The organism is Winslowiella iniecta (assembly GCF_001267535.1).
In the GTDB taxonomy this organism is placed as follows: domain Bacteria; phylum Pseudomonadota; class Gammaproteobacteria; order Enterobacterales; family Enterobacteriaceae; genus Erwinia; species Erwinia iniecta.
On the sequence record NZ_JRXE01000032.1, the window covers coordinates 1 to 57,671 of the forward strand.

Below are 57,671 nucleotides of genomic sequence, written 5' to 3' on the forward strand. Positions count from 1 at the left end.
ACTGAAGTCTCTCGCGATGCGCAGGATATGGCTAACCGCGTTGACGCGCTGCTGGCGGGTCTGGCCGATGGCAGGGACAAGGCAGAGTTGCCGGCAGATGTTATCGCTTATATGCGCGCCAATAACATTGAAGTCAACGGCCAGAGTATTGATGATTTCCTGAACAGCAAAATACCTGGTGCCGGTGACGTTCTGGCAGCGCTGTCACAACTGCTGGCGGATCCGAGCCAAAAAGAATTTAAGGAAGAAGACATTGCAGGCCTTCTTAAATTCATGGACGACAATGGTATCAAGGTTGATGGCAAAAGCGTTTACGCACTTCTGACAGATAGCGAAATCTCCAATGGAGAATTACAGTCATTCGATAAAGTTATCACCTCAGATAATATGGCAAAAATTCAGAGCGCCCTGCAAGACGCCATCAAACTGGATAAAGCTGATCTGACGGCTGTCAAATCTGCACTGGAATCCCATTCAGGCCGTGCGTCTGACTTCGTCCAGCAGAACCAGCTGAAGTTGCAGCAACTGATGCAGAACTTCAACACCGCGGTCACCATGGCCAACAGCGTGCAGAGTATGAACGCAGAATCGGCCAAATCTATCGCTCAGTCTATCCGCTAATAACTGATTTACTTCTGACGGCAGTACGTTAGCGTACTGCCGTTTTTCTATTTATCGATAAGTCATTATTTAATGAAAAATACTGAAAAAAATATCCGCAGCTTGCCGATAAATAACACTATTAATAACGGTTATCTTTATTTATAAGCCATTTTTTGTGTTTTTTATAAATTGAGTGGTGGGTATTAAAATTTATATCGGTGGGTTTATTAATAAAAATATACATACGGTAATAAATCTCTTTGCTGGCGATAGCGATGAATAAGGTGAGTTGTCTCTGGTAAATAATAAATCGCTACATTTTCTCTGTGTAAAAAGAAAGGTATCAGGTGTTGACCTGATATTTGTCGCTAATAAATCTCTGAGTATTGATGCTTAAAAACAGAATGTTTTGCAGAGATCCGCAAATCTATTTTTGCCAGATATCTATCATAGCCACAACAAAAACAAAACTACGCCGGATTAGACCATCTGGCAAACCATTTTAAAACACCATAAGGAAAGAGAGTTCATGATCGCTATCAATAACGTTGTCAGCCTTGCCCGAAGCGAATCACCCGTTTTCGGCCAGTCAGTCAGCGATATCGACTACCTCAGAGCGGGTAGCAATACCTCACTGATGGGTACCGCGATGGTTTCGATGGAAAACATCATGCTGCTGTTTACCGAACTGGCGAATGCCAAGTTCGAGCAGATGAGCAAGAAGACCGAAGTGTCACGTGATGCGCAGGATATGGCTAACCGCGTTGATGCGCTGCTGGCGAGCCTGGCTGACGCCAAAGGCACGGCCGAGCTGCCGCCAGATGTCATCGCGTATATGCGTGAAAATAATATCGAAGTCAACGGCATGAGCATTGACAAGTTTATTGCTGAAAATGGCACCACCCTGAACAAAGCTGACCTGACGGCGGTTAAATCCGCGCTGGAATCCCATTCAGGTCGCGCGTCTGACTTTGTACAGCAGAACCAGCTGAAGCTGCAACAACTGATGCAGAACTTCAACACCGCGGTAACCATGGCTAACAGTATCCAGAGCATGAACGCAGAATCGACTAAATCGATCGCCCAGTCTATCCGCTAATGATTTTAGGGGCTGAGGCGTAATGCTTTTGCCCCGTTTTACCTCACCAGGGGGAATAAAAATGCAAGACCTGAACCAGCTGAAAACCATGATCGATACCCTGCAAATGCGTCGGGTGGGATTTAAAAAACAAATTGATGAATTTAAAAAGCTGCAGGAAGAGATTGCCCAACTGCACTCACGTGCCGCCACCGATCCCGATGCTCAGCGCAAGCTGAAAAACCTTGATGGGGTATTGAAGGGCGATCGCGTACCGAAGCAAATGGCTGACAAAGCCGCCATGATGAAAAAAACCTTTGAGCAACTGGGTAAGCAACTGAAACAGCTGGTACCCGATCAAGTGGCTCAACCAGGCCAGACCACTGCTGCTGCTGTGGTGCCCGTTGTCGAAGCACCGGTTAAGCCAGTGATGGCGAAAAAACATCGGCGTGCGTTTATTTGATTTTTCACCCTCTAACATGGCGCGAAGAGCCGAATTTCAACGCGCCTTAACATGGAGTTTTTATGTCAGAGACCATTATCGCCCCACCGGCAGAAGAGAACGATGATGTGCTGCAACGCTTCTTTTCGCGCGGTGGCTCATTACGGATGTTAACCGATATTGCCGATCAGGATTTGTCGCAACTGTACGGCTATGCCGGTCAGTTGTTTGCTGCTGGCGAGTTCGTCGCATCGCGCAACTTTTATCAACTTTTAAGCACGTTTGATCACTGGAATTACGACTATCTGCTGGGATTAGGGCTATCCCATCAGCGCCTTTCTGCCCATGAAGAAGCCATTTCCTGCTTTGCACGAGCCGGAATGATCAATATCGACGACCCGCGGGCGGCGTTTTTTGCCGGTCTCAGCTATCGCCTGTTAGGCAATGAAGCTTACGCCCGCAAAGCGTTTAATGCCGCCATCATGTGGTGCGGCGAACAATCACATTATCAGGAAATTAAGGGAAATGCGGAAAGGATGTTAACCGCTACCACGGAGGAAATATCATGAGTATTGGTGTAGATCGTGCCCTTAGCGGGCGTGTACTGAGCAGTGAATTGCCGGATGAATTAGCGACAGGCAAAGCACCACGCAGCGAAAAAACCGCACAGCCGGTCCTCAGACTGTTTATTAATGATAACGACGGGCAAAAATCACCGCTTTCACAGCTGGCGGTACCGACCCCAGCGCAGACGACGGGCACTCGTCAGGAAGCGCAGGCCGCATTAAGCAATATTCAGCGCTCGCTTCCAACGCCACCGGGAAATGAGCCGGGCTTCAAACTCACTGTGCCGACCGTAGAGCGGGTGTCGATGGAGGCGATGTTCCTCGCGTCGACCATGCTGGCAAACCAGATTCTCGGTGACGTTGCGGAGTTGAAAGGCAAAGCGCTGTCGATTATGACCGACAAGCAAGACTTGCTGCGCAAGCAGGAAGTCGATCAGATTCGCGAGCAGATGAACGCCGCGGTCGAGCAGCAGGACAAAGCGAAAAAAGCGGGCATCCTCAGCGTGGTATTTGACTGGGTGGTTGCGGCAGTCGAAGTGGTGACCGGCGTTGCCAAGATTGTGGGTGGCGTGATGAGCGGCAACGCCATGCAGGCTGCGGGCGGCGCGATGGATCTGATGGCCGGTATGGCCGGTCTGGTGAAAGCGATGGCGAATACCCTCGCGCTCGTCGACCCGGAAAATGCTGAGAAATATAAAAAGGTTGCCGACGCAGCCGGAAAAATCCAGCTGGCGTTTGAAATTGCCGGTGCGGCGATTGATATCACCAGTGCGGTGCGCAATGCCGTTCTGACCAAAGTGGTACCTAAAGTCGTCGGTAAAGTATTGCAGGAAGGTGCTGACCAGGCGATTTCCGCCGCAATTAGACAAGGTAGTAAAACTGCGCTGTCCGCCGCAGCGTCCCAGGTCGGTAAGAAAGTTGCAGCAGAAATCGGCGAACAAATTGTCACCCGTGCGGCGAAAGAGCTGGCGGAAGAAGCCAGTAAAAACGCCATCAAGAGAGCGGCGCATAACTTTGGCGTCAACAAGATGGCCAAGCACTTCGGCACTGAAGCGATTGAGAAAATGGTCGGCAATGCCGTGGAAAAAGTCGGTAAGGACGCCATTAAGCGCGGTGTTGAACTGACGGCGAAAGAAGTCACCGAAAAAGTGATGGCTGAGATTCGCTGGCAGGTAATGGCGGCGCTGGCGAAAGGCGTAACCTGCGGCGCGACCACGGCGATGACCGTGACGCGTACGGCAGTGACCAGTGCGCAAAACATTACCGTTGGCACCATTGAGAAGCAAAAAGCGGAACTGCAGAAGAAAATTGACCAGCTGGTCCTTGATCAGCAATGGACCCAGAACTTCTTCGAGTTCTTTGAAGCGAGCAAAAAGGATGGCATTAAAAAGATCAAAGATCTGCAAGACAGTCAGGCCGACATCATGCAGGGCGCTGTCACGACGATTGGCAAAACCGCCTCTTGCCAGGCGCAAGTAGCCGCTTCAATGGTGTAATCAGGAGTTGTTATGACGACAGTAAGTTCTTTGAATGTCCTTAACTGGGTGCAGAACATCGAGCAGCAAAGCGGGAAAGTAACAGAGACCCCGCTCGCGCAAACCGATGTAGATAAGGTTCTGGCTGAAGAACTTACTGCTGAAGGGGTTGAGACGATTGCCATGCAACTTGTCGATCAGCCACGTTTTGCGCAGCTTGAACAGGCTTTAAGTCGTGCTGCTGATGATGCCTCCGGGAAACTCAATAATATTGCTTTTTCAGGTATTTTGCAGGAAGCCCGCGAAGTGGTGGTGGCAGCCAGCAATCAGGGGCAGAACATCACCATGGCTGAGCTGGTTGCGCTGATTATGGAGATCGCTTTGCGCGATCGCGACCGGCAGCGCGACATGGATGAAGTGGTCAAGCATACGCTCGCCGCGACGGCTATTGCCATTCAGGCTCTTGGCACGGAAGCCATTCAACACTCGTATACCGGCAGCATCCTTATGTCGGTGGGAACATTGGTCGATGGTCTGAGAAAAATGGCTGAGCCCGGTCAGTACAAGGATGGGACCAATCAGTTAGCGACAATCAGTAGCATTTTGGTGCTGCATGGCGCGAACGCCAACGTTGCCGGCACGCTGCTGGACAGCATCAAAGAGGTTGCCCGTGACGTGTTGTCCAGGATGACAGAGCAAGTCGATGGCGAGAGAAATATGAGTGATGCCAGCCATCAAGAGCTGACGCAGCAGACAGAGGGGCTGGTCAGAAAACTCGCCGAGCTGGCATTAATATTTGGCGCTTTTGATCAAATTATGAGAGGCGCATTTACCAAACGTTAAACCATTAATTAATTTTTGTTTAAACACCAATCAAGGGAGAGAGATAAGATGAGTAACATCAACCAAATTAATAACACCAGCATTACCCAGGCACAGCCAGAAAGCACCAGCGGGCGTTCTGCCGCAGGCAATGGCGCCATTGCAACGATTGATAACTTGATCGCCATGCTGCAAAAAATGAACAGTGAAATCCGCGATATGCAGCGCGATCATTTCACCGCTCAGCAATCGTCAGCTCATCAGAAAGATCTGGTTGCTCTGGGAAATAAAGAGCGTGCCATCGAGCTGAACTATGAATCGGCAGTCAAAACCGGTAAGTCGAAAATCATGTCGGGTGGACTGGGTGTGGCAGGCGCATTTCTCGGCGGTATCGCGCCGACGGGTGTCGGCTCATTTGTGTCCAGCGGTGCGGAAGGCATTGGCAAAATCGGTGAAGGTAATGCCGCGATGGGAAGTGCCGGACTGACTCGTGAAGCACAGGAAGTGCAATTGCTGGCTGACTATCAGTCAAATGCCGCCAGCGAATACTGGAAAGGTCTGTCTGCGACCGTAGAAAAAGCGGCTGAAGCGTCTCGCCGCATGATAGATCTGACACGTGAACTGATGAGCCTGCAAGAACGCATTATGGGTGCAGTACGCATGTAGTTGTTAAAAAAGGGGTTAAGCCTGGGGGCTTAACCCCTGATGGAGAAAACGATGCAGCAAGTGACAGTGAAAGCCGATGCGGTAACCGACTATTTACGCAGCCAGGGTAAAACGCCGGAAGTGGCCTATTTTGGTAACAGCCAGTTTGTGATTGGCTGGCGGGTGACGCTGGCAGAATTTGAGCTGGTGTACCGTCTGGAAGGGGACCAACTGGTGGTCTGTGATTTTAAAGCGCATCACGATACCAGCAGTGATAATCGTGCGGCCGCAGGTTTTATTAAATTGATTCACCAGCTGGAGCGCCACGTACCGCAGATGAAACATGTGCGCGGGATGCTGCTGGACAGTATTCAGTCTGATGTGCTGAGCTTGCGCCAGCGTCTGGCTGAAGTGCTGGTCTATCAGGGCGCTTACTGGCAGGAAATTGATGGCGATCAGTGGCTGGTTTATGACGCAGGCGTCAAAGGTAAAGCCGCAGTGGCGTAATAGCCCGCCACTTAATTATCCTTATTGCCGCGCCCCCAGCAGATGTGAAAATCTGCTGGGGGCGCGGCTTTTTGTTGTGGGTTTAGTGGGGAATGGCACTGATTTGTATTAGATCTGAGTTCGTTTTGGCTCAGGGAGTAATTGGGTCTGACGGTCAGGTTGATCGGTATCACGCCCGTAAACGACAAACGCCGCATTTTCACGTCCCGCCTGGTCTGCAATTTTTTGCGTACTTCGCCTGATGCCTGGCTCATCATCCCTGTCAGTGACAAATATTTGACGCGTCGGCGCCCTCGTCTTAAATCGCATTTTGTATAAACTCAATAAATGCTCTTACCTTTGAATTGAGTGCCGAACGTTCGTTAACACAGGCATAAATATTCATCGGTAACGACTCTACGTAGTTCTCGTCACTGTGGCCTGAGCAAAACAAAGGTGTTAGTTGACCATTATCTATCAGCGGCTGAGCAATAAAACTTGCCAGACGGGCAATCCCCCCCCCGTTTACTGCTATTTTTGCAATAATATCAATATCATCGCTAATGAATTTGGGATTGAGCTTCGCGTTAACAGGTTGTCCATCGACGATAAAATTCCACGGTAGAAAACGTCCATCTGTGGGATAGCGGAAAACAAGGCAGGCGTGCCGGCTAAGTTCTTCAGGAATCTGCGGGATGCCCGCGCGGTCCAGATAAGCGGGGGCCGCGCAGAATATAAAGGGTAACGATGCGATTTTTCGGGCAATCAGTTGATCGTTTAGTTGTGCCTCGATGCGGATACTGACGTCGACACCTTCCAACCGATGGTCGACGTTGCGATCGGTACTAATCAGTTCAATATCAATATCGGGAAAAGACGCTTTGAACGCAGGCATAAGTGGCGCTATAACGTACCGACCAAACGCGGCAGTCGTAGCGATGCAAAGTGGACCCTGCGGCCTGGTTTCAAGCGCAGCAGCCTGTGAGGCGAGGTCGATATCATGTGGAATATGACGGACTTTCTCGAAATAACGTTTGCCATTTTCAGTTAATGTCATGCTACGGGTGGTGCGCGATAGCAGACGTACGCCCAAATGTGCCTCAAGCCGAGAAAGGCTCTGGCTAACCGCCGCTGGACTCATCCCTTTAGCTCGCGCCGCCGCTGCGATACTGCCGTTCTCCACCACGCGGATGAAATTGCTAATCAGACCCAACATGTCCATATCATCCCCGATACTTTATTCGTTGCTTTTACTTAACAATGATTAAAGCACAACCTCTCTACCACCGTCTTAATTAGCTTGTTAGGTTAGCTGCTGTTTCGCTAACCTTTGTTAAACAGGACAACTCGATGACCAATACTATCGCTAAAAAAATCCCACGAATCCGCTTTCCTGAGCATGCTTCACCCTACATATTTGCTCTTTATATGGCGACCATCATGGCGTTTCTGATGAGTCTGGTCATCACCCTTTCCGAATTTGGCATGGGGCCGGATTACATGACAAATGTGATGAATGCGTATCAGGTTGCCATGCCATCGGCTTTTGTTTGCATACTCGTTGTACGTCCGATGGTTATCCGGCTGGTAGGATTGACGGTTCACGGTCACTGAGTGATTCAATACGCGCCTTTCGTCCTCACTTATTAAGGCTTGCGAGTCGGCTTATCGCTCAAATTTGCCGTAAAGGAATGCCAGCGACTGATGGGTACCGAGAGCGGGTGTTAGTTCAGGTAGTCAATTTCCGCAGGCGTGTGGTTAGGCACAGCGTCTTTTAACCAGTCATAAAGCAGACCGATATTATTTCTGTGCGGCGTTCCTTTTGTCCAGACAAGCCAATAACTGTCACCGGTTGCTACAGCCTCGTTAAATGGCAGAGCCAACAGGCCGCTTTTAATTGCTTCCTTGCTTAGCAGTAAATCACCGACAGAAATACCATGGCCGCTTATCGCCGCCTGATTCCCTTGCTCCAGCGTGTCGAAAACCTTACCCCGGGCGATATTGAGATCACCAAATTTTCCCGTTCGTTTAAGCCATCTTCGCCAGTCACGGCGATCAGGTGAGGGATGAATAAGCTCACAGCTGAAAATGTCTTTTTGCGCCTCTTCTACCAGCGCCGGTGTACAGACCGGAACAAGCCATTCATTAAACAGCAGGCGACTTTCGGTCCCCGGTCCGAACTGACCATTTCCCAGCAAAATGGCACAGTCATAAGGTTCTCGGCTGAAATCAACCGTATCGGTATCCATCCAGACGCTGGAAATCTCAATTTGAGGCGTTGAGTATTGCTCACGAAATGCATTTAGCACATCGAGTAGCCAGCGCATGGTCAGGGTCGACGGCGCTTTCAAACGAAGCTCGCGGCTATTACCGCGAAAGGCATAACAGGCTCTTTCCAGGAACTGGAAGCCTTCAGTTAGCTGTTCTGCCAGTACGCGACCTGCATCCGTCACATCGACACGGGGTCCGTTACGCCGAAAGAGATCGCATTGAAACCATGCTTCCAGCGTTCGGATATGCCGGCTGACAGCGCCGGGGGTTACATTCAGTAAGGCAGCAGCTTTACTGAAAGAGCCAAGACGGGCAGCAGCTTCAAAAGCACGCAGCGCATAAAGTGGTGGCAGTGTCATGGCAATTATTCATTGTGAGTTTAACTCACATTAAATAGCAGTTTTTTCCATTTTTCAACGCTCCGTTGTGGCTGAATAATACAGCTCATCAAAAGGGTGCTGATAAGGAAATGAGATGATAAATGGACGACTTAATGACGGGGAAGATCTTGCCATATTACTGAGGGACTGCGGAGGCCGGGGAACCCGGCGCGGCTGACTTTGGTCGCTGCCCACGTCACATCCATACAGAGAAAAACAAGCCATGAACTTGACTTTACTGGGGGCATATTTCCTGGCGGTTCTGCTGCTGCTGTTGACTCCTGGGCCGGTGATTGCGCTGGTTACAGGAACTGCAGCCCGGTACGGCAGCCGAAAAGCTTTTGCGACGGTAGCAGGCACTAACGTCGCATCTCTGGTTCTCATCGCGTTTGCCGCCCTGATGCTGGCGGGCATTTTGTCACTTTCGCCGCTTGTTCTTTATCTGGTGGGGATAGCCGGTTCGCTATTTATAGGCTGGAGTGCCTTTACCAGTCTTCAGGGAGCGCGCGGATCAGAAGAAGTTGAAGTTAACGATAAAAGGGGAGTGAGCAACCGTAGCGGCTTCATAAGAGGTTTCATCACCGGTATTTCAAATCCGAAAGACATTCTTTTTTTCGTCTCTTTTTTCCCACAGTTTATTACGGTGACCCGAGATTTTACGGTCAGTATCATGACGCTCTCGTTCGTCTGGATGGTTTTCGATTTTACCGTGCTGTCGCTTTATATCCTGATGGTAAAACGCTGGGTTCCGGAGCGGCATGGCAGACGCATAGAAATCGTGTCGGCAGTATTTCTGCTTGCGATATCGCTTTGCAGTATCTTATATAACGTAAGTGAAATTGTTCTGCGGTATATCTGACATAACAAATGAAAAAGGGATGGCTTTATATAGGCATTCAACTGGACGGACGTGTGAAAATTGCCTGGGCTAACGGTTCCAGAATGATTCTGGCTGCTAACTCACTGGCGGGAAGCAAACAGCTTTGGCCAGCTGATAACCATAATTAAAGGAGAAAATGCAGTGTCTCATTAACTTGTCGAACTCTCTACTACCTACGCTACAAGGAAGGCACTGCCTGCCAGACGGCGTCGGGCGTTTCTGGAAGACATAAGAAAGCTATGGGCAAGTTATCCGGCACGGGAGTCGAAATTCTCACGTTTATCGAGACCCAACCTGACATCGACCATCACACTGATCATCGTCTCATGGGGGGGGTGGCGCTTTCGTAATGTCCGGACTCGTGATCCATTGCTTGCTGGTATAAAGCCAGTGGAGGGTACGCGTATTTTGATCATGTGAACGCCACAGAGCCGGATGGTGACTTTGCCCAACATATTGATATACTGTAAAAAATACAATTATGATATTATAAGGAACACAATGAAAAAGATTCTTGTTGGTTGCATGGTATTACTTTCTGCTTCCTGTGCAGATTTTCAGAAGACAGTTGGGGATCAGATGAAAGCAGTAAATGCTGCGCTGAATACTAAAAGCACCAGCACCCCGCAAACCATGGCTTCTGCAAAACAGAATGGTACAATCACCAACCAGCAGTGTAAGGATAGTGTGGGCAAGACCAAAGCCTATTTCGAGCAGCTCATTGGTTTCAAACTTGATGCATCCAATTCCTCTGGCTACACCTCCTTCTCAGAGACCTACAATCTTAGAATATCAGATCGTAAAGATCGCCTGGGCGGCAACTTCGCAATCTGTATTCTGTCAATCGATCCACAAACCAGTAAAGTGACCATGTTCTCAATGCCTACTTAATGAGGCAGGAGTCATGATTTGCGGGGCCATACTCTGGCTCCGTCCTGGCAATATCGTCAGCATCCAGTGCAACCTGAGTTCACCGGACGCTGACGATATTGCTAAGGAGAAAACAAAATATGTCCGTTTTTTGATAATCGGTATCCCCATAATATACGTGGCTATAACTATGTTTTATCTGGCTCGCGTTAAAAAGAGAAAACTTCCTTATTTCCGGTTTTGTACTTCTGGCAGCAGGTTTCGTTAATCTGCTAATTGGCCTGACGGAAGGCAGAAGCCGGCAATTCTGTAAGCAACTTTTAAAGTTCTGAAGCTTAATATCTCAGGCAGGAAGAATATTGGGCTAATCGACAATATGCGGCCTTTATCGCGTTAATTCTGAACCGTCGTAATCAGGTGTCATGTCGGCTCCTCGCTCCTGGCAGACTGTCAAACTAAGCAACGACTAACCAAACACATTGCGGTTTTCACCGGGCATTTGTACCTCTTAACTCCAATCGATCCGTCGCCGCAGGATAGCCGCTAAAACAATCCTTTCGAGGGGTATTCCCCAGCCACATGGCTATCCATGCTGCCGGGGATCTGCGTAATTTAATTTACCCTGAGATCACTTTGGCTTGCCCAACGGGTAATTCCCCCCAGTTGAGTCCGGCATATTTCCCCATAAAGAAGACCTCCTTCTCTTTTGCCGCATTCAACAGCTGGAATAAGGCTAACCCCAGGATATTTTTATTGATAATGCCATGTTTAAGTGCATAGCCACCATAAGTTTTAATCACATCCGGTGTCGTCATGAATAAGGGCTTTTGATCGCCTTTAACTTTAATTTTTACCAATGTTAACTGGTTTTTTTTGTTACTTCTAAAACTGGAAGATACACTGCGGCTGCCACTCATAGAAAGTGCTCTGCCTTCGGTTCCGGCAGTCGCGGTATGGACGAAAATGGCCTGTAGATATTTATTAAACTCATGATCGGCACCGCCAGGAATATTTTTACTGATTTCAGGGATTTCAAAGTTAGCAAATTTCGGGTTTTCTTTAAGCTTTTCAATGGGGGAGTTATTGCGTAACACGCCAAGTTTAGTGATTTCATCACGTGTACTATGGTGCGCACGGAAAAGCGTTGAACCTACTGTATATTTTTTAAATTTATCAATATCATTGTAGTTAAGGATTTTGACTTCATCCATCATCCATACAATTCTTTGCTGAGGTGACCGGATATACTCTTTAAGTACCTGTACCTGATTATTCAGTTCTTTCTCGTCGGGTGAGCCGGTTATTTTTTGGCTGCTACAGGCTTTGCTGTTACCCCCGCCGCGTTTAATCAGACAGTGAGTTAAGTCCAGTTGTGCATTGCTGTCGATTTCCAGCTCAAGCGGTCTTAATTTCCTCACTCTATTTGCCTCAATGGCGTTATCAATCCCCCGAAGAGAGTCCCCTATCGTTACTCTGAACTGGGTTCTCATCTCCTGAGTCTTAACACCGTCGAGAGGGTCAATTTCAAGATGTGTCTCTCCCTGATGTGTAACAATTTTCCTTGGGTTAATCTCCGCACGATCAAAATTAATGATGTTAAACTGATTAGTCTTTGGGTCGAAGAGAATATTTCCGGCATTAATATCCTGGTGCAGGATACCCTTTGCTTTTAATTTTTTTATCGATTGCTCAACAATTTCTTCGATGCCTTTTGCATTGATGGCCTCTTTTAGCGCAGTGAGATTTTCAGCATCGCCGGTCTTTAACAGGGACTCAATTGATTCACCGGGAATTTTTCTCATTTTCACTTCAACTGTGCGTTCAAGTGCATTGATGCCTTGACGAGTCATTACAGTTGCAGCACCATCACCATAGAGAAGATTAAGCGCCCGGGCATTAGTTTTTGCTTCTTTCAATACGCCATTATCAGAGGCAGCTTTAAAGGAGAACTGATCGTTACCGATATCCGCGAGCGGAGCATCCTTTAACTCTTTTTTATACACTTTTACCAGCGTATTCTCATCAATCTTGTACACGTCAGCCGACTTTCCGCTAACAATGATATTTTCTGGCTTTTTAAAACTACCCTCAAGGAATATATCATCGATGCTCTTTACATTATCTGAGGGTGATTTTCCGGCGAGTTTTGCAACGTTATCCAGTTTATGCAGCTTATACAATGCCGCTGCTTTTACTGCCGCCAAAGGAATTAATTCGCCCACAGTGGAGAAAGCAAACTCGACCAACGCTTCCGTTAATAACTCTTTACGTTCTTCATTTGTTTTCGCCATTGGGTAGCTTATTGCCAGGCTGGCTGCTGTCAATGCACCTTCGACTGCCAGCATCGCCATGACCCCAGCCAGGCTGCCCGGTACCATAAATGACAGGGGGATTGTCAGTATACTGAGCATCCTGATATAGGCCAGCCGGTCCTCGGCGGTGGTTTCTGCTTTGGTTTTAAGCAGTGTATCGACATTTGACCGCATGGTATCGCTAAAACGTTTAACCAGCTCGTCCTGATAATCCGTTGATGAGGTATATTGAACCTGTGCAATATTATAATGCTGCAGACCTGGCTTGATGGGGATGTATTCATCAAATGCAGTCTTTAATTTATCACTGCTCACGGTTCTGGAGGACAGATGTGATAATAAAAACGTCTGTTTCTCTTTATCTTTAATAACTCCGAGGTTGGGAAGGATAACGCAGTTTTGCGGTGTAGTGGAGATTAACAGGTACTGCTTTTTGTCCGGATCGCTGCTTTCCCCTTGCAGGGCAATAATATTGGAAAGTGGCTGCTCTCTTATGGTTAACAGCAGGGGTTTGACGCTACCGTCTCCCTTTAAGAACCCATTAATCGACTTAGTAAAATTCTCTTTTACCGCGACTGGTAGTTTTTTATACTCATCTGTTTTCAGATAGGCTCTGAGATTCATTTTTAGGGTGAGGTCTTGATATTTTTTTAGCGCTTCTTTATTCGCTGATACGGAGTTTATCTGCTCCGCTCTGTTCAAATAGTCGCTTTGCAGGCTATCCGGGAATTTTCTGAGCTCATCAATACCTTGCTTATTTTCAACGGATAACCCCCTTAACTCCGGTCGCTTATCCATGGCTCCACAAGCAATCTCCCTGAGTGGAACGTCGTAATGGTAGATCGTCTGATCCCTTACATCTTTTTTTTCTAACCTGACGGTATCCGTTCCATTTTTATTTTCGAATCCGGGAATACTCTTTATTTTGTCATCTATATCCTTGTTGATATTCCCGATATAATCAAATTCTTTGATAAAGGATTTTAAATTTTCAATATTCTCATCTATAATCAGACCTGCTTTGGCAATGTCTTCTTTTAGTATAAGTTCCGGATTATTAGCGAACTTGTTAATTTCTGCCGAGATATACTCATCCATCCCCTTAGCTAAAACATCAGTGACCACCTGCTGGTGCTTATCGGTAAACCATATATGATAATCCATCGACATAGCACCAAAGTATGCTGTGGGATAAGATTTATCCTTAACACTGGCATAATCACCACTCCTTACTTTTTCGTACTCCTCTTTATAAGAGTCTATCCTGAGTTCCGCAAGATGCTTCATTTTATCTTTAAGCGTTAGCGAGAGTTCCTCGATAAAATTATTATCATGATACTTACTCAGCTGCGTATCTATACTCCTGTTTATGACAGTATTTAATTCATTTTCTATTTTAGTCAACATCGGTGGTGTGTCACTGAGTAACAACTTCACGTTGTCTTCTATTTTTCCCAGTGGTGTTATCTGTTCAACCATCTGCTCACCATTGAGCACTTTCTCTGTCAGCCGTGACAAGAATTTATGGGTAATCCGATTATCCACTTTCTCCGTGTCCTGATCACTCTCGCTGGCTTCCGACTGATTTATTTCCTGTTTTATCTGGTTATAAGTCGGCTGAAACGAGTGATAGTCTTTAACCCGCAACAGATCCTTTAATTCATCGACATACTCATTCAGTAGCATATCTTTAAAGATATATGAAATGAGCTGACCATCACCCAATTTAATCATTGCCTGATAGATAGCTCTTTGAATCAGTGCTTCTACATTTTTTTGCTGTTTAGCACTGAGCGTTTTTAATGAATCAAGTCGATCAATGGCAGCGTTTTCTGGCTCTATTGGCCGGGCATCCGCTGTCGCCAGCACACCCAGTATACCTCCTGCAAGTCCGCCCCCCGGGCCTGCAATGGCCAAACCCGCCGCCGCAGCAGCCACTGTGACGCCTAAATCGCCCATTGAAGTGGCAGGTTGGTTGGGTTGCGGCGGTTGACTGATGTTCAGCAAACTGGCGGGTTGTGGACCGGCTGATACATTGGGCGAGGGTATCGCCTCAGGTGGCTGGGTGCGGGTTCCCCCTCTGACAGCCATGTCTTCGCCTTTTGCCGCGTCCAGTTTGGGAAACTTTGCGACTGAAGCGTCGGTTATTTGCCGTGGTCCGGAATAACTCTGGTCTTTCCTGAGTTTCTCCGGGAGACTGGCCACCTGATCCAGCATCTGGCGCACTCTGCTGGCGGCATCAAGTAGGTTAGTGACAGTATTGGCTACAGGCGGCTGCTGCACCAGGCCGCGCACTGCGTGACTCGCCAGATAAAGGCAACCGGCGGCAGTAATCGCATTACTTATCCAGTCGAGCGTCCCTTTCGATATGCCGGCAGCCCCCACCAGCTCGTTCCACTGATGGGCGAAATCCCGCATTACCTCGGGTAACGCACCGCCGGTATAACTCAGTACACTGCTGAATAATCCGGGAAGGTGGCTGGTCATCCGCAATGCGATGGCGGCGTAGCTCTGCCCGTGTAGTATGCCTGAAATAGCCTCGGTGACCGTACTGCCCAGATGATTGAGAAAATCACCTGGCGAGCCATTTTGTCCCATAAACTGCCATAATTGTGACATCAGTATTGAGCTGCTGAAAGTTTTCAGCAGGGTATTAATTTCGTCACTATCTCGGTTCTGACTGACGGCAAGGGTGCCGGCCCCCTGCATTACGCTAAACTGTATCAGTGACGAAAAGGCCGGCTGTACCGTTGCGGGCATGACATTACTGGTGAGATTGCCGACCAGTCTGGCGGCATTTGATACCGCTCCGGCGGCATTTTGCAGCAGTTGGTCGTGGGCAAAACGCCACATGCCCTCGAGGCCGGGTTCAGAAGGCTCCGGTACACTAAACTGTTCCGGGCAACTCTCAAGCTTAGCCAGAATTTGGCTAAGGAATTGATCAATCTGTAATTCGGTCGCCTGACGGCCAGATTCTGGTGTCAGCATGCCGCGCAGAAATTCATCACGACCATAATATTCAGGGATAATGCTTTCAGCCAGATCCGCGTTTAGTGTCAGGACGCTCTCTTTACCCAGTGCCAGCGCAATATCCTTCACCAGTTTGCACGTTACATCCTGCCACTCCTCGTCGATTTCAATTCGATCGTACTGGACATTAAGTTGTTCAAAATCCACCAGGTTGAGGTTGGATGTGGCCTTGTCGGAAGCATTTTCCGATGGAGAAGGTATTTGTATATTGGGTGAATCAGACGACCCTGAAGGAACACGATTTAATTCTGAACGTATCATGACATTGCCCCTGGCAAATGAACTTAAGATAAATAGTTAATTTGCCAGAGGAAGATTTGAATGTTTTTGGAAATGTACACCTTTCTTTTGAATTCAGAATTAAATAAAAATCCTTTATGAAAAGATAATTTTATGGATGGTTATGTTTAAGTTATTCATGGTTTAATATCCGAAATTAATTGATATTAAAGCGTTTATTTCAGGCCTTAATTATAAGGCCTGAATTGGCTCTTGTGAGCTTTGCTGCCGGGTGGTCGCTGCACTTGGCGTAGAGAGCAATAATCCCAGAAGTTTTGACGCTAACGCATGACCATTGATGGCAACTTTCTCCACTGGCTTTTCCTCGACCGTTTCAGAGCGCATAGCATACTGTTTCCCTGCCGGAAGCGACTGATATTGCGGCTGAATTTGCTTGTAATGGGCCATCACTTTTTCGACATATTGCTGTGTTTCGCGATAAGGCGGAACCGTTCTGCCGTAGCGCTTTACCGCACCTTCACCCGCATTATAGCCCGCCAGTGCCAGCGTCAGATCATTATCGAAGTGCTTGATTAACCACTGCATATAACTGGCTCCTGCGCGCAGGTTATGCTGCGGATCCAGCAAATCGGTATAACCAAAGCGCTCACCGGTCGCGGGCATCACCTGCATCAAGCCGCGCGCGCCTTTCGGCGAAACGGCTTCATGCTGATAATTGGATTCAACACGGATCATCGCGTGCAGCAGATCGGCATCGAGGCCAAATTCTGTCGACACCTGCTCGACCAGTGGATGAAAGCGTTCCCTGTCTTTGTGCTGATCGAAAGTTGTCGCAGGCGCGTCAGGCAATCCGGTTGTTTTTTCAGCCACCGATGGGGCGGACACTTTTTCAGGCACCGTTGCCGGTAGCGGGCTGGCGTTGTTCTCCCCACGTGTCCAGGAGAGTGGCTCAACCGGCTGCTCGACAAAGTTTTCAGGCATATCAAGCGCGGTTATAGAGTGGGAAGCGTCAGCCTTCAGTGGGGGTTCATCCGCCGAAGAGTGTTGTAAAGAACAGCCGCTTAACCCAGCGCATAATAATAATATCAATATATTTTTAGCTTTCATCGTCTTCACTATCATCGTCATCGTAGTCCAGCTTCATCGCGAGGCGCAGAATATGCGCCACAGGTTCAAAAAGTTCGGCCGGAATATAACCGCCAACCGGGGTACCACTGGCAAGGGCACGCGCTACCATAATATTTTCCACGACCGGTATGCCCGCTTTCTCAGCCAACTGCACAATATGTAATGCGCGTTTATCGCGTCCCATTTCAATCACCTGCGGCAGCGGTGATTTTTCCGGGTGGTAATAAAGGCAAACGGCAATATGCGTCGGGTTACGTACCACGGCGGTAGACTTTTTCACGTTGGCAGCCAGGCTTCCGCTCTGAATTTCGCGATGCACCTCTTTGCGCTTCTGTTTAATTTCCGAATTTCCTTCGAGGTTTTTATGCTCCTGCTTAATATCATCCATCGACATCATCATTTTTTTGGTGTTGTCATGACGCTGGAAAGCAAGGTCGGCGATGCCGATCACCACGTAAAAACCAATCAGTGACAGAAACATCCAGAACAGCAGGCGCATCGCCACTTCCAGCCCGTTGATAACCGGGTAGAGCGGCAGAAACTGAATGGTGGAGCTGTACTGTCGCAGCAAATAAAAGAAAATCAGCGACAGCAGCGTGACTTTCAGCACCGATTTGACGAACTCAAACAAGTTTTTGGCGGAGAATATATTTTTGAGATTGGAGATCACATTGAGTTTTTTGGCTGAGGGTTTCAGTGCCTCAGTGGCTAACAGCGGGCCAATCTGCGCCAGAATGGTAAAGGCCGTGGTAGTGATCATTATTGCCGCAATCCCGGCAACGAAACGGAGTGCCAGTGAGCCCGCTGCACTGATAATCTGGCTTAAACCCTCCGTCAGGTCTTGATTTACCGCATTGATCGACAGCTCCTGCAATTGCACTAACATGCGCCATAATGCCGGCCCTTCGAAGGTAAAATAGCCGAGTATCATCGCCAGCTGCATACCGCTGGTGACCTCAACACTTTTCGCTACCTGACCCTTTTTGCGCGCATCCCGAATTTTTTTCGGTGTGGGCTTTTCCGTTTTTTCACTCATGAAAAAGCCTCCAGCAGCGTTTGGCTCAGATTCTTAAAGAAGGTGCTGTACTCCAGCACGCTACCAAAGGCGAAATTGAAACTGATGATCAGCATCAGCAGGGCAAAAGCACTTTTAATCGGCATCGCGAGGAAGAAGACGTTTAACTGCTGCGCGGAACGGTTAATCAGTCCCATTGACATATCCACCAGCAAAATCACCACAATGGCAGGCATGGCGAAGCGCAGCCCCAGCTCATACATCAGTTGCCACTGCTGTCTGAGAAATGCCAGCGCATCAGGCCCATAGTGCAGTCCACCGCCCGGCGGCAGGGTTTGATAAGAGTGGTAGATGGCCCGCATCAGTTCGTTAAAACAGCCGCTCATCAGAAACAGCACGCCAAAAACCTGGGTAAATAACAGGCCAAACAGTGAGGATTGCTGCCCCAACAAGGGGTTCAGTACGCTGGCCATTGATGAACCGCGCATGGTATCAATCACGAAACCGGCCATATCCAGCGCCCAAAAGGGGATAGCGGCGCAAAAGCCAATCAGCAGACCAATACACAGCTCGCCCGCTGCCAGCATAAAAAAGCCCCAGGCACCGGCGGCAGGCAATGGCCAGTCGGTATAAACCGGCACCAGTGGTAAGGCGATCATTAATAACAGCGAATTGCGGGTTAACATACCGCCGAGGTTGCCGGTGCTGAACAGCGGCATCAGCAGAAAGACTCCCAGCGGACGCAGCATGCACAGACCGATAATCGGTAACCATTGTGTCCACACGGCGACCATGTTATTCCCTCATCTGGGTGATTTGATCAAATGCCAGCCCGGCATAAGTCAGTATCACATCACCCATCCAGCTATAGGTCACCGCCAGCGTGATCGAAACGGCGATCAGTTTGGCAAGGAACTGAATGGTCTGTTCCTGAATCTGCGTCAGCGCCTGCATCAGACTCACCAGGATACCGACGAACGAGGCCACCACGACCACCGGCAGAGAAAGGATCAGTACCAGCCACATCATCTGCGTCGCCAGCTGGGTGATCATCGCTTCACTCATGTTTGACTCCGCGGTCAGGAAAAGGAGAGGACCAACTGGCGCAGTAACTTCTCCCAGCCGCCCATCAGTACGAATACCAGCAGTTTCAGAGGCATAGAGATTGTCATTGGTGAAACCATCATCATGCCCATCGCCAGCAACACGTTAGAAACCACCAGATCAATGGCAATAAAAGGCAGAAACAGCAGCAGGCCGATCTTAAATGCTTCAATCAACTGGCTGACGGTAAACGCCGGCATCATTACCAGCAGTGAGTTGTCAGGAATGCGTTGTTGATATTTTTCCGGCCAGATTTGGTGACCAATATCGACAAAGAAATGCACCTGTTCCGGCGCGGTATTGCGTTCCAGAAACTCGCGGTAGGGGGCCAGAATGCCGGTTTCCACCTGCTGGATAAACGCCGGGGACTCAAGGCTTACCGGGTTTTCGGCCAGGTTGTCCTGAATCGCCAGTACCACCGGTGCCATGGTGAAAAACGTCAATACCAGCGCCAGGCCATACAGCGCGATATTCGGTGGTATCTGTTGGATGCCCAGCGCGTTTCGCAACAGGGCGAATACGATCGACAGTTTCAGAAAGGAGGTGCCCAATACGATCAGCAACGGCAGGATCGAGAGGGCAAAGAGTACAATAATCAATTGTAACGGGTTGTCTAATAACGCCATGAGATCTACACGAAAATCAAATATGGCGGCTATTATCCCGGACCCCTGACGCTGGGCCTATCAGGTGAATACCCTGGTTTTACCCTGGCGAGTATCTCAGCAAAGATGATCGATTTTCACCGCCAGCTGCGAATCAAACTCCAGCAGAGTGCCACGTGCAATGGCACGGTTGCCCACTTTCAGTGTGACCAGGCTGTCCTGGCTGACGACACCCGACAACATTCCACCGGCCTCCATTCTGCTTAGCTCCTGGAGCGAAACCGTCAGTTGTGCCACTTCCACCGTGACGCTCACCATGGCTTCATTCAGAGCCTGTTCCACACTGGTGTTAACTTCAGATGAAGGGGTAATGTCCATCCAGTCTTCAAAATCGCTCATCATTTCCTCGATATAAAAAGTGTTGCTCTCGCTCCCTTGCTCGATAACGGCAAGTGGGCGTTCAAGAAACAGGGCAACTTGCCCGTGATTCACCTGCAAGCTTTTTTGCAACATTAGCGCATCGCCTGGCTTGAGCGCTTTGAGTTGCGCGGCGTCGATTTTGCTCCAGCCAGCCAGCAGACTGGCCGTGAGGGGCAACTCGGCCGCGCTATCCCAGGTGTTCTCGGGAAACATATTATCCGACAGCTTATCGATCCAGCTTTCAGCACCGCTGAGCAGGCGCAGCGCCAGACACCGATCTTCACGCCGAATATTCAGTTGCCAGCCCAGCCCTGATGGTGCGTCACCCGTTTGCAGTGAATGCGCCTCGGGCCACGGTAAGTCATTACCGTCAAAGCATTCGCTGACGTCTGCCAGCGTCCAGTGCGCTAACAGATCGTGCAATTCGGCAGGAGCCAGCGCCAGCGAAGGAATTGCCAGCATCGGTTCTACCCACTGGCACCACTGTTGCTCATCCAGCCATAGCGTTATCGGCTGATCGTCGCGCCGGGCATGCAGGATCAAACCGCTGGCAGCGCTTTGCTGGCGGAACGATAACTGCATGCTGCCTTGCTCAGTGGTCAGCTGTACGCCATGTCCTGCTTTCTTAATCAGTTCACCCTGCTGTTTACTCAGCCCCGGAATGCGCATGACTCATCTCCACTTTCACATGGCAGTTAAACTGCCTGGACAGCTGCTGTTCCAGTTGGCTGGCAGAGCCAAGCCGTTTTAGCAACTGCGCTAAATCCTCTGCGCGCAGACGGATAGCCATTTCATCACTTTGGCGGCAGGCTTCAATTTCCAGCCCTGCCAGCGGGCCATTGGTCAGCCGCCAGCGCAACCAACTGCTGGTTAAGGCATTTTTTAGCTTCAGGTCAACAGTCATTGGCAAACCATTAGCACCCTCCCAGTGGAAGGTTTTGTTCCGGGTATCCGATCCGCGATTACCGGCGATCGTCGACGAAGAGTCCCGCTTCTTTGGCGACAGTCCCAGTAATGAGGCAAAGCGCTGCTTGTCCTGCTCTTCAGAAGGATGATGCTCCTCAGCGCCCTGTTGGCTTACCCCCCACTGACGATGTGAAATGGGTGGAATATGCATATTTACTCCATAAGAATGTTGAGTTTTTCTTGTTCCATCAGCACTTGCCGCAACAATAAATGCTGATCGTCTTTTTCCATTTGCAAGCGGCTGAACATATTGTCTGTGACTGCTACCTGCGATTGCAGGGCGTGATCCTGCTGATAATAGCCAGCCAGCTGAGCCCGATATAACTTCCACTGTTGTGGCGTGAGCGTCTGTTCCTGGCCGCTGCTTTCACGCCACTGCTGCCATAATTGCTGGTGTGCCTGTAATAATTGCTGCTTACGTTGATTCAGTTCATCACCTTCGCGATCGAGGCGCGTGATTTCGCGGCGAATACGCCGTTCACGACGCTTCTTCAGCGACAGCAGGGTCGATAGCGTCAGTCGACTGTCTGGCATAGCAAGTCCAGCGTTTCGTAAAAATCGTTTTTCTCAGCCACGGACTGACACAGAAAGTCACTGATGGCGTCTTTGCGTTCCATCGCCTCATCGGCGTGCGGATCCTGACCTTGCTGGTATTCACCGACACGCACCAACAGTTCGATCTCTTTCCATGCCGCCATCAACCGCCTGAGTTTACCGGCGCGTTGACGATGTTCGTCATCGGTGACCATCGACATAATTCGGCTGACACTGGCGGCGATATCGATGGCCGGATAGTGGTTGGCTTGTGCCAGTTTGCGCGACAGCACAATATGGCCGTCGAGAATCGAACGCACTTCATCGGCCACCGGTTCGTTGAGGTTATCGCCCTCAACCAGCACGGTATAAATTCCGGTAATACTGCCGGTTTCGGCTGGCCCGGCGCGCTCCAGCAGACGCGGCAGACGGGCAAAGAAACTGGGTGGATAACCGCCTGCCAGCGCAGGCTCGCCCGCTGCCAGGCCGATTTCGCGCGATGCGCGGGCAAACCGTGTCAGTGAGTCCATCATCAACAACACGTTTTTCCCATGGTCACGGAAATACTCAGCAATCGCCGTGGCGGTATAAGCGGCTTTCAGACGCTCCAGTGCCGGGCGGTCCGAGGTGGCGATCACCATCACACAGCGGGCGCGCGCCTCTTCACTCAGGGTATGCTCAAGGAATTCGCGTACCTCACGGCCCCTTTCACCGATCAGCGCCAGTACGATGACATCCGCCAGACTGCCGTCACAGATCATCCCCAGCAGGGTGCTTTTGCCGCCGCCAGCAGCGGCGAAAATACCGATACGCTGCCCCATGCCGCAGGTCAGCAAGCCATCAATGGCTCGCACACCTAACGGTAGCGGGGTATCAATCAGCGTGCGGGTGAGGGGGTTGGGCGCATCACCTTCTAACGAACGCAATTCACCGCCCTCAGGCAGGGGAAAATCGTCGATGGGGCGGCCCAGCCCGTCCAGTACCCGGCCTAACAGAAAATCGCCAAGTTGTAGCTGATGTACGCTGCCACTCGGTATCACGTCGCTGCCGGTGGTGACGCCCAGTGGTTCGCTAAATGGAGAAAGCATCGCGTAGTTGCCTTCAATGGCGACCACTTCTGCTTCAATACCGGTGGGTTCCAGTCGGCATAACTCCGCCATGCTGACGTTAGGCAGTGAGGCGCGCAGTAGCGTCGGGCCAATTTCCACCACTTTACCCGCCAGCTTCACACCCACTCCTTCGATGGCTGGCCGTAAACTAAGCCGCTGCTCCAGCATGGAAAGGATCAATTCCGGTTGAGGAAAACGCATTTTATTGATCTCCGATCAGATCGATGTTGCCAATCACGCGCAGCTCAATTTCTTCGCCAATCTCCTGGAACGACAACACTTGCAGCGCATAGAAATCACGTTCAATGACCCGTCGCAAGAAGCGGCGTACATCGATGGCGGTAATCAGCACGTTGTTCTGTTTTTCGTTCTCTTGCACCGCGACGCGGATCTGGTCGATAATCTGCTGTGAAAGATGAGGATCCAGCGCGGAGTAGGAACCGGCAGAGGTTTGACGGATTGCTTCGCGGATCATGCCTTCGATCACATCACCGATCATCCAGCAACTGACCCAGGGTTGATCGCCACGGAAGCGGCTTAACAGATGGCGACGCAGTGAGATACGAACATATTCCACCAGCATGATCGGATCCTTTTCACGCGGCGCCCATTCGATCAGTGCCTCAAAGATGCTACGCAGATCGCGAATCGAAATTTGTTCTGACACCAGGCGTTGCAGCACGTCGGCAATGCGGCCAATCGGCAACTGGCGCTGTACCTCTTTGATCAAATCGGAATACTGGCTTTCCATGCCATCCATCAGGAAACGGGTCTCCTGCACGCCGATAAATTCACCGGCATAGCGATCGATCAGCATTGATAAGCAATGGATCAGGCGATCCTCACCCTGATAAAGCGTCACGCCAACGGCGGTCAGCGCATCCTGATCTGCCGGTGCGATCCACTGTAGACTAAGACCACCAAACGGCAGACTGACACTCTGCTGTGCCTGCGGCAGTGGCGGGGACATCATGTCGGCCAGCAGCAAACCTTGCGGAATCTGCACGTTCAGTACCGGTTCCTGATACAGCATAATTTTCAGCGTACCCGGCTCCAGCGAGGCGTCTTGTTGCATGACAATTTCTGGCAACGGGATGCCCAGTTTTTCAAATTTGCGGAAGCGGAACGCGTTAAGCTTGCCGGAAAGCTGATTGGAGCGGGCCAGATCGGTTGAGAGGCGCAGCATCAGCGGGGTTGCGCCCGGGGTCATATTGCCGGTAGCAGAGCTGCCGTCGCTACCACTCTCGCCTGTTGACACACCGGGTACGGCATCCGCGCTGGCGAGTCGTTTTCTTTTCGCCCACCAGGTCACGACGAACAGCAGTGCCGCCAGCATAATAAAGTAGATAGCCGGAAAACCGGGGATCAACGCAAACACCAGCAATACCACACACGCCAGCATCAGCGCCTGTGGCTGTTTACCAATCTGCTGCGCGAGGTCACTGGCAAGGTTCTGCTGTTCTTCGCCACTGACGCGGGTAACGATAATACCGGCGGTGATTGAGATCAGCAGCGCCGGGATCTGGCTGACTAAGCCGTCACCGATGGACAGAATGGCGTAGACCGACAGCGCTTCGCTGGCACTCAGGCCATGCATCATCACGCCAATCGCGGTACCGCCCAAAATGTTGACCAGAATGATAACAATACCGGCGATGGCGTCACCTTTGACGAACTTCATCGCACCATCCATTGCACCGTACAACTGACTCTCTTTCTGTACCTGATTACGCAGGCGCTTGGCCTGATCGCCATCAATGGCACCGGCACGCAGATCGCCGTCGATACTCATTTGCTTACCCGGCATCGCATCGAGCGAGAAGCGGGCGCTTACTTCAGCGACACGCTCCGAACCTTTGGTAATAACGATAAACTGTACAATGGTAATGATCAGAAAGACGATTAAGCCGACGCCAAGGTTACCGCCCACCGCAAATTCACCAAAGGTGTAGACGATCTCACCGGCATCCGCTTGCAGCAGAATCAGGCGCGTGGTGCTGATGGTCAGTGCCAGACGGTAAAGCGTGGTAATCAGCAAAACTGCCGGAAAGGCAGCAAATTCCAGCGGGTTTTTGATGTACAGTGCCATCATCAACAGGATGACTGAAATGGTCAGATTGATGGCGATCATAAAGTCCACCAGCCCGGTCGGCAGTGGAACAATCATCATAAATATTGCCACCAGCAGCATGGCTGCCAGCACAATATCCTGGCGGCCCGAAAGCATGATCAGGACGCGTTTCATCTGATTCACCGGTTACCTCCTGCGGTGGTTTCAAGTAGGCGACGCATGGTTTGCATGCACGCCAGCCAGTGAGCGATTTCACTCTCTTTGGTTGGCGCACAGCTCAGCATTTGCCGCCCGTGCAGTTGCCAGACGCGAACGGGTGTGCCCTGAGTACGACTGGGATGGCAGGCAGTAAGTAACTTCTTCATCACTTCAACTTGATAAGCCGCTTCCACTTCACGACCCAGTGTCAGCAGGATGTGCTCATCAAGGGATTCGATATAAAGCTGAAACGGAGGCAAAGAAAACTCCATGCGATCTTCAATACGTTGTGCCGTCAGGTCGGCTAACTGCAGGAATTTCTCCAGTCGCCGTTCAGTTTGTAATTCCATCCGGTCTCTCTGATAATTGATGGATAAAGAGTCTGCTGTAATGACTCTTCAGGCCGGGTATCATCATCAAAAGCTGGCCACAGCACTATCAGGTAAACACCTGAACAGCACGCCACTGGAAGGCGATAGTGCCTTTACCGGACGGGTATTTTTATGGGTAAGCTCTGGGCAACCTCGTTACTTTTTCGTCTGATGCTGATAGTGAGCTGCATTATCGGTCTGTTCGGCCTGGTCACTGAATCGGTGCAGTTCTGGTCACGCTATGTCGACAAACAGACCACGCTGCGCAACGAGCTGGTGTTAGAGGTCGGTGCGCTGGTCAATGAACAGAACAATCACTATTTTCAGGCTCAGCACCGGTTAAAGACCTTTCTGGAGGTGTGGCGCGCATTGCCGGAAGGGATCACGCTTAATCTTAATGCCCACGATGTCATGTTTATTCCGTTTGCTGATAACCAGATGCATGCCGAAAATCCCCAGTTATACAAAGCGATGCAGGCGGTAAAACTGTTCGGTAACGCCGGTGAAAGCGAAGCGATTTACCTGATTCTGCCGCAGCAGGGGATGATTGTTTACCATCCGGACTCAGCAGATAAACACGTTTTGCAGCAGCGCGCTGCCGAGTTGCTGGCCCTCAGCAAGCAGCATCCCGACTCCGGTTTTCACTGGGGAGCACCGTTTCGCACCGCTAATCGGCTCTATGTGCCGGTGACGCTACAACTGCCTGATAGTGATGCGATTTCTGGTATCAATCTGGACGTCTGGCATATGCCGGAGCTGAATCCCGAGCTGAATGAGGGGATCGCTTTTGCCATGCTGGATGCCGCGAACCATCTGTTGCCACTCAGCTCGCAGGAAAAAGCCATTCCGGCCGACGAGTTTCCTTTTGAGATGTTGTCACGTTGTCAGTCAAATCATACGGTGCTTTATCAAGGCTTTAATTACGTTTGCAAACCACTGAAAGGGCCTGGCTGGCAATTAATTGCCCGTTATCCGCAGCAAAAAATGGTGATCAGGGCACTGGAATCGCAGCTGTGGACGCTGCCGCCGGTCGCGGCGGTGTGGCTGACGCTGCTGGCAATTATCTATTGGGTTTTGCTTCATCAGGTTATCCGCCCGTTACGGCGTTTTGTTGATGTCGTGGATCGCTTCCGTTTTATGGACTGGGCTCATTCATTAACCGAAGGTCGCAATGATGAGCTTGGGCGTATTGCCAGAGCGTATAACCGGTTATTGGTGGTGATCAGAGCACACTATGAAACGCTGGAAAAACGCGTGCACGAGCGAACCCGGGCACTGGATGACGCCCGGCGCAGTGCCGAGCAGCTGAGTAGCAGCAAAAGCATTCATATGGCCAGCATCAGCCATGAAATACGCACGCCAATGAACGGTGTGGTCGGGGCGCTTAACTTGCTACAGCGCTCCAGACTGACGTCTGAACAGCAAGAGCTGGTGGAAACGGCGCACACGTCAGCCGATTACTTGCTGTCCATTATCAACAATTTACTGGATTACAATCATATCGAAGCCGGGCAGTTGCAGATGTCGTATGCATCGACCGAACTGTTGCCGCTGCTGGACCGGGTGCTGACCACGGTTTGTGTCAGCGCCAATGCGAAAGGGCTAAAACTCTCCAGCCTGGTGGTAGCCAATCTGCCGGAAAGCATTGAGATCAGTCAGATCCGCGTGAAACAGATCCTGATCAATATGCTGGCCAACGCGATCAAATTCACCGAACAGGGCGAGGTGCGGTTACAGGTCAGGCGGCAAGGTAATTTGCTGATGATTTCGGTGGAGGATAGCGGTAAAGGTATTTCGCCTGAGCATCTGCAAACCATCTTTCGTCCGTTTGTTCAGGTCAGCGAGCACAGCGGCGGCAATGGCCTGGGGTTGACGATTTCCGCAATGCTGGCCCAGTTGATGGGGGGAGAAATTAAGGTCACCAGTCAACCCGGCAAAGGCTCCTGCTTTACCTTGTTACTGCCCATCAACCACCCAGGTAAAAATCTGGAGAGCTTTAGCGGCACGCTGTTGGCTCCGGCTGTGCTGCACCAGCAGCTACAGCTGTGGGGCATCACCCCACAAGAGGGAGAACATCCTCTGCTCGCGTCACCGGCACTGGTGTATCTGCCTGGCCGTCTGCATCGCCAGCTGGCGACGATTTATGGAAAAGTTTACAAGGAAGAGAGCAGCGCGGTTCCGACGCTCAGCCCATGGTCACTCAAAGTGCTGGTTGTGGATGATATTGCGACGAACCGGGATATCGTCAGCAAGATATTGCGCGGTCTGGGTCACCAGCCGGACAGCGTCGCTTCGGGAGCGCAAGCGCTTGATGCCGGCCGGCTAAACGTTTATGACATGGTGTTGATGGATTTGCGCATGCCGGACATGGATGGCTTTGAAACCGCCGAGCGCTGGCGTGCTCCGCTTTCCGGCATACTGGATGAAGATACGCCGATTATTGCCCTGACCGCGAATACGCTGTCTGTTGATCGTGAGCGGGTAAAACAGAGCGTGATGAATGGTTATCTTGCCAAGCCGTTGCGGATGGAAAAATTGATGCAGGTGATTGATCACGTGGTGATGGTGCAACTGGCACGGGGAACTGAGCTGATGCCTAATGAGCTGTTACAACGGCCATTACTCGATGCTGAACAGGATGCTGAGATGCAGAATAAGCTGCGCGCCACCTTACATTCGTTTGCTCAGCGTATTGAAGAGAGCTGGCAACAACAACAACAGCATACGTTGCTGGCGTTGTTGCACGCGCTCAAAGGCTGTGCGGGATTAGCGGGTATTGATGACATTTTCCACGCCAGCGAACAGCTGGAAACCGAGGTTCGCCACGGTAAGTGGCCAGCAGAGCAACAGATGCAGGCGCTGCTTAGTCGGTTGGTCGTGGCGTCGGGGCGGTCGGAGCCGCCGGCTTAGTTGTCGTGAATACCCAGGCGCACAGCCCAGTTAGTCAGGGCCACCGCACTGTGGGCATTCAGCTTACGCATCAGGTTGAGGCGGTGAGTTTCCACGGTTTTTATGGTGATCTTCAGGTTTTCCGCAATATCACGATTCCGCAGTGCCTGGGCAATCAGCTTGAGGATTTGTCGCTCACGCACCGTCAGGCTGACCGTGCCGTCTAAGCTCGGTTTTTCGCTAATCTGCTGCTGGTCCAGGGCCGGATCAACAAATGGACGGCCTGCGGTAACGGTCTGAAGGGCGGCCAGCAGGGTCTGCTGTGAACTTTTCTTCAGAATATAGGCGATTGCACCTGCTTCAAGCGCCGCTCGCGCACGATGCTCGTTACTGTTAGCGGTCAACACCATGATCTTCAGTTCCGGCCAGCGCTGTTTCAACTGGCAGATGACATCAATACCGTCCATGCCTGGCAGGCCTAAATCCATTAATACCAGATCCGGTGCCATACGCTGGCAAGCGGCATAGGCTTCTAAACCGTCGGTGACTTCGCCTACCACCTGATAACCTGGCAGTGACGACAATAATTGTTTTACTCCATCACTTATTAAGGAATGATCTTCGATCAACACGACCCGCTTCGTGGCGGACGACATCTCTGGTGAAATTATCATAATAAAATTAATCACTGGCTTTATAGTTAGGTATTCGGAAAATTATAGTGAAAACGGCTTACAGAACTTTCCCGGACTACCTGAGAGCCTTCCCGGGTCAAAATCAGAAAATCAGCCATCCGTCTTCAAATCATTGAACATAAAGTGGTTATAAATCCACCAGTGGATCGCTGATTAATAAAAACTCATTTCACCGCTTACCCTCGCTACGCCTTTCTGTGCACCAGTTCAGGTCATTACCTGATACCCCTTTCAGCGGAAAATTTTCACAATAGCGCCTCTTTTTCCAATGCAATCGAGAACCTATGAAACTCCCCGACTCCCTTGCCGCAGTGGAGTGGGTCCGCGTGAATGAATCTCGCAGCGACCGCCTGATACTGAACATTGCCGATACTCCGGCCTGGTGTGTTTGCTATCCGCAAGCCATCTGCGTCGCGATAGATACCGGCCTGATCATCAGTGATATTGACTGGCTCCAGCGCGTTTGCCTGTGGTTTGCTGCCGTTCGCGCTTGTATTAACGATTGCCTGATTCTCGAAGCCAACCGGTTAATGCTGATTCGGCGTCATAACGATCCTCAACCCACCATTCAGTGGGAAGCCGCGCTGAATCAGCAACTGGCGGTTTGCGACTGGCTGGCCCGACATGGCGCAGCAGAAATGAACACTAATCCAGCAGAGGGATGGCGATGAAACGCAGTATGTATTGGGCGTGTGGCTTCGCGATGTTATTTGCCAGCACTCAGGTGATGGCAACCATTCCGTGGCAGGATAATTCGCCATTTTTCCTTTCCAGCCGCGGCAGTAAACTGACCGACGTGCTGCAAGATTTTGGTGCCAACTATGGCGTACCGGTGGTGGTGAGCAAGCAGGTTGATGAGCCGTTTATCGGCGTTATTCAGAATATGTCACCCGCTGAGGCGCTGGACCATCTGGCACGTCAACATAAACTGGCGTGGTATTACGACGGCCAGGCGATTTATATCTATAAAGCGCAGGAAGTCAGCAGCCAGTTGATTACGCCTACTTATCTGACGGTGGATACCCTGACGCGCCAGCTCACCACCAGCGGCATTCTGGACAAGCGTAACTGCCGGGTGCGCAAACTGCCGGCATCAAATGCGTTGCAGGTTGAGGGCGTACCGATTTGCCTTAAACGTGTCGATACCGTTTCAAAGCGCATTGACGAACAGAAGCTGAATCACGATCAGAATCAGGAAATTATTCGCTTCTTCCCGCTGAAATATGCCAGCGCCGCAGACAGTAGTTATAACTATCGCGGTCAGCAGGTGGTGGTGCCCGGCACTGTCAGTATGCTGAAAGAGATGGCGCAGGGACGCACGCTGCCGTTGCAGGAAAACCAGGGGCAACAGCAACCTGCTGACCGTTCTCTGCCGATGTTTTCTGCTGATATTCAGCAAAACGCAGTGATTGTGCGCGACCGCAAAATCACTATGCCGCTGTATGAAAAGTTGATTAAGGAGTTTGACCGCAAGCCAGCGCTGATTGAAATCGCGGTGCTGATCATTGATGTCAATGCTCAGGATCTCAGCTCATTAGGCATTGACTGGGCGATGTCGACCCAGATCGGCGGTGGGCGCGTTAGCTTTAACAGCAACGGTGAAGCCAATGCCAACAATTTTTCCTCGGTTATCTCGAATACACCGAGTTTTATGATTCGACTTAATGCATTGCAGCAGAATGCGAAAGCGCAAATCCTCTCACGCCCTTCGGTTGTGACGCTGGATAACACCCAGGCAATACTGGATCGCAGTATTACTTTCCATACCAAACTGTTGGCGGAAAACGTCGCCAAAGTGGAATCGATTTCAACTGGCACCTTGCTACGCGTTACGCCGCGCCTGATTGATGAAAATGGGCAAAAACAGATGATGCTGAAACTGGTAATCCAGGACGGACGACAGATTGACTCCACCAGTACGCAGGAGCCGCTGCCGCAAACATTGAGTTCTGAAGTCTCTACCCAGACGCTATTGCGTGCTGGCCAGAGTTTGTTACTGGGAGGATTTGTGCAGAACGAAAACAGTGAAGGGGTAAGTAAAATCCCATTACTGGGTGATATTCCGCTGCTGGGTAGCCTGTTCCGGTCCAAGCAGAAAAACACCCGCAGCACGGTTCGTCTGTTCCTGATTAAGGCTGAACCCTCTACCCAGTCCTGATCCTGGAGCCCATATGGAATTTTTATTTAAACTCAAATGGCTGAACGGCCCACTGGCGGGGCGTGAGCTGGATCTACCGGCCGGTGAAACGCGCCTCGGCGGCAGCGATGCGGACATTGCACTGCCACTGGAACAGGGAGTGACCACGGTGCTGACGGTCACGGCAGAGGGGATTACGCTGTCCCCGGCCATCCCGGCATGGGTCGATGGCAAACCCTGGGACACCACCCAACCGTTACCCCACGGCAAAGCGATTGATCTGGCGGGCCTTGGATTAGTTCTGGGCCCGGCAGAGAGCATGCTGCCATCGCTGACATTACCGCCTCGTGGCGTGGTGGCGACTGTAAAAGCACAGCAGCAGAAAAGTGACTTATGGGTGTGGGCGCTGGTCTTCAGCGTACTGGTGGCGCTGGCGGTATGGGGGTTCACCAGACACCAACCGGAACCGGTCGTGACATTTGACCCGCACCAGTGGCTGGCCCAAACGATGAAAAAGCCTGAGCTGGCGGGGCTGGAAGCGCGTATCGATCAACAAGGTATCGTCTGGCTCAGCGGCTTAAGCGTTTCCTCGCAGAGTATTGCGCAATTGCGCGAGGAACTGCGTAACCATGGACTGCACTTTTACGACCAAAGTCTCGGCGTTGATGCATTACATCAGCAGGTGCGCCAGGTACTGGCATTAAATGGCTATTACGATATCGATTTAACCAGTAGTGGTTCGCCGGATAGCATTGAAATTCATGGCGCTATTAAAGGTGATGCGGCCTGGTTACGGGCCAGCGCCCGGTTGCAGGATGTTAAGTACCTGAAACACTGGAAAGTGGTCAATGATCAGGCCGAACTGTTCCAGCGGCTGCTGGAGAAGCTAAAGCAGAATGATTTACTGGAAGGGATGAGCGTGCGGGTGGTGGGTAAAGAGTTGCTGATTAATGGGCAACTGGATAAGCAGCATGCGGCAAAGATGGTGCAGTTAATCACGGAGTTTAACCATGATGGCAAGCCACGGCTGTTATCACGTTTCCAGAACATCCCGACCGGTGCGACGGCCAATTTGTTACCTGCCGCGGTGATCAGTGTCGGCGGTAACATCGACTCGGTCTATCTGCAGCTGGCTAACAACATGCGTGTGCAGCAGGGGGCGATATTGCCTAACGGGTACAAGATTTATGCACTGAGTCGCTCTTCAATCAGCCTGATGCAGGGCGAGCGCCTGGTTTCATTACCCCTTACTCATTGAGTTATTCTAAGGAGAGTCTTATGGCCCGTTTAACCGTACTGGAAAACCGACTGAGGCGTGATACTCAGGGGTTGGTGCGCGACCAGCTACTGGCACAATTGCAGCTGGGTGAGCAGCAACTGCGACAACAACTTCTGCAAAGTCATGGCGAGCAGCCACAGACGGTGCTGCTGCTGAATGCTTGCCGCAGTTCCTCCGAGGTGATTAGCGCGTTGTGGGGACGTTATCATCATCAATAACTTTTCTTATGGCAGTGACGATTTATCAGCGTGGCCGTGCCATTAGGGCAGGGTCTGAAAGCGGAAAAAGGGGGAATACTTTCCGCAGCAGTTGGCTATAATAGCCGTCACTCGACTGAAGACTATTGAAGGAATACGAGATGAGTTTGAACCATGTTCCCGCGGGTAAAGACCTGCCAGAAGATATCTATGTGATCATTGAGATCCCGGCAAACGCGGATCCTATTAAATATGAAGTGGATAAAGAGTCTGGCGCGCTATTTGTAGACCGTTTTATGTCAACCGCCATGTTCTACCCGTGCAACTATGGTTACATCAACCACACTCTGTCTCTGGATGGTGATCCGGTTGACGTGCTGGTACCTACCCCTTATCCGCTGCAACCGGGTTCCGTTATTCGTTGCCGCCCGGTTGGCGTGCTGAAAATGACTGACGAATCAGGTGAAGATGCGAAACTGGTTGCCGTTCCGCACACCAAACTGTCTAAAGAGTATGATCACATCAAAGATGTGAACGACCTGCCAGAACTGCTGCGCGCGCAAATCACTCACTTCTTCGAGCAATACAAAGCGCTGGAAAAAGGCAAATGGGTGAAAGTAGAAGGCTGGGACAACGCTGAAGCTGCCAAAGCTGAGATCGTCACCTCTTTTGAGCGTGCGAAAAACAAGTAAGCTGTTTTTCCCCGCTTTCCCATAAAAATAGCCCGCTATAAGCGGGCTATTTTTATTTCTGTCGCTTATTCCCAACGCATTAACTGCCTGCTGTTTTATCCGTTCCTGAAAAGATCTTAATCAACGCCTGCGCCCGTCAGAAAACCAAAGAACCTTGCTGAAACCTTAAGAATCCTCCAGTGATATTGGAAATAATCGGGACATTATTTTTGATTTTTAATCTTTCATCCAGGAAACGTTATTTATGTCTCTCCATGATACCCTCAGTCGCACAGCGTCACCCATCAGTTCCACTGCCAACGTTCCCGGAGCCGCGGGCGGAGAAGCCAACACCGTGTCAAACGGGCTTCCACCGACCGAGATTTCCGTTTTCCCGGAAGCGGTAGTCGAACTGGGGCATATGATTGCCGATGCCGGAAAGGCCGGGAAAGAGTGGTCGACGGAACCGGGAATTATTCGACTGCTGGGGGAGCTGCTGACGGCTCCGGCATTCAGGGACACCCTGCAGGAAAAAACTGGCCTGGTGATGAATGCGCCTAAGCCGGAAAACAGCCCACCCACCAACATCACTGAACTGCTGCCTGAGGGCAGCCATCTAACGCCTTATCTGCTGGATCAGGTGCGTGGCTTACTGATGGAAGCCGTTGAACACAGTCAACCCACCTTCTCGCAAATTGACCATCTGCGAAACTCGCTCTCGGACAAAGTTGATCAAAGCTTCGCGATGCTGGATGAGTACCGCAGCAAGGGATATAACAGCAAAATTCAGGCGCTGGAGCTGGAAAGCTCCGTGATTCAGTCGCTTAAAAATAGCATCAAAGTGGACGGCGGAAATCAGCGACTGGTAGAGATAGCTGAAACATTAGAAAAAGCGGTAAACAGTACGCTGGCGATCGTGTCGGCTGACGGGGATGTGCAGGCTGATGTAACCAGTTTGAAAAAGACGCTGCGCGCCCAGACCGATGTGCTGATGAAAATTGCATTTATGATGCGGGAGCACCAAAAGCTGCCAGCAAATGCGGCGAAAAAATACCCGGAGATGGTAGAGCGCATAGCCACTGGCCTGCATGAAACGCGAAAGGAGATTAAACAGGCTGAGGAGGTATTCAATAAAGAGCTGCGTAAATTGTTCCCGCTGTCTCAGGATGAGGGCGGGGCAAAGGCGGTGGCATTCCATGCCGGGCTGACGAACGAAAAACTGGCCAACCTCCGTAAGGAGATGAAGAAAATTGAGCATGCGCTCCGTCCGCCCAAATCGCGCATGGAGAAACTGGAAAACCTTGATAAAAAAGCCTTCCGTTTTGTAAAGAAAGCGACCTCACCCAACGCTCTGGAAAGGCTGGAAAAGTCGATGGAGAAAGCCTGGCTTGAAACCCCGGCGATGTTCAAGGATCTGTTGCGAACCAAGGCCATTCAGGCCCGGACGCTGCCAGCAGTGGCCAGGCACGCATTAAAACTGATTGAAAACACGGTTAAAAAAGGCAACCAGGCGATCAGGCAGGCCGCAGCCGGGGTTATTGATGCGCATTCATCCCCGGTGACAAAGGCGCTGGATGCGATGGCGGGTGGGGATGCGGCGGTGCAGAAGGTCAATGGTCAGTTGCGAGTGGCTTACCATCCATTACAGGCGGCGATGAAAAAGCATCAGAATGCCGCTGAAAAGCTGCTAAATGCGGCGGAAGTGCTGGCCAGGGCGAGCTTATTATACACCCAGCCGTCGGGGGCGATAGCGTCAGTGCTGGATGGGATGGGGGAAGATGTGGGCGTCGCGTCAGTGGGGGCGGCTGCGGTGCAGAAGCTGGCGCCAGCTGTCGGAAAACCGGTTTCCAGTCAGCCGAAACTCAGCCCCGTGGAGCAGCGTGAGCAGGCGCAGAAGAAGTTCAACGAAGCATCAGCAGCGCTGGTTGCCGCCCGCGTGGAGGTAGACGGATACTCAGATGGGTTGCGGGCGGTAGTGGCCGAGGCCCAGCAGCAACACAGTCAGCACCCTACGCTGAACAAAAAGCTCGAGACGTTTAAAACGGATATTGAAAAAGCCGAGAAGCATTTTAGTGAAGCCGAACATGCCCTGAAAGGGGCGGTGGAGGAGATGACGGAGACCGCACCTGGCTCAGCCTCAGCCAGCCGGTCGGCATTTAATCACGCAGCGGTAGATGCCAGAAAAGCAGATTATCGTGCGCAGGACGCGGTGCTGGAAATGGACGGGGCGATAGTCGACGCCACTGGCAGGGGAAAGGATATCTTCTCAAAGGATCAGCGCATCGCCTTACATTTTGGTGAGTATTTTAATGACCAAAAAAAGCAGCTAATGAAGAGCGATCCCGAGTTCATGCCATGGCTGTACGATAAGATGGTTGAGGAGATTATTGATAAAAAAATCCCCGAACACTTTACCAAGGGACATGACCCGGACGGGACCATCATGCTGGCAAGAGTGAAGCAGGCGGTCAAAGACGCGGAGGCCAACACCCTGCTGAAGCCGGAAACGGTGGCTGAAGTGATGGCGAAAATACCCGGAGCAGCAGAGTTTCTGGCAAAGGCGGGCCTGAGCAGCATGGTGGGTAAAGTGGTCAGCGCCGCGGTCGACATGTCGGCCGCGCGCTTACTGTCCACGGTGCCGCGTCATTTTCTGCCGAGCATAAGTATGATTAAAGCGGCAATTCTCCCGTACGCTTACTATTCGGCCTGTAAGAATCTGAAGCAAGCGGTGATGCCGGGCCAGGGCAAACCGACCAAGGAGAAAATGGCGATAACGGCTAGCTTCACTATGCAACTGACAAAAGAACTACTAAACCTCACCTTGTCAAATCTGCCACAGCTTGTCATGGACGGCGGTTTAGCCCTGTATAACTTACAGCGGAACGGGGTAGAAAAATTCTCCTATGATCTGATGAAAAGTGCGGTGGACAGCAGCGGTGTTGCTGCCGTGACTAAGCCGTTTTACGAATTTTATGGTGAGGGTGTCGAATCTCGTTATGAAAATCAGTTGCAGGCATTACAGACCGCGGAAGATGAGTCTTTCGCGGCGGAGCTGGCAAAATATCCGGAAAGTGAACGCGCGGAGAAATCTGTTGAGCTGAAGAAACGCCAGGATTTGGAGAATCAGGAAATTGACAAGGCGCTTGAAGGCTATCCTGAAGATCAGAAGAAAGGCCTTATCGTCCAGCTGAAGAAACAACTGGCAGAGGAAAATAAGAAAATTCAGGCTGAGCAGGATAAGAAACTGGAACAGCTGGTGGCAAAATTACCAAAGAGTGAAAGAGCGGAAAAATTAGCAGAGCTGAAGAAATTGCCCACGGAGGACATGAGATTTGCTCCGCTGTTAGCCAATGTCGCGGTCAAAGACATCAAGCAGGAATTAACAGATCTGAAGGAGACGTTTGCTGAGTTTGAGACGCAACAAGCGGATCAGTTGCAGGAAACCAATAAGCAGAGAGACGAGTTAAAACATCAAATTCATGCTGAGCGTTTTAAGATCCGAAATCATCTTCAAAGCGAAGCGAAGCAGCTAAAAACCGATACCCTGAATGAACTTTCGGCCACGCTGGAAAAGATCAAGAAAAACACCACTGACCCGGTGGATAAAATCAATCTCATCAGGATTGAGAAATCGTTATCTGAGCTTAGCAAAGTCAGTATTAACCGTAATGGCACGAGCAGTGAAGAGGATTTAGCGGCACTGAAAAAGTTGTCAGCCGATAGCCATAATATAAGCTATTACAAGACGTGGGAGGATGTTAACAAGCAGGCGGCTGATCTGGAAAATGCTCTTTTGTCCCTCGAAGATAACATCAAAAATAAAAGGTCTATTCGACCGGATCTGAATCTGGATAATATTGACTTTAAAGACCCCAGAGTGATGAAAATTCTCCAGACTGAATTAAAAAATGGCATAACCGATTTTCAGAATGCTGTTATGGTCAGGTTGACCACTCTTAACCCTAAGATTGCTGCAAATGAGTTTATTCAAGGGATTATTAATGATTTTCCTGAAAAGGACCGTGGCGGAATTAATACGCCTGACATTCTGCTGAAGTGGCGAAAAGGTGATGACATTGAAACTGGCTCAGTGCTTGATTGCCTGACCGGAAAGTTTGATTATCGCGATAAAAAACCGATATGGCCTGAGGGAAGCTCTAAAGCGTTCAGGCAGGCGCTAATGGGGGATGTTAATAGCTTTACGCGGAGTTTCCCCCTCGCGGGGCAAGGAGCGGATTATGATAAGGACGGTACTTCGGCCTTCCGTAATAGTGATTCTCTGTCGCACCGTTTTATTGAGTGGTATGACGAACAACTGGATCTTATTAAGAATGAAAAAAACATCAGCATGGAGAATATGTATGAAACGGCGTTTAAGATATCCACCAAGCTATTAATTAAGGATGATAAGCTAAAGGAATTTAAGCCCGAGCTCGAAAAAGTTCTACATGGTGCAGAGAAGCCCTTTATCATGAAACTTGGCAATGGAAAGGATGATACCATCTCTGAAGTGGTTGGGATTCGTATAGGTGGTTTCGAGTGGGATACCAGACCTGCTCAGATGCTTATATGGGATTTAGCGGGTACATACCAGATAATCGATATTGGTACCAACGGCATAACTGATAAAGATCAGCAGGACTGGATATTAAATCACATGAATGCTAAGGCGCGCCATAAATACGGCAAGCCTGAGGAGAGAGAGAAGGCATTCTCCAGAGTACTGATGCATGATGCGCTGAATTTTTCCCGGCGAACTGAAAAAAGCATGGGTCAGGAAATGCTAGCGATGAAAATCGACCATTCCAAAGCAGATTTAGACGCCTATGTGCACACCAGTTGGGAGTTTTATCGTGATTACCTCGTTGATGCAGGATTTATCGGCGCGGATATCGTTACCGGACTGGCCATTGGGCTACTGCCCCTGGGGCCTGTAGCTGGGATCATGGTACAAATAGCTAAATCAATGGCACTGACATACCTTAAAGATCTCACAAAAATGGAGTTCGCCGACAACCCTGAAGTGCAGGATGCTTATCGGGACGCAATACTGGCCAACCTTGTAGCCAGTCTGCTTGTTGATGGCGCATTTAACGTTGGCCCTGAAGTCGCGAAGAAGCTTTTAAAGAAAACTGTCTTACACAGATTATGGACGGATAACTGGGGATTTTTCAAGTATGTTAAAGAAGCCAAGGCGGGGGTTGTAGGTTATCATACTGCTAATGATGTGGGAGCCAGAATTGGTGCTATTCTTGAGGCTCTGAAATCAAATGCTGAACATAATAAAGATATATTTAAAAATGCCGATGGAATACAACCGCATAATATTGAGGCTGGCGATACGGTTGCTTCCATTGCTGAAAAATATAATATTTCACCCAGGTATATCCCATTATTAAAGTATGCCAACCAGAAAATTAAAGATTTCAATAATCTTAAAGCAGGTGAAGTATTTAATATTCCCTACGAAGCGCTCAAGTTACCTTATTTGAATGGGATGCCTTTTGCATGGAAAGAAGGAGATGTTCAGCAACCCGCATCACAACCTGAGGTCGATGTAACCTGGACACAAGACCAGGTGAAGGATTTAGAAAAATCTGTCGCAAAAGGCAGGCTATTAAATTCTCTTAAACTGAACAACCTTAAGATACCTCGATTGATGCGTGGGGCCTTCGATAACTCAAAGGAGTTAATGCCACTTGTTGCAGAAAGTCTTGAAAAGCAAGGGTTTAGTGATATCAAATATCGCGCTATCTATAGATATGATAATCAGGACGATGAGAAGCCTGCTACTCATTATGCCGTTACAGGCAAAAAATTTGGTAAAGAATATGTTTTCGATCTTGATGCCGATAAGTTTAATCCTTCGACCGGCCCACTGATCATTTCTCCGGAAGCGTGGCTGGATAAATATCGTGACAAGAATAGTGTAAAAATTGTTCTGTTTCAGGATTTTAAAACTGGTGCTGAGGCAATAGACAGCTACGATACTTTTGAAGGTGGAGTTTCCCCACTGAGCGGTGACATAAGAGCGGTGCTGACACCAGTATGGACCGCGTATAATGCATCGTTCAGTAAGCAGCCAGAGAATAGCGAGACTTATACGGTGAAAGCAGGGGATACCCTGATGAGCATCGCCGATGAAAAATATCTGACCTACAGCCAGGTTGCCTGGTTATTACACCACTATGGTCAGTCACAAATAACTAATGAGGGTAAGCTCAAAGAAGGTATGAAGTTAATTCTTCCAGAAGATGAACTGAATATTGAATATGAGAAACTTAATGATAATTCAGCATTGTTCCGACAATTGCAGGATATCTCGCCTGCTATTGCGCCACTGTTAAACATGAAAAGCATTAACTCTAAACAGTTAATGCCATTAGTCGGTCGTTCCCTGGAAAAACTAGACTTTACTGATATTCGTTTCCGTGCAATGTATGTCTGGCATAAACCTGGTGAAAGTGACCCTGTTACTCATTTTGCTGTTATTGGCAAAAAGGATGGCAAGGATTATCTGTTCGATCTTGAGGCCGGTAAATTGATTGACGGTCTGGAGGGGGCTTTAATCGTTTCTCCGGAAGAGTGGGAAAAAACGTACACGCCGCTGGCGAAGGAAAAACATATTATTTACACAGATTATTATACTGTGACCGATGCGCTCAATGAGTATCCGGATGAATTCTATGGCTCACCAGGCTTGTATGAAGGAGAAAAAGCGCTGCAGACGGATGCATGGCTGGAATTTAAAAAAGAACCGCTGGATGAATCCTTAGAAGTAAAAAGGAAATCTGCGGGGTGGGAAATTATTGCTAATGAGAAATTTGAGGATATTTATGTTGTCGCCAGTTACTTTAATCTTTCGGACAGTGACGTAAAAAAACTCAAGTATTCTGGCGCGACATTAAAACCGGGCGCAGCGGTATTTATTCCTGACAGCGTGCTGACCGATGATAAACAGCAGGGCCGATTGATGGACCACTACATCAAGAGTGGCGGATTCTTGCGCGACCTTACCACACAGAATAAAGATATTTTAACCCTGATGCAGAGCGGAAAAGATAGCTCTGGAGACCTGATGGAACCGCTTAAAAAGGCGTTGGAAAAACAGGGTTTCACTAACTTCAGCTTCCGTGGCATGGATATTTATAAAGAACATGATGTGGTCGCTTCCCAGAACCATTTTGCGGTGATAGCCGAAAAGCATGGCCAGTCTTATGTTTTCGATCTTGGTGCACATAAGTTAAAGGATATCGATCTTAAATCATTAATTTTATCTCAGGATCAGTGGGAGAAAGAGTATCAACAGAAAGCGGGTGATAAATATATCAGCTATACGGATTTCACCAGCGCGGATTTAGCTTTACAGGCTTATAGTCCGGACAGAAGAAATGAAAACTCTGATGGGGCGGCTCTGAATGATCAGTGGGTTGATCTGACATCGCCATCCTGGATGTCATCTTCGAGTTCAGAGCCATCAGTGGAAGTCCTCAATCCACGAAGTTTTTTTGAGAAGCTGGGAAAAAAGGTTAACCAATTAATGGAGCAGACGGAGAATAAATCCCGGGATTTGATGTTGACAGGATTAGGTGATGCGCTAAAAGATAATGGTGTTACCAATATAAAATATCGAGGGATTTATATATGGACCGAAAATAAACAAGTTCCTATGGCTCATTTTGTTTTGACAGGAAAACTCAACGGACAAGACAAGATCTTCGATCCCGAAGGGGGGAAGCTGTTTAATCAACCTGGAGAGTCATATATTCTTTCACCCGACGAATGGTTGAAAAAATATCAGGAATTCGACGGTGCCACACGTATCATATTCCGTGATTATACTCACGCGGGTATGGCGGGTTTTGACTTTACAGATAATATGTTACCCAGCCCTAAATTAGAGAAGAGTGCGAATCAGTTGTCGCTCAGCGCGGCTAATTCGGATGCTATGATCAAAGATGAAGGTATTAAGGATAAAGCTTCTGATGATGATCAGTTTAAATCGTTATTCATTGCGTTTAAAAACAATCCGGAAATAAAATCCTTAATGGAAGCAAAAGGAGACCGCTCGATAACGATGATGAGTCTTATTACTGATGAATTAAGAAAGCTAAATTATCAGGGCCTTGGCTGCCGTGCTGTATATATCTGGGATAAAAAGGATGATGGTAACAAAATAGTGGAGCCTCATTATATAGTCACAGCAATTAAAGATGGAAAAACGGTAGTGTTTGATTTTTCAACTAAATCCTTTGGTGAGGGATTCAAAGGTAAAGCCATCTCTTATGAAAGCGACTGGAAAGCGGAGTATAGAGGATTTTTCAAAAATAAAATTATTCAAGAAGGCATTATGATGCAGCCATCGGATGCTGTGTTTTTCTCGGGTATCTCGGTCAGAGAGTCAAATACCATGGCTGAAACTTCACCAGGGTTCTAGACACAATAATTTGTTCACTAAATCTGAGGTTCGAATCTAATTCACCTCAGATTTTGTTCAACTAAAGTTCAGTGGCAGGAAGTAGAGTGTAAGGAAAGCAGAAGGAATTTCTGGAAACTGAAAGAAGCAACCATATAATTCTGCGACCTTAGGGTAATTATTTTTATCCTTAAATGACAGATCCAGTTCTTCTATGAAACTTACAGATTCTCTTACTCGCTTTTTGTTACCGGTATCATCTCCAGGGGCGCTGACTGAAAGTGTCCGTGGCGAGCGCTCCCCGATTGCTGGCGATGCCTTCAATGACGAAGACATTGCTCTTCTTGAGGAGAAAATGGCCAGCGCAGGGGAGAACTGGCATCAGGACAAGGCATTCCTGAACCTGCTGTCAGAGGTGATGGAAAACCGTTTTATCGCAAAGGAAATTAGCAAGATAACCGGCGGGTTGGAGATTTTGCACACTGCCTTGTCGGCAACCCTTACGGAACTGACCGCTCACCAAAAGAGTGAGCTGGGTAATTACCTCACATCCCTGTACGAATCCCGTCGCCCGATGCTGAACGAGTTTCGTGACCAGGGATATAACACCGAGTGGGAGAATCTGTCCGCGCATTTTGAGTTGCTTAAGACTCAGTTGAGTGAACTGGAAGGAGACAAGACCAGTGAGGATGTCAGAGGGGCGGTTGAAGCACTACTGCTGGCAACCGAAAAAACGCTCTCGCTGACTCCGGAAGACAAAACTGAACGCCTGGCGATGCGGCATATCGTCAAAGTGCTGATGGCGCAGAACGAAGCGCTGCTGGTGGCAGATTTCGCGATGCTGGCAGCGGGTGAGCTGTTACAACCTGAAGCAGCGGCCTCCGGGGACTACCACCAGACTCTGGCAGGGCTGATGGACGGTTTGCGTTATGCAGAGAAAAAAATTACCAAAGCACGTAGTAAGGCGTTAAATCATCCTCTCGATATATCTGCGGATGACAAACGCTATGCGGAGTTTGCCGGGATTGCTGGCAAGATTGGCCTGGCGGCAGAGCGTCTTGAGGCGGTCGCGAAAAAAATCAATGAGATGAAGCACCGTCTCGATCCTCATCCGGTGCTGAATAAGATGAAAAGGTTCGGTAACCAGTTCGGTGACAAACTGCTAAGCGATGTGAAGACTGCGGCGGCTATCGCTGCCTTTACCCCTGCGGGACAGGTGAAACTGGATAAAGGGCTGGCAGGACTGGATAAGGGCATAGATAAACTGCAGATGGGAGCAGCGACGGCGGCGACGGCGTTAAAGGCCGTCCCGGACGTCGTCGTTAACATCGCGAAAGCTCTGCCCGGCGGGGTTCGGCAGGTGGGCGCTGGATTAAAAAGCCAGGGAGAAAAAGCGGCAACGGGAGTAGAGAAAGCGCTCATCCACAGCTTAACCGGGCCTGACCGTACGTTAATTCCTGAATCACCCCAGGAGAGAGCAGTAAATGAAAAGCTCAGGGTGACGGTCAGGCCGTTACTGGTCGCAATGGAGCGGTATCAGCGGGCATCAGGCAAGATGATGGAGTCCTGTTATCAGCTGGATAAGCATCTCACCTGGAGTCAGGTGCCAGAAAGTACCGATAAAACAGTGCAGTCGGCAGTGCGCAAGGCACCGGCTGCGACAGCCGTGAGGACAGCGGAAAAGGCTGGCGCGAAGGAGACTGCGCAGAGAGAGTTGCGCGAAGTTGCCGCTGTGACAGCCGCAAAGAAACTGGAAAAGGCAGCCACGAAGAAGCAGGAAAAGGCTGAGTTGAAAGAAAATGCGCTGGCGGTGTTGCGTGAGATGTCAGCATCGATGTCCGGCGCGCTGGCGGAAACAGACCTGCACGCCGGAAAGCTGGGAGACAGGCTGGTGAAAATGAAAAAACAGCACCCAGCGCAGGCGCTAAAGTTAGACATTTTTCAGCAGCAAATTGATAAACAAGTAAAGCGATTCCGTTCAGCGGCCCAGCAACTGGAGCGTGCTGTGCAAGACGCGAGCGACACGACAGACAAGGTCGTGTTCAGCAAGGCATTTGCCGAGGCCAGTCGCGCGGTTTTCAGTGTCGTGGGCGCGGTGGGGAAAATCGAGCTGGCCGTCACGGAAGCCACCGGGAAGAACTTAGATCTCTTCTCTCTTGATACACGCATTGCACTCGATCTGGGCGTTTTTTGTCACGATTTCTTGCAGGATGCACTACGGCAAGATCCCGATACAGACCTGGAGATGTTAAAAGAGGTTATCACGGAGTTATTCATTAACCAGATTGCCGATGATTTCAGCAAAGGTGCTGACCCGGACGGCCATATTATGGTTGGCAGGGCGGTAGAAGCCTTTATCGGGGCGATTGATGGCAACCTGCTACGCCCGCGCACGACAGCAGACGTGTTAGCAAAGACTCTGACACCATTAGACTATCTGGCGAAAACCGGGCACAAAACCCTGATTGGGCAGCTGACTTTTGCTGCAGTAGAGGGGTCACTGACAAGGCTTATCTCCTTCCTGCCGCGTAATATTATTATACCAAACCTGAGTGTTCTGAAGGCGATGGCGGCGCCCGCCACCCTCTGGTTCGCCTACAAGGAATTGATGGCAACACTGATGCCAGGCGATCCATTCCCGATTAAAGAGTTTAAGCAACTGGTGAAGAGACGTGCCGTTATAGCGTCTATTCAGGCTCTGAAGTTTCTTCTGCCGAAAGCGCTGAAATCCGGCATGTCAGCGGGCTTAACCGCGTATGCCCTTTCTCGCGAAGGGGTGGCTAATGTTGCAAGCAACGTATTGAAACAGGCACCGCAGGATCTGACCTGGGCGGGTATCTGGCAAGGAGGAATAAAAGGGGTCAACGCGGTGACAGCCCGTTCCGGTGAAAATAAATTAAATGAACTGGTCGGGAAAATTAATACAGGGCAAGCCGGTGATCATGAAACCAGAGAGCTGCACGCTCTGCTGAAAAAAGGCGGAGGCAGCGACGAGGAGATAACGGCTTACATTACTTATCTGAAAGCCGTGGCTGCCAGCGAAAATGAACTGCCTGATCTGCTTGCGCGCATAAAAAAAGAGGGGCCTGCCGACCAGGATATTAGCCGGCTTCGTACTCTGCTGAATCAACGGGGTGTCAGCGACAGGGATATCAATGATCTGCTTGCGCGCATAAAAAAAACCGGGGTTAGCGATAAGGAAATCGATGACAGTAACGCGCTGATCCAAAAAGTCGCTGACAACGACAAGATACTCAGCGATCTGCTGGTGAGCCTCCAAAAAGTGGAGTTAAGCGACCAACAAGCCGCTGAACTGACCTTTCTTCTAAATAAAAGAGGACTGAGTAAAAATAAATTAACGGCGCTCGTCGAGCGCTTCAGACAAGGAAACGTCAGCGATAAGGAGACCGATGAACTTATCGAACGGATCAAAAAAGGCGGAGAAGGTGACCCGGCATTATCGGATTATATTGCTCGCTTACAAGTCAATAAACCCGATCTTAATGATATTTATGCACTGCTTACTTTCCTGGAAAGCTGGGGGGTTAGCGACAGCTATTTAAATAAACTGCACGCTCGCCTAAAAAAAGAGGGTATCAGCAGTGCGGATATACAAGCGATCGATGCTCAGTTGAAAACCGAGGTGGAAAGCGATAAGGACTTAATCATGTTGCTGACGAGTTTGAAAAAAGGAAAGATAAGCAACAGTGATTTAGATAATCTTCGTGCTCAGCTTAAAGTAAGGGAAGTCAGCGATAAGGACTCAACGGATCTGATTACACTTCTGAGCAAAGGTGAAATCAGAAACGAGGATTTTGATGCTCTGCGCAGGCCTGGTACTGAGCCGGTCAAAACCGGGCGACATAAGCGTGCGGCGGGCATGGGTATTTTGTCGGCCTTAGAACGACAGCAATTATTAAGTGCCTATGGAAAAGGCCGCCCGGCTAAGGTTGATATTGTGACGCCTTTTGAGTTGCAACAAACCATCGATGCCAAGAAAAAAGTCACCACGGAACTCAATGAATTAAAGTCGCAGAGAAAATCATTAGAAAGTCTGATTAAAATTGAAAGTAATAGCAATATACCGGGCAAAGAAGCTGAAATTGCAGCATTAAAAAAACAGCTGGATGATGTAAACGGAAAAATTGATAAAAAAGAGGCCGAAGATAATCAACTGAAGGATAAAGTCAGAACCATGCAAAAGAGACTTGATGATTCAGCAGAGATACGCAGACGCTGGGATCCGGAGTTTCTAAAAATTAAATCACAGGCTCATGTTAACAGATTTAATAAAGGTGCGATTATCAGGATGTCCGGCCGGCTACACCCCGAAACATTCATTAGTGATTATCTTGAGAAAATTCTTAAAAATTTTTCGAAGGAAGATCGTGGAGAACTTACTTCCCCGGATAGCAAGATAAAATTACGGGGTATAGGCAGTAATCAGGCCGGAGGAAACCGGGAGATAACGCTGATGGATTTAGCTATGGGGAAAGTGAGCATCACGGATTGGGATATTATCTGGGATAAAAACATCTCAATGGAATTAAGAGAGGCGCTTAATCCCGGTGGCGCAAATATCGTATCTGATGGCGGTGGCTATAATCGAGGCGTAAACTGGTATACCTCAACCCGGCCCCGACCGGAAAGTCTGACGACACAAATTAGCAAAGCATTTAAAGAAAACGTCGACGCTATCAAGAATAACCCTGATGACTCAGCGGCGATGGTGACATATTATGAATCCATGTTTAAAAATGCCGCAGCACAGCTATTTAAAGACCCTAAGCTAGAGGAATTCAAAGGGCTGCTTGATGATATTCAATCGGGCAAGATTGTCGGTGAACATGTGCAATTTTACGGTTATGTACTGACTGAAGTCGTATCGGTACGTATTAATGATAAAATTCTGGCATGGGATCCTAAAGGGTCATATGCCGTAATCGATAATACGGAGTACGGTATTCAGGATAAAACTAAGCAAGAGTGGATTGTTAATCATCTGGATGCCAATGCTCAGTATAAATACCGTACTGAAGAGAGTAGAAAAGAGGCGTTTAAGTTTTATGACGCTTCAACTCAGCCGCTGGCGAGGTCGACATCGCAATCAGAGATGAAGTCACCCATATCGACCAGTCAGGAAGCGACTCTTGGTGAGGATGCATTACGGGTCGTGATGCATCGTGCGAAAGATGATATGGACAGCATGGTGAAAACATCCGGTGAGTATTTATTAGGCAGGATGATTGACCTGGCGGCTGCCGGCACGGGTGCGGCAGTGGCAATTGGGGTCGGAATGGCGGGCGGTGCGATGGGGGTGAAATCAATATGGGTAATGCTCTGTCAGGTCGCGGCGGCGGGAAAATTAACCCTCTCTAAGGGGCTTATGATGCATTGGCTGACTGATAATCAGAAAGAGAGGGAAGAAATCCTCGCGGCTATGCCGGAGGAGCTGCTGACGAGTATGATAGTGGACGGCGGCTTAACACTCGGACCATCGCTGGCGAAATCTATGCTCCCCACCCTGAAGCTGCCATGGAAGTCGGCAGTAAAAGACGTCAATGTGATGAAGGAGACCATGTTTGGTATGGGGGGAGATTCGCTTGGCGGTCGCGTAAGCCCGATGGCGAATGAAGTGGCCAGCAAGCTAAAGCAACAGCCCGCGGCAGAAACGCCGAAATCGGAAACTCCACCGCCGGTTGCTCTGTCATCCATGAGCCAGATTAACGGGATGTCAGGTCAGACTTATGTGGTGCAAGAGGGTGATAATATTTATTCCATGATGGTGGAGCTGGGCATTCGGCCATCGGATTTGGAGCTGCTGGTTAACGCTAACAGCTATGTTCTTAATAGCATTTTCGATATCAAGCCGGGTCAGGTGCTGATTATTCCTGACAGTGCAATAAGTCCAATTGACAGGATCCATACTACGGAGGCAGGCGATAACCTCCAGGACCTTAGCTACAAGTATTACGGATTTTACGGTGGCTGGAATTACATTCTGCTTAAGAACCTGAATGCCGAAAAAATACCTTTTATCGACAACACTCAACCCGATATAGAATTAAATCTGCCCAACAGCCTTTTTAATGGAACCTTTACTGTCCCTGACTTTGTGCATCGGGTTCAGCCGGGTCAAACTCTGGAAGATATCGCTTATCTGTATTACGACAGTCACGTCGGATTAGAAAAATTACGAGAGGCAAATCCGGGTATTACCGATCCGCTTACCCCTGGGACATCGCTGAAAATTTCGAAGTATGTTTACCCGGAATATTTCGGCTATTTTAGTGGCCCTCCGTTAGATATCCGCAAAGGTTTGGTGCAGCAAAATCCGGTTAATCTTCAGCGGGAAACACCGGCTCTTAACTATTCTGGTCGCACAGGTAGCTTTTTGGGTTCGCCTGAACAGGGGGAAAACGAAAATAATCTGGCGCGGGCACGCAGTAATCCTGTCAGCTTTCCAGACAATCAGGATGTTATTCAACACAATCAGCCTGAGGGGCTGCAATATATCGTGCAGCCCGGGGATACTTTCCATGCTCTCGTCAGCGCTTTTGGCATCCGTCCCGCGCAGTACGCCCAGTTTATTGCGGCTAATGGCGATGCATTACGTTCTGTTACTCAGCTTGAGCCGGGTAACACGCTATTCATTCCGGACAATATTCGCTTTGTAAATATCCCTCCGTCTGTTGAAAATCAACAGGTTTCAGATGGAAAAGCCAGTGCACCACCGCATACCGATGAAAGCCGTCCTGTTCGCAGGCACTCAGTTGGCGCATCAAATAATCAACTTAGAGGTCGGAAATATAGGGTTCAGCAAGGTGAGAGTCTTAACTCTGTCGCCAAAAAACTGGGTATTCCACACTCGAAGTTTGGGCTGCTTACTCAGGCCAATAAGGAGATATTACTGCCAGGTAATCACCTTGAAGCGGGTAAGACAATCGTGATCCCTGACAGCGCTCGCAGTAATAAAGATATTATTCAACCACTAATAAAAACGCGTTTGCATACTGTACGGCCCGGTGATAACACCGCCCGGATCTCCTGGCAGTTTTATGGTAACTATGACCAGCAAAATAAAATCATTGCTGATAATTCCGAGAAGTGGATTACCAGTGAAAAGCCGCTGCCGGGGGTTAAGATCATGCTGTCAAACAGTCGATTTGATGGCAACTATGCTGTGGCGGCTATAGAACATAAAGTTAAAGCCGGTGAAACTGTGCATCAGCTTGCCCTGCGCTATTACGGTAATCTTACGGGGGTGGATATCATCAGGAAGAATAATCTTGATATCAATATATTCAATCAACTTGAAGAGGGGGTTATCCTGAATATTGTGGACAGCGTTGATCCAGAATATTTTGACCAGCCGGATGGAAATGGCCAGGTGGAAGATAGCGTCGCAGAGTCGCCGCAGTTTGTTGCCGAAAATGGTCGTTCGCAATTTTTCGCCAGGGATAATGCGAATCAGCAAGGCGGAGGGTTAGATGATGCGCAGAACAATTAATCAGGTCGGTTCAGGATAACCGCGCTTGATCGCTCAGTGCATTAAACGCCTGATAAAGACCTTCAGGCGTTTATACGCACGGTCGGTGCCTTATTTGTTCAGCACAAACAGCGAGACAATCCCGGCGGCAATCAGCGGTCCAACCGGCACACCGCGAAACAGGGCTACGCCAATAATAGTACCGATCAGTAAGCCACCGATAATGGTCGGCTGAGTACTCATCAGTGAGACGCCACGGCCTCCGAGCCATGAAACAAAAATCCCTACCGCAATCGCCAGCAGTGATTTCCAGTCAAGGAAGGATTTGATTAAGGTGCTGGAAGGCAGTGAGCCACTGGCCAGCGGTGCCATAACGGCGATGGTCAGAATAATAATGCCCAGCGTAATGCCCTGTTTTTCCACATAGGGAAAGAACTGCGCCAGCGGGGTGATTTTGATCACCAGCAGTACCAGAATGGAGATGGTGACGGCGGTGTTATGAATAAATAAACTCAGCGCGCCGAGCAGAACCAGGATAATTAACGAAGAGTACGCGGCCATTTACTGCTCCAGAAGAAAGAAAAAAAGGACGGTTTAAGATCGCCGTCCTCTTTACCTTACCACCGCATTTTCAGCAGCATAAGCCTTAATATTGACAATTACTGACAATCATCCGGATTTGCGCACGCTCCCTGCTTCAGTGATTTCAGCATCAGAGCCTGATTTTTTACCAGCTCAACCGACTGAACGCCGAGGGAAATTGCCGCCATCGTACCCTGTTCTTTCAGATACCAGGCCTTTGATGCTTCCAGCCAGCTGTCACGGTATTTCAGCCAGTTGCGCTGGGCATCACGCAGTTTCGCTTTCTGTGCGTCATCCAGTTTTGCCATCACTGCCTGGTACTGGGTATTCATCTCTTTATCCCAGGCTCGATTCGCGGTGTCATAACATTGCGACATCCCCGCCGTCGAAGAGTTGCTGTTCAGACAGCTCTCCAGTTCGCGGTCAATGGGGTTTTCCGCTGCCAGCACACCGAGTGGCAGCAACAAACCGATTGCCAGTAACACTCTTTTCATGTTTTTACCCAGTCAGAATAAGGGCAGGCTTAGCTGCCCTGGATCAGAAAGTGATTACTCGTCCGGATACTCACGCATAAAGCGTTCGGTATCATCGACCATCGCGTCATTGCCGACAAAGAACGGGCTACGCTGATGCAGCGTTTCCGGTTGCAGGTCGAGAATACGGTTTTTACCGTCGCTGGCTTTACCACCGGCTTGTTCCGCCAGGAATGCCATCGGGTTGCACTCATACAGCAGGCGCAGTTTGCCTTGCGGATGGCTGGCGGTGCTTGGGTAGAGATAAATCCCGCCTTTCAGCAGGTTACGATGGAAGTCTGCCACCAGAGAACCGATATAGCGCGAGGTATAAGGGCGGTTAGTGGTTTTGTCTTCTTCCTGACAGAATTTCAGATACTTTTTCACGCCTTTCGGGAAACGGATGTAGTTCCCTTCGTTGATCGAGTAAGTGTAACCCTGCTCCGGGAACATCATGCGTTCCTGGCTGAGGCAGAAGACACCCAGCGAGGGATCGTAAGTGAAGGCATGCACGCCTTTACCGGTGGTGTACACCAGCATGGTCGAAGAACCATACACCACGTAACCGGCAGCAACCTGCTGGTTGCCCGGCTGGAGGAAATCCTCTTCGGTAACCGGCGTGCCTGGTGGGGTAATACGACGATAGATGGAGAAAATGGTACCGACAGAGACGTTAACGTCAATGTTGGATGATCCATCCAGTGGGTCCATCAGCACCACATATTTACCGTTCTCGACGCCTTCGAAGATAACGATTTCGTCTTCTTCTTCAGAGGCAATACCGGCGACAATCCCACGAGCCTTTAACGCTGCTTTAAGTTTTTCATTGGCAAACAGGTCGAGTTTCATCTGCTGCTCGCCCTGAATATTTTCAGCGCCGCTGGCACCGAGAATATCAACCAGTCCGGCTTTGTTGATATCGCGGTGGATGATCTTCGCACCCAGCTTGATGGCGGAAATCAGTGCCGTCAGTTCACCTGTGGCGTGAGGAAAGTCGTGTTGCTTCTCGACGATAAATTCGCCTAACGTTTTCATAACACAATCCCTGAATCTGCGGTTGAGTGGCAGCATGATTTACAGGCCGCCAACGTATGCGTACGCAGTTTAGCCGATTGAACAGCAAAGACCATAGTCCAAATCCGTTTCTTCTGGCGTAAGTCAGCGTTAAACTGTGCGCCGAACATTTAAAGTAATGGACCTTTTATGCGTATTCATATTCTCGGTATCTGCGGCACCTTCATGGGCGGCCTGGCTATGCTGGCGCGCGCGCTGGGGCATGAAGTGACAGGCTCTGATGCCAACGTCTATCCACCGATGAGCACCTTGCTTGAAAGCCAGGATATTGATTTAATTCAGGGTTATGATGCGAGTCAGCTTGATCCGGCTCCGGATCTGGTGATTATCGGCAATGCGATGACACGTGGCAATGCCTGCGTTGAAGCGGTACTGGAACGCAATATTCCTTATCTGTCAGGACCACAATGGCTGCATGATTTCGTGCTGCGTGACCGCTGGGTGATTGCAGTGGCTGGCACCCACGGTAAAACCACCACTGCTGGCATGGCAGCGTGGATTTTACAGGCCTGCGGCCTTGAACCGGGGTTTGTCATTGGTGGGGTTCCGGGAAATTTCGAGGTATCGGCAAATTTAGGAAAAAGCCCATTCTTCGTGATTGAAGCCGATGAGTATGACTCTGCCTTCTTCGACAAACGCTCCAAATTTGTCCATTACTGCCCGCGCACGCTGATTCTGAATAACCTGGAATTCGATCACGCCGATATCTTTGACGATCTACGCGCCATTCAGAAACAGTTCCACCATCTGATTCGTATCGTGCCGGGGCAGGGCAAAATTATTCTGCCAGAACATGACGCCCATCTGAAGCAGGTGATGGCAATGGGCTGCTGGAGCGAGCAGGAGCATGTGGGGGACGGCGGCAAATGGCAGGCTAAGAAGCTCTCGCCGGATGCGTCGCACTGGGAAGTGTTGCTGGATGGCGAACGGGTTGCTGAAGTGAACTGGTTGCTGGTTGGCGAACACAATATGCATAATGGCCTGATGGCGATCGCTGCCGCGCGTCACGTTGGCATTAAGCCGGAAGATGCGGGGCGGGCGTTGAATGACTTTATCAATGCGCGTCGTCGTCTTGAGCTGCGCGGTGAAAGCAACGGCATCAAAGTCTATGACGATTTTGCCCATCATCCGACGGCGATCCACGCCACGCTTGCCGCCATGCGCGGTAAAGTGGGCGGGACGGCACGCATTCTGGCGGTGCTGGAACCGCGATCCAATACCATGAAAATGGGCATCAGTAAGGACGATCTGGCACCGGCTTTGGCTCGCGCCGATGAAGTATTCCTGCTGCAACCACACCATATTCCGTGGCAGGTTTCTGAAGTGGCTGACGCCTGTATGCAGCCTGCGCACTGGAGTGCCGACGTGGATGCGCTGGTCGAAATGGTGGCAAAAGTGGCGCAACCGGGTGATACGGTGCTGGTGATGAGCAACGGGGGTTTTGGTGGGATTCACCAGAAACTGTTGGATCGTTTAGAAAAATAATGTAGGGGAGCCGTTATCGGCTCCCGTGCTGATGATATGCCGAGCGCTAACCCCTGGCACGGGCGGTGAGATCGCCACCCCTACATGAGAACAAGTGGTTACACCGTCTCTGCCAGCTCACGCAGATACTGGAAAATCTGACGATAGGCTTTAGGTGGCTTATTGCCGGCTTTCTCTTTTTGCGCATTACGGATCATGGCGCGTAACTGCTGGCGATCGGCGTGCGGATAGAGATTCAGCACTTCCGGTACCACTTCATCACCCTGCTCGACCAGACGGTCGCGCAGCACTTCCAGCTTGTGGAACAGCGCAACCTGCTGGTTGTGGCGGTTCTTCAGCTTATCCAGTGCCTGGCGAATCGGATCTTCGTCACGTGAACGCAGCATTTTGCCAATCAGCTGCATCTGACGGCGGCGTCCTTCCTTCTTGATCTTCTGCGCCAGCTCAATGGCGGCACGCAAATCTTCATCCAGCGGGATTTTATCCAGCGAGTTTTTACCGAGTTCAACTAACTCAGCGCCGAGGCGTTTTAACTCTTCCGCGTCGCGCTTAATTTCACTTTTACTGACCCAGATAATCTCATCATCTTCTTCTTCCTGATTATCTGGTACATCGTCGAGCCAGTCTTCGGGCTGCTTGGTCATTGTTAGGCTCCTGAGAAAGAGGCTAATGCTATCAGGTTACGCGGCTACTGCGAAATTGTTCTCTGAGTCTGTTAGACTCAAACCCATCCCCATTCATTGATTATATGGCAGGCCGATGAAAGTAATCTCCCAAGTCGCAGAGCAGCGTAAAACGCTGGAGCAGGCGGTCGCACAAGCGCTCGAGCTGGCCAAAGCCAGCACGGACGGAGCAGAAGTCGCCGTGAGCAAAACCACCGGTATCAGTGTCAGCACGCGTTACGGTGAAGTCGAAAATGTCGAATTCAACAGTGATGGCGCGCTGGGCATCACCGTTTATCACCAAAACCGCAAAGGCAGTGCCTCCTCCACTGATCTTAGCCCGGATGCGATTAAACGCACGGTGCAGGCGGCGATTGATATCGCGCGCTATACCTCACCCGATCCTTACGCGGGTGTGGCGGATCGGGATCTGCTGGCATTTGACGCGCCGGATCTGGATCTCTACCACCCGGCAGAAATCGATGCCGATCAGGCGATTGAGCTGGCCGCACGCGCCGAACAGGCCTCGCTGAAAGCGGATAAACGTATTACCAATACCGAAGGTGGCAGCTTTAACAGCCACGTCGGAATTAAGGTGTTCGGTAATAGCCACGGTATGTTGCAGGGCTACTGCTCCAGCCGTCACTCCCTTTCCAGCTGTGTGATTGCCGAACATAATGGCGATATGGAACGCGATTACGCCTACACAATTGGCCGCGCGCTGGGCGATCTGCAATCGCCGGAGTGGGTCGGTGAAGAGTGTGCCCGCCGCACGCTGTCCCGCCTGTCACCGCGTAAGCTGTCGACGATGAAAGCGCCGGTTATTTTTGCCGCTGAAGTGGCAACCGGCCTGTTTGGTCATCTGGTGGGTGCCATCAGTGGCAGCAGCGTTTACCGCAAATCGACCTTCTTACTCGACTCGCTGGGCCAGCAAATTCTGCCGTCGTGGCTGACCATCGAAGAGCAGCCGCATCTGTTGAAAGGGCTGGCATCGACCCCGTTCGATAGCGAAGGGGTACGCACTCAGCAGCGCGATATCATTAAAGATGGCGTGTTGCAAAACTGGCTGCTGACCAGCTACGCCGCGCGTAAGCTTGGCCTGCAAAGCACCGGTCACGCCGGTGGCATTCACAACTGGCGTATCGCCGGCCAGGGTGCCAGTTTTGACGACTTGCTGAAACAGATGGGCACCGGTCTGGTGGTCACTGAGTTAATGGGTCAGGGTGTCAGCGGCATTACCGGTGACTACTCACGCGGTGCCGCCGGTTTCTGGGTTGAGAATGGCGAAATTCAGTATCCGGTCAGTGAAGTCACCATTGCCGGTAATCTGAAGGATATGTGGCGCGATATCGTCACCGTCGGCAGCGATATTGAAACCCGCAGCAATATTCAGTGTGGTTCGGTATTACTGCCGGAAATGAAGATCGCCGGTCAGTAGATTTCACCTGCCATTAATTATCAGGCGGCTCCATTTGGAGCCGTTTTTTTTAACTGACACGTCATAACCCATTCTTATATTTTACCTGCTGATTAACTTCACCTTTTTTATCTCCTGCCGCTATCTGCACAATTTGCCGCTTATCCGGCAATAAATGTGATTCGACTCACAATTATTCGGCTGTTTTTGCATGAAATACCCTTTTTTGCGAACTGATCCACTTATTCCGGCGTGATTTCCGTTTCGAAACGGAAAAAGTGCTTCTCCACAGCGTCAGTTTGCCGCGCTAATTTATTTGTAACGCGAATTATCAAGATTGAGCTTTCTGGCAAAAGGGGAGTAAAGGTGAAAAACGCAGCGATGGCGGACCATTCCGCCGCGAGCACGGAAGCGATCCAGGCGCTGGCTGACAGAGTGATGGGACAGATTGGCGACGTGTTTGCTGCTCAGGCTATTTTCCCCAATGCGGTACAGCAGCAGATGTTGTCCTCCCATGTCCGGGCGATGGCACTGCGTTCACTCAGCGGCGAACCCTTGCCCGAAGTGGAGGAGGAGCTGTTTGAAGATATCTCTCAGCAGTCAATGCAGCTGGCGCAGCAGATAGTGGATCTGTTCGGCAACTTGCCAAAAGAAGAGGCCTGGCTGTTATCCGTCCACTTTGAAGTGGCTAAAGAGAACAATGATGAGTAAGGGCGACGTTTTCGCCATCCGCACCCAAAAAAACATCTAAATCAATCTATTAAGGAACACAATATGACACAAGTCACCGTAGTAATTGGCGATCGTTTAGGTAAAGGCCAGAAAGTTGCCGCAGGCGTGGAAAAAGCCGGTGGCCGTGCAGTGGTGGTGCCGGGTGTGGCGGCAGATATGAAGCTGGGCGACGTGATGAATACTGAAAACGCCACTTTTGGTATCTCCTTCTGCGGCAGCGGCGGTGCAGGCGCGATTACCGCCCAGAATAAATATGGCTACAAAGCCAAGCACGGCATGCGTTCGGTGGAGGAAGGCGTTACCGCGATCAATGAAGGCTGCACGGTACTGGGCTTTGGTTTTATGGATAAAGAAGAACTGGGTGAACGCCTGGTGCAGGCCTGGAACAAAAAACACGGCGGCTAAGGACGAAGAATGAAAGAACAATTCACCACCACGGTAACGGTCAGCGGCAAGGGTGACACCAAAGGTAAAGCCTTTGCCGATGCGCTCAGCCGGGTGCAGAGCACGGTGCTGCGTTCTACCCAAAAAATTCTGTTGCGCATCGAGCCACAGGACGTGCAGGTCATTCGGGCGCAGGAGAGCGTCAGAAAAGAGAAATTTTTGTTCTTTTTTCTGGCGCGTGAGCGACGGACCTACAGCGTGGAGCTGGAGATCACCGTCAACGTGACGGTGATTGATACCGATAAGGTTCAATTCGACACGAACTAAAAACGTTGGGCGATAAAACCAAAGGAAAGACTGATGTTTTTAATTATTTTATTCAAATCGTTAATCATCGGCGGGTTGGTCGGTGTGGGCGTCGGAGCCGGTGCGGCGCGTATGTTCCATGCTCCCACCACGCAGGGGATGGGCGCATTTCGTACACTGGGTGAACTGAACTCCTGTGAGGGCGATCCGGCTTCTCACTTCTCTTTCGGTCTGGGATTCTTCTTTAACGCCTGGGCTTCTTCGGTCGCGGCGGGGGCTTTTACCCAGGACGTTGACCATCGCATCATCCCGAACTGGGGCGCGGCGGCGTTGATGGTGAAGAACCGCAACGTGGCTGAAACCCTGCACGATCCGAAAAAAATGGCTATCGCCTGCGGCATCATCGGCATGATTGTGGTGGCGTTCCTCAACTCAACCGCCTCAGCGGTACCGGCCGCGCTTCAGGTCACCGCGGTGAAAGTGTTGGTGCCAGCGGCAAATCTGCTGGTTAACACCGTGATGCCGGTGATTTTCTGGCTGGCGGCGATTGATGCCGGTAAGAAATCAGGCTTCTGGGCGACCATTTTTGGCGGTCTGGCGCAGCTGATTATGGGTAATGCCGTGCCGGGTCTGGTGTTGGGTATTCTGATCGGCAAAGGAGTGGAAGAGAGCGGCTGGAACAAGGTCACGAAGGTGATGATGTTTGCCATTGTGCTGCTGTTTGTCCTGAGCGGCTTCTTCCGCGGTTTCGATATGAAACTGTTGCAGTCATTCCAGCTCGGTATTCCCGGCTGGCTCGACATGATCCACAACTCCCTGAGCGGCAAGTAACGAGGAAGAGAAAAATGAGTGATACGAAAAGCGGCTTCTGGTATGCCGACTGGTCTTTCCCAATTTTTGTCGGCCTGCTCTCCTCTGGGGTGTTTGCCGGAACGCATATGTACTACCTGTACGGTATCGGGGCATTTAACGAAGTGGCCTTTGTCTCGATGCTGCGTGCCGGTATGGATACCGGCGTGTACGGCGCGGTTGCCGCCTTTGGTGCCAGCTTCCTGTTTGCGCGCATTATCGAAGGATCGCTGGTGGGGATCCTGGATATTGGCGGTGCCATTCAGACCGGCGT

General features: G+C 50.1%; 45 protein-coding genes (1 of these 45 running past the window's edge). 26 read left to right on the forward strand and 19 right to left on the reverse strand.

All coding sequences use genetic code 11. From position 1 onward, the window contains the following. The 8 genes from NG42_RS18825 to sseE form a co-directional block, all read left to right on the forward strand. A partial coding sequence (locus NG42_RS18825) for a hypothetical protein (protein ID WP_052902086.1) occupies positions 1 to 621 on the forward strand: 621 nt, incomplete at its 5' end. 511 nt (positions 622 to 1,132) lie between these two features. After that, a complete protein-coding gene (gene sseB, locus NG42_RS18830) occupies positions 1,133 to 1,702 on the forward strand; it encodes a type III secretion system translocon protein SseB (RefSeq protein WP_053115940.1) in 570 nt (189 codons plus the stop codon). 61 nt (positions 1,703 to 1,763) lie between these two features. Then, complete coding sequence (locus NG42_RS18835) at positions 1,764 to 2,144, forward strand: hypothetical protein (protein ID WP_052902088.1); 381 nt, start codon at positions 1,764 to 1,766, stop codon at positions 2,142 to 2,144. A gap of 62 nt (positions 2,145 to 2,206) precedes the next feature. Beyond that, positions 2,207 to 2,692, forward strand: coding sequence for a SycD/LcrH family type III secretion system chaperone (locus tag NG42_RS18840; protein ID WP_052902090.1), 486 nt, complete (start codon positions 2,207 to 2,209; stop codon positions 2,690 to 2,692). Continuing rightward, positions 2,689 to 4,185, forward strand: a complete 1,497-nt coding sequence (gene sctE / locus NG42_RS18845) for a type III secretion system translocon subunit SseC family protein (protein ID WP_053115939.1) — start codon at positions 2,689 to 2,691, stop codon at positions 4,183 to 4,185. Before NG42_RS18840 ends, sctE begins: the two co-directional genes overlap by 4 nt. A gap of 12 nt (positions 4,186 to 4,197) precedes the next feature. After that, on the forward strand, positions 4,198 to 5,007 hold the full coding sequence (locus NG42_RS18850) for a hypothetical protein (protein ID WP_052902092.1): 810 nt from the start codon (positions 4,198 to 4,200) through the stop codon (positions 5,005 to 5,007). A gap of 48 nt (positions 5,008 to 5,055) precedes the next feature. Next, positions 5,056 to 5,652, forward strand: a complete 597-nt coding sequence (gene sseD / locus NG42_RS18855; protein ID WP_053115938.1) for a type III secretion system translocon protein SseD — start codon at positions 5,056 to 5,058, stop codon at positions 5,650 to 5,652. Positions 5,653 to 5,703: 51 nt separating this feature from the next. Next, complete coding sequence (gene sseE / locus NG42_RS18860; protein WP_052902094.1) at positions 5,704 to 6,138, forward strand: type III secretion system effector protein SseE; 435 nt, start codon at positions 5,704 to 5,706, stop codon at positions 6,136 to 6,138. Positions 6,139 to 6,436: 298 nt separating this feature from the next. Here the strand turns inward: sseE and NG42_RS18870 are convergent, their stop codons facing one another. Continuing rightward, positions 6,437 to 7,339, reverse strand: a complete 903-nt coding sequence (locus NG42_RS18870) for a LysR family transcriptional regulator (protein ID WP_052902097.1) — start codon at positions 7,337 to 7,339, stop codon at positions 6,437 to 6,439. A 128-nt stretch (positions 7,340 to 7,467) separates the two neighbouring features. On the opposite strand from NG42_RS18870, the gene NG42_RS18875 reads away from it, so the two are divergent. Further along, positions 7,468 to 7,731: a DUF2798 domain-containing protein gene (locus NG42_RS18875; protein WP_052902099.1), complete on the forward strand. Its 264-nt coding sequence runs from the start codon at positions 7,468 to 7,470 to the stop codon at positions 7,729 to 7,731. 110 nt (positions 7,732 to 7,841) lie between these two features. Here the strand turns inward: NG42_RS18875 and NG42_RS18880 are convergent, their stop codons facing one another. After that, on the reverse strand, positions 7,842 to 8,747 hold the full coding sequence (locus NG42_RS18880) for a LysR substrate-binding domain-containing protein (RefSeq protein ID WP_052902101.1): 906 nt from the start codon (positions 8,745 to 8,747) through the stop codon (positions 7,842 to 7,844). A 244-nt stretch (positions 8,748 to 8,991) separates the two neighbouring features. Here NG42_RS18880 and NG42_RS18885 point away from each other — a divergent pair, with 244 nt between their 5' ends. Both NG42_RS18885 and NG42_RS18890 read left to right on the forward strand, forming a co-directional pair. Continuing rightward, positions 8,992 to 9,627: a LysE family translocator gene (locus NG42_RS18885; RefSeq protein WP_052902103.1), complete on the forward strand. Its 636-nt coding sequence runs from the start codon at positions 8,992 to 8,994 to the stop codon at positions 9,625 to 9,627. 522 nt (positions 9,628 to 10,149) lie between these two features. Beyond that, the gene (locus NG42_RS18890; RefSeq protein ID WP_052902105.1) at positions 10,150 to 10,539 is read left to right on the forward strand and encodes a hypothetical protein; all 390 of its coding nucleotides are present in this window, start codon (positions 10,150 to 10,152) and stop codon (positions 10,537 to 10,539) included. Between the two features lie 596 nt (positions 10,540 to 11,135). Here the strand turns inward: NG42_RS18890 and NG42_RS18900 are convergent. The 12 genes from NG42_RS18900 to NG42_RS18955 all read right to left on the reverse strand — a co-directional run bounded on the left by NG42_RS18900 (position 11,136) and on the right by NG42_RS18955 (position 25,600). After that, positions 11,136 to 16,121, reverse strand: a complete 4,986-nt coding sequence (locus NG42_RS18900) for an OspG family effector kinase (RefSeq protein ID WP_052902109.1) — start codon at positions 16,119 to 16,121, stop codon at positions 11,136 to 11,138. Positions 16,122 to 16,331: 210 nt separating this feature from the next. Next, the gene (locus NG42_RS18905) at positions 16,332 to 17,081 is read right to left on the reverse strand and encodes a lytic transglycosylase domain-containing protein (RefSeq protein WP_053115937.1); all 750 of its coding nucleotides are present in this window, start codon (positions 17,079 to 17,081) and stop codon (positions 16,332 to 16,334) included. A gap of 115 nt (positions 17,082 to 17,196) precedes the next feature. Beyond that, the gene (locus NG42_RS18910; protein WP_052902111.1) at positions 17,197 to 18,264 is read right to left on the reverse strand and encodes an EscU/YscU/HrcU family type III secretion system export apparatus switch protein; all 1,068 of its coding nucleotides are present in this window, start codon (positions 18,262 to 18,264) and stop codon (positions 17,197 to 17,199) included. After that, the gene (gene sctT, locus NG42_RS18915; protein ID WP_052902113.1) at positions 18,261 to 19,037 is read right to left on the reverse strand and encodes a type III secretion system export apparatus subunit SctT; all 777 of its coding nucleotides are present in this window, start codon (positions 19,035 to 19,037) and stop codon (positions 18,261 to 18,263) included. Before sctT ends, NG42_RS18910 begins: the two co-directional genes overlap by 4 nt. Position 19,038: 1 nt before the next feature. Then, positions 19,039 to 19,308 carry a type III secretion system export apparatus subunit SctS gene (gene sctS / locus NG42_RS18920; RefSeq protein ID WP_052902115.1) on the reverse strand — a complete coding sequence of 90 codons (270 nt, stop codon included), beginning with the start codon at positions 19,306 to 19,308 and terminating at the stop codon, positions 19,039 to 19,041. 14 nt (positions 19,309 to 19,322) lie between these two features. Further along, positions 19,323 to 19,973: a type III secretion system export apparatus subunit SctR gene (sctR, locus tag NG42_RS18925; protein ID WP_052902117.1), complete on the reverse strand. Its 651-nt coding sequence runs from the start codon at positions 19,971 to 19,973 to the stop codon at positions 19,323 to 19,325. A 96-nt stretch (positions 19,974 to 20,069) separates the two neighbouring features. Further along, the gene (gene sctQ / locus NG42_RS18930; protein ID WP_052902119.1) at positions 20,070 to 21,041 is read right to left on the reverse strand and encodes a type III secretion system cytoplasmic ring protein SctQ; all 972 of its coding nucleotides are present in this window, start codon (positions 21,039 to 21,041) and stop codon (positions 20,070 to 20,072) included. Next, a complete protein-coding gene (locus NG42_RS18935) occupies positions 21,019 to 21,489 on the reverse strand; it encodes a hypothetical protein (protein ID WP_052902121.1) in 471 nt (156 codons plus the stop codon). Before NG42_RS18935 ends, sctQ begins: the two co-directional genes overlap by 23 nt. A gap of 2 nt (positions 21,490 to 21,491) precedes the next feature. Beyond that, positions 21,492 to 21,872 (reverse strand): hypothetical protein, encoded by a 381-nt coding sequence (locus NG42_RS18940; protein ID WP_052902124.1) that lies wholly within the window; start codon positions 21,870 to 21,872, stop codon positions 21,492 to 21,494. Then, on the reverse strand, positions 21,854 to 23,182 hold the full coding sequence (locus NG42_RS18945; RefSeq protein WP_052902126.1) for an EscN/YscN/HrcN family type III secretion system ATPase: 1,329 nt from the start codon (positions 23,180 to 23,182) through the stop codon (positions 21,854 to 21,856). Before NG42_RS18945 ends, NG42_RS18940 begins: the two co-directional genes overlap by 19 nt. Position 23,183: 1 nt before the next feature. Beyond that, complete coding sequence (locus NG42_RS18950; RefSeq protein ID WP_052902179.1) at positions 23,184 to 25,226, reverse strand: EscV/YscV/HrcV family type III secretion system export apparatus protein; 2,043 nt, start codon at positions 25,224 to 25,226, stop codon at positions 23,184 to 23,186. A gap of 5 nt (positions 25,227 to 25,231) precedes the next feature. Continuing rightward, positions 25,232 to 25,600, reverse strand: coding sequence for a secretion system apparatus (locus NG42_RS18955; RefSeq protein ID WP_052902129.1), 369 nt, complete (start codon positions 25,598 to 25,600; stop codon positions 25,232 to 25,234). Positions 25,601 to 25,753: 153 nt separating this feature from the next. Here NG42_RS18955 and NG42_RS18960 point away from each other — a divergent pair, with 153 nt between their 5' ends. Continuing rightward, on the forward strand, positions 25,754 to 28,531 hold the full coding sequence (locus tag NG42_RS18960; protein ID WP_053115936.1) for a two component system sensor kinase: 2,778 nt from the start codon (positions 25,754 to 25,756) through the stop codon (positions 28,529 to 28,531). Here the strand turns inward: NG42_RS18960 and NG42_RS18965 are convergent. Then, positions 28,528 to 29,166, reverse strand: a complete 639-nt coding sequence (locus NG42_RS18965) for a two component system response regulator (protein WP_052902181.1) — start codon at positions 29,164 to 29,166, stop codon at positions 28,528 to 28,530. The genes NG42_RS18960 and NG42_RS18965 overlap by 4 nt on opposite strands. Before the next feature lie 365 nt (positions 29,167 to 29,531). Here NG42_RS18965 and NG42_RS18970 point away from each other — a divergent pair, with 365 nt between their 5' ends. The 7 genes from NG42_RS18970 (at position 29,532) to NG42_RS19000 (ending at position 49,415) form a co-directional block, all read left to right on the forward strand. After that, positions 29,532 to 29,876 (forward strand): hypothetical protein, encoded by a 345-nt coding sequence (locus NG42_RS18970; RefSeq protein WP_052902131.1) that lies wholly within the window; start codon positions 29,532 to 29,534, stop codon positions 29,874 to 29,876. Further along, positions 29,867 to 31,363 carry an EscC/YscC/HrcC family type III secretion system outer membrane ring protein gene (locus tag NG42_RS18975; protein ID WP_420911322.1) on the forward strand — a complete coding sequence of 499 codons (1,497 nt, stop codon included), beginning with the start codon at positions 29,867 to 29,869 and terminating at the stop codon, positions 31,361 to 31,363. Before NG42_RS18970 ends, NG42_RS18975 begins: the two co-directional genes overlap by 10 nt. 13 nt (positions 31,364 to 31,376) lie before the next feature. Next, the gene (sctD, locus tag NG42_RS18980; RefSeq protein WP_052902133.1) at positions 31,377 to 32,600 is read left to right on the forward strand and encodes a type III secretion system inner membrane ring subunit SctD; all 1,224 of its coding nucleotides are present in this window, start codon (positions 31,377 to 31,379) and stop codon (positions 32,598 to 32,600) included. A 20-nt stretch (positions 32,601 to 32,620) separates the two neighbouring features. Next, positions 32,621 to 32,839 (forward strand): EscE/YscE/SsaE family type III secretion system needle protein co-chaperone, encoded by a 219-nt coding sequence (locus NG42_RS18985; RefSeq protein WP_052902136.1) that lies wholly within the window; start codon positions 32,621 to 32,623, stop codon positions 32,837 to 32,839. Positions 32,840 to 32,979: 140 nt separating this feature from the next. After that, a complete protein-coding gene (gene ppa, locus NG42_RS18990) occupies positions 32,980 to 33,510 on the forward strand; it encodes an inorganic diphosphatase (protein ID WP_052902138.1) in 531 nt (176 codons plus the stop codon). A 244-nt stretch (positions 33,511 to 33,754) separates the two neighbouring features. Further along, complete coding sequence (locus NG42_RS18995) at positions 33,755 to 41,926, forward strand: LysM peptidoglycan-binding domain-containing protein (RefSeq protein WP_052902140.1); 8,172 nt, start codon at positions 33,755 to 33,757, stop codon at positions 41,924 to 41,926. A gap of 193 nt (positions 41,927 to 42,119) precedes the next feature. Further along, positions 42,120 to 49,415, forward strand: coding sequence for a LysM peptidoglycan-binding domain-containing protein (locus NG42_RS19000; RefSeq protein WP_082203914.1), 7,296 nt, complete (start codon positions 42,120 to 42,122; stop codon positions 49,413 to 49,415). Positions 49,416 to 49,505: 90 nt separating this feature from the next. On the opposite strand, the gene NG42_RS19005 is transcribed toward NG42_RS19000, so the two are convergent. The 3 genes from NG42_RS19005 to fbp form a co-directional block, all read right to left on the reverse strand. Next, a complete protein-coding gene (locus NG42_RS19005) occupies positions 49,506 to 49,955 on the reverse strand; it encodes a DUF441 domain-containing protein (protein ID WP_052902144.1) in 450 nt (149 codons plus the stop codon). Between the two features lie 98 nt (positions 49,956 to 50,053). Beyond that, positions 50,054 to 50,470, reverse strand: coding sequence for a lysozyme inhibitor LprI family protein (locus NG42_RS19010; protein WP_052902146.1), 417 nt, complete (start codon positions 50,468 to 50,470; stop codon positions 50,054 to 50,056). Positions 50,471 to 50,524: 54 nt separating this feature from the next. Then, positions 50,525 to 51,523 carry a class 1 fructose-bisphosphatase gene (gene fbp / locus NG42_RS19015; protein WP_052902148.1) on the reverse strand — a complete coding sequence of 333 codons (999 nt, stop codon included), beginning with the start codon at positions 51,521 to 51,523 and terminating at the stop codon, positions 50,525 to 50,527. Between the two features lie 168 nt (positions 51,524 to 51,691). Between fbp and mpl the strand changes: the two genes are divergently transcribed. Continuing rightward, positions 51,692 to 53,047 carry a UDP-N-acetylmuramate:L-alanyl-gamma-D-glutamyl-meso-diaminopimelate ligase gene (gene mpl / locus NG42_RS19020; RefSeq protein WP_052902151.1) on the forward strand — a complete coding sequence of 452 codons (1,356 nt, stop codon included), beginning with the start codon at positions 51,692 to 51,694 and terminating at the stop codon, positions 53,045 to 53,047. Between the two features lie 98 nt (positions 53,048 to 53,145). On the opposite strand, the gene yjgA is transcribed toward mpl, so the two are convergent. After that, positions 53,146 to 53,691 carry a ribosome biogenesis factor YjgA gene (yjgA, locus tag NG42_RS19025; RefSeq protein ID WP_052902153.1) on the reverse strand — a complete coding sequence of 182 codons (546 nt, stop codon included), beginning with the start codon at positions 53,689 to 53,691 and terminating at the stop codon, positions 53,146 to 53,148. A 115-nt stretch (positions 53,692 to 53,806) separates the two neighbouring features. Here yjgA and pmbA point away from each other — a divergent pair, with 115 nt between their 5' ends. The 6 genes from pmbA to NG42_RS19055 form a co-directional block, all read left to right on the forward strand. Next, on the forward strand, positions 53,807 to 55,147 hold the full coding sequence (pmbA, locus tag NG42_RS19030; RefSeq protein ID WP_052902155.1) for a metalloprotease PmbA: 1,341 nt from the start codon (positions 53,807 to 53,809) through the stop codon (positions 55,145 to 55,147). A gap of 360 nt (positions 55,148 to 55,507) precedes the next feature. Continuing rightward, the gene (locus NG42_RS19035) at positions 55,508 to 55,837 is read left to right on the forward strand and encodes a glycine dehydrogenase (RefSeq protein WP_052902186.1); all 330 of its coding nucleotides are present in this window, start codon (positions 55,508 to 55,510) and stop codon (positions 55,835 to 55,837) included. 63 nt (positions 55,838 to 55,900) lie between these two features. Further along, complete coding sequence (locus NG42_RS19040) at positions 55,901 to 56,263, forward strand: SFCGS family glycine-rich protein (protein WP_052902157.1); 363 nt, start codon at positions 55,901 to 55,903, stop codon at positions 56,261 to 56,263. Between the two features lie 9 nt (positions 56,264 to 56,272). Further along, positions 56,273 to 56,569 (forward strand): DUF4312 family protein, encoded by a 297-nt coding sequence (locus NG42_RS19045; protein ID WP_052902159.1) that lies wholly within the window; start codon positions 56,273 to 56,275, stop codon positions 56,567 to 56,569. A 33-nt stretch (positions 56,570 to 56,602) separates the two neighbouring features. Continuing rightward, positions 56,603 to 57,379: a DUF4311 domain-containing protein gene (locus tag NG42_RS19050; protein WP_052902161.1), complete on the forward strand. Its 777-nt coding sequence runs from the start codon at positions 56,603 to 56,605 to the stop codon at positions 57,377 to 57,379. A 14-nt stretch (positions 57,380 to 57,393) separates the two neighbouring features. Next, positions 57,394 to 57,671 carry the 5' end (the start) of a DUF4310 family protein gene (locus NG42_RS19055; protein ID WP_052902163.1) on the forward strand. 370 nt of this gene lie beyond the right edge of the window, so only the first 278 of its 648 coding nucleotides appear in the window; the start codon lies at positions 57,394 to 57,396; its stop codon lies off the right edge, out of view.

Excerpts from the sequence above, each read along its gene's own strand:
- sseB (WP_053115940.1), top strand. The coding sequence starts at position 1,133 with ATGATCGCTATCAATAACGTTGTCAGCCTTGCCCGAAGCGAATCACCC.
- NG42_RS18835 (WP_052902088.1), top strand. The coding sequence starts at position 1,764 with ATGCAAGACCTGAACCAGCTGAAAACCATGATCGATACCCTGCAAATG.
- NG42_RS18840 (WP_052902090.1), top strand. The coding sequence starts at position 2,207 with ATGTCAGAGACCATTATCGCCCCACCGGCAGAAGAGAACGATGATGTG.
- sctE (WP_053115939.1), top strand. The coding sequence starts at position 2,689 with ATGAGTATTGGTGTAGATCGTGCCCTTAGCGGGCGTGTACTGAGCAGT.
- NG42_RS18850 (WP_052902092.1), top strand. The coding sequence starts at position 4,198 with ATGACGACAGTAAGTTCTTTGAATGTCCTTAACTGGGTGCAGAACATC.
- sseD (WP_053115938.1), top strand. The coding sequence starts at position 5,056 with ATGAGTAACATCAACCAAATTAATAACACCAGCATTACCCAGGCACAG.
- sseE (WP_052902094.1), top strand. The coding sequence starts at position 5,704 with ATGCAGCAAGTGACAGTGAAAGCCGATGCGGTAACCGACTATTTACGC.
- NG42_RS18870 (WP_052902097.1), bottom strand. The coding sequence starts at position 7,339 with ATGGACATGTTGGGTCTGATTAGCAATTTCATCCGCGTGGTGGAGAAC.
- NG42_RS18875 (WP_052902099.1), top strand. The coding sequence starts at position 7,468 with ATGACCAATACTATCGCTAAAAAAATCCCACGAATCCGCTTTCCTGAG.
- NG42_RS18880 (WP_052902101.1), bottom strand. The coding sequence starts at position 8,747 with ATGACACTGCCACCACTTTATGCGCTGCGTGCTTTTGAAGCTGCTGCC.
- NG42_RS18885 (WP_052902103.1), top strand. The coding sequence starts at position 8,992 with ATGAACTTGACTTTACTGGGGGCATATTTCCTGGCGGTTCTGCTGCTG.
- NG42_RS18890 (WP_052902105.1), top strand. The coding sequence starts at position 10,150 with ATGAAAAAGATTCTTGTTGGTTGCATGGTATTACTTTCTGCTTCCTGT.
- NG42_RS18900 (WP_052902109.1), bottom strand. The coding sequence starts at position 16,121 with ATGATACGTTCAGAATTAAATCGTGTTCCTTCAGGGTCGTCTGATTCA.
- NG42_RS18905 (WP_053115937.1), bottom strand. The coding sequence starts at position 17,081 with ATGCCTGAAAACTTTGTCGAGCAGCCGGTTGAGCCACTCTCCTGGACA.
- NG42_RS18910 (WP_052902111.1), bottom strand. The coding sequence starts at position 18,264 with ATGAGTGAAAAAACGGAAAAGCCCACACCGAAAAAAATTCGGGATGCG.
- sctT (WP_052902113.1), bottom strand. The coding sequence starts at position 19,037 with ATGGTCGCCGTGTGGACACAATGGTTACCGATTATCGGTCTGTGCATG.
- sctS (WP_052902115.1), bottom strand. The coding sequence starts at position 19,308 with ATGAGTGAAGCGATGATCACCCAGCTGGCGACGCAGATGATGTGGCTG.
- sctR (WP_052902117.1), bottom strand. The coding sequence starts at position 19,973 with ATGGCGTTATTAGACAACCCGTTACAATTGATTATTGTACTCTTTGCC.
- sctQ (WP_052902119.1), bottom strand. The coding sequence starts at position 21,041 with ATGCGCATTCCGGGGCTGAGTAAACAGCAGGGTGAACTGATTAAGAAA.
- NG42_RS18935 (WP_052902121.1), bottom strand. The coding sequence starts at position 21,489 with ATGCATATTCCACCCATTTCACATCGTCAGTGGGGGGTAAGCCAACAG.
- NG42_RS18940 (WP_052902124.1), bottom strand. The coding sequence starts at position 21,872 with ATGCCAGACAGTCGACTGACGCTATCGACCCTGCTGTCGCTGAAGAAG.
- NG42_RS18945 (WP_052902126.1), bottom strand. The coding sequence starts at position 23,182 with ATGCGTTTTCCTCAACCGGAATTGATCCTTTCCATGCTGGAGCAGCGG.
- NG42_RS18950 (WP_052902179.1), bottom strand. The coding sequence starts at position 25,226 with ATGAAACGCGTCCTGATCATGCTTTCGGGCCGCCAGGATATTGTGCTG.
- NG42_RS18955 (WP_052902129.1), bottom strand. The coding sequence starts at position 25,600 with ATGGAATTACAAACTGAACGGCGACTGGAGAAATTCCTGCAGTTAGCC.
- NG42_RS18960 (WP_053115936.1), top strand. The coding sequence starts at position 25,754 with ATGGGTAAGCTCTGGGCAACCTCGTTACTTTTTCGTCTGATGCTGATA.
- NG42_RS18965 (WP_052902181.1), bottom strand. The coding sequence starts at position 29,166 with ATGTCGTCCGCCACGAAGCGGGTCGTGTTGATCGAAGATCATTCCTTA.
- NG42_RS18975 (WP_420911322.1), top strand. The coding sequence starts at position 29,867 with ATGGCGATGAAACGCAGTATGTATTGGGCGTGTGGCTTCGCGATGTTA.
- sctD (WP_052902133.1), top strand. The coding sequence starts at position 31,377 with ATGGAATTTTTATTTAAACTCAAATGGCTGAACGGCCCACTGGCGGGG.
- NG42_RS18985 (WP_052902136.1), top strand. The coding sequence starts at position 32,621 with ATGGCCCGTTTAACCGTACTGGAAAACCGACTGAGGCGTGATACTCAG.
- ppa (WP_052902138.1), top strand. The coding sequence starts at position 32,980 with ATGAGTTTGAACCATGTTCCCGCGGGTAAAGACCTGCCAGAAGATATC.
- NG42_RS18995 (WP_052902140.1), top strand. The coding sequence starts at position 33,755 with ATGTCTCTCCATGATACCCTCAGTCGCACAGCGTCACCCATCAGTTCC.
- NG42_RS19000 (WP_082203914.1), top strand. The coding sequence starts at position 42,120 with ATGAAACTTACAGATTCTCTTACTCGCTTTTTGTTACCGGTATCATCT.
- NG42_RS19005 (WP_052902144.1), bottom strand. The coding sequence starts at position 49,955 with ATGGCCGCGTACTCTTCGTTAATTATCCTGGTTCTGCTCGGCGCGCTG.
- NG42_RS19010 (WP_052902146.1), bottom strand. The coding sequence starts at position 50,470 with ATGAAAAGAGTGTTACTGGCAATCGGTTTGTTGCTGCCACTCGGTGTG.
- fbp (WP_052902148.1), bottom strand. The coding sequence starts at position 51,523 with ATGAAAACGTTAGGCGAATTTATCGTCGAGAAGCAACACGACTTTCCT.
- mpl (WP_052902151.1), top strand. The coding sequence starts at position 51,692 with ATGCGTATTCATATTCTCGGTATCTGCGGCACCTTCATGGGCGGCCTG.
- yjgA (WP_052902153.1), bottom strand. The coding sequence starts at position 53,691 with ATGACCAAGCAGCCCGAAGACTGGCTCGACGATGTACCAGATAATCAG.
- pmbA (WP_052902155.1), top strand. The coding sequence starts at position 53,807 with ATGAAAGTAATCTCCCAAGTCGCAGAGCAGCGTAAAACGCTGGAGCAG.
- NG42_RS19035 (WP_052902186.1), top strand. The coding sequence starts at position 55,508 with ATGGCGGACCATTCCGCCGCGAGCACGGAAGCGATCCAGGCGCTGGCT.
- NG42_RS19040 (WP_052902157.1), top strand. The coding sequence starts at position 55,901 with ATGACACAAGTCACCGTAGTAATTGGCGATCGTTTAGGTAAAGGCCAG.
- NG42_RS19045 (WP_052902159.1), top strand. The coding sequence starts at position 56,273 with ATGAAAGAACAATTCACCACCACGGTAACGGTCAGCGGCAAGGGTGAC.
- NG42_RS19050 (WP_052902161.1), top strand. The coding sequence starts at position 56,603 with ATGTTTTTAATTATTTTATTCAAATCGTTAATCATCGGCGGGTTGGTC.